Consider the following 42,140-nt stretch of genomic DNA (forward strand, 5'->3'; position numbering starts at 1 on the left):
GGGTTGCCGAGGCCGTTGCTGCGGCAGAACTGGGCGAAGCCGTGCACCGTGCCGGTGCTGGCCACCCGGACCCGCTCCCCGCCCGCTGCCTTACCGACCGCCTCGGCGACGGCCCGGCTGAACGGGGCCACCGTGGAGCTGCCGGTGACCTGGGTGACCTCTCGGGTCTCGGCCTGCGCGGGCGCGGCCACCCCGAGGAAAGCCGCCGCGGTCCCCGCCAGCGCGAGCAGCCTACCCGCCCGCGGCACCAAGGCCCCTGCCCGGTTTGGCTTCGTGGTCCCGGCCGCTGTGGCGCCGGACGTCGGCTTCGACGACATCGCCGTGAACTCCTGCTTCGCGCATATCGAACGTCGGTTCGATATTTGTGGAAACGTCGTATCATCTCGCCAAGAAGCTGTCTGTTTCAGTTCCGTGAACTCTCCCCGTCGGGGGAGGGGCATTTGATGCCAGTTGATGGCGGGCGTACGGCGCATCAGCGAAGCCCTGGCGGGCTGCCAGCCGTCCTGCCCGCGCCTGGCGGAAGCCGGATGGGAGCCTCCGCGCAGCCAACGACGTGCGCGGAACCCAGAGCGGTCAACCCTGTTTCTCGGCCTGCCGCCGCACCTCGTCGCTGGCCGACTAAGGCATGCCGAACCGGCGGCGCGCGGTCCCCCTGGAATCTATTCAAGATTCGGAGCCGATTCCGCTCGCGGAATCAGTCGGTTACGGGGCTCTTCCCCTACGGATCGCGCGGAACTTCACTACGGATCGCGCCGGAATGGCTTCCCTGGACGCAGTGACGCCGACGCGGCGGCGCCGGTGGCCGATTGACCCTGCGCATTTACCGTGGAGCTCCACGCCCTGTGGGGCGGCGCTTGCTGGCCGTGGAGTTCCACGGTATTCGCGTTGCCCCTTGGCACCGTCGAGGTCCGCCGAGAAACAAGGATTGGGCGCTGCATGGGCACGCCACCGATAGCAGAACGCGACAAGGAACTGCTGCGGCTGCTGCGGTCCGAGTTCGGGTTCGACCTCGAAGGCTGGCTGCGGGCGCACGGCGCCAAGCTGTACTCGGACGCTCTCAGGAGCGTCCTGCACGCGTACTCGCGCGGCCCCGTCGCGGCCAGCGGCGGGTCGGAGCCGATAGGCGAGGCCGCCAGGCAAAGATTTCTCCGGTCGCGCCAGCGCCACGAGGACGATTGGCTGCTGCGCCACGTGCTGGACCCGGTTTCCCCTGACTGCCTGCTTCCTCCGGACCGGGCGAAGGCGCTGCGCGCCCGGCTGCTGGCCAAGCTCCGCGACCGGGCGCGGATCGCCCGTGGCCCTGTCCTGACGGTCCGCGTTTCCGAGGAGACGGCCCTCGGGCTGGACGAGATCGGCCGCAGGCTGTTCGGGTGCACGAGCCGCTCGGAGACGGTGAAGGCGATGGCCCGGGTCGCGACCACGCACCTGAGGTCATCAGAAGGAAAACGGGATGGGTCGGGCGCCGGGTAACCGGGGCTGCCCGCCGCCACGCCGTCGGGGAAAGGACAACCACCATGGGCCGCCGCACGACGCCGAGGCGTGAGAGGATGGCCGCCATGCTGCTCCAGCAGGAGGTCGGCGACGATTGCTTCGCGTGGCTGGCCAAAGCTGGCGTGGCGATGCGGCACCCGGGCGTGCTGAGGCGCGTCGGGCAGTACCGGGAGGCTGGGGGGCCGGAACCCATCCTGGCCTTCCCGCCCGAGGCGACCGACGAAGAGCACAACGCGCTCGCAGATTCATTCCCGGTGCGCCGCACGGCGTGGCGCGCAGCACGTGGCGCCGCGCAGGCGGATTGGCTGACCCGGCACGTGCTGAATCCGCACTCGCCCGACTTGCTGGTGACCGAGAAGTTCGCCGTGGCCACGCGGGCGCGGCTGCTGGCGAAGCTGCGTGACGAGGTGCGCCGGGCAGAGGATTTCCGCACCATCCGAATAGACGCCGAGACTGCCGGATGGCTGGACACGCTGGCCAGTTACAACGGGCTGGGCAGCCGGTCGGCGGCCGTCGAGATGATGGTCCGTGTCGTCATGGAGGCGTCCGGCGGCAAGGCGTCCGCGAAGGATTGACGCCCGGTCATGCGGGCCGTCGCGCGGCCGTCGCCTCCGTCCCGCCGCGCGGCGCCGTTCCTGTGATTGGACCGGCGATCGCGTCGGCGCCACCTTCGCCGCCGCACGCCAGCAAGGCTTGGTCGTTGGTCACCAAGGACGGCGTGCGCGGAAGCAGAAGGAATGCGCATGCCCGGCAAGGACACGACGTTCATCGGCCACACCCCTGCCCCGCTGGCACGCCCGGAGGGACAGCCGCCGGTGGTGCAGGGCGCCGACGGGTCCTGGATGCTGGAGCTGTCGCGGGGCCCCGAGGGCGCGTTCGCTTTCGCCTACGAGCGGGTCGGCGGCATCGTCCGCGTGACCGGCCAAGCGGTGCTGCGGCATCCGGCCGGTCATGTGCTCCAGCCGGTCACCGTCGTTCTGCGCGAGGAGGACGCCGGGAAGCTGGGCGCAGGAATCCTTGGCATCATCGGATCATGAGAGCCGATAGGCGGTCGCGTCGAGACGCGGCGGGCCACAGCCAAATCGGCATAACCCTCTGTGACATTCGCCTGTCGCCGCCCGAGCCAAGCGACTATAGGCTGCCGGGAATTCGCGGATGGCATCCATGGCCGACGACAGCATTGAAACCCCGGCAAAGCCTGGAACCTACCGGCCCGGCGTCGTGATCGGCGCAAGGGTCGCCCTCGCGCACATCACGGAGACTGCTCGAGAGCCCTGCTACGCCATCACCTTCCGGCATCCTCCCCTCTCGGACAGGACGCTCGCGTTCACATCGAGGGGACGCGATCAGCTCATCGATGCGCTCGGCTCCGCACCTGTCGGGCACCTGGTGACCCGGGTGGCGGGCTCGGACATGGCCGCTTTCGATGCGGGGATGGCTGCATTCCAGCAGGCGTCCAGCGGCATGGGATCGGCCGCCAATGCCGGGAACATCAATGACTACGCGACCCGGTCGATGGTCGCCGAGGTGAGCGCCTCGCCGACTTCAAACGATCTCGTCCTCGTCTCTGGACGGCTTCATGAAGGCGGCACCTTCGACATCATCTTGCCGCCGCACGTGGTCCCCGTCCTGATCGGGATGCTGCTCGACTGAGACGCAAGCGAGGCGAGGTGCGGCACCCTCAAGCACGATAGTTCCCAGCGTAATCCTCTGCGGAACGTACGGCCTCGCCCTCTCCACGAGGCGAGCCATCTCGGATGTGGGATCGATCATCGGTTGTCCTCCTGACCTGCCACAACGGAGCAGCGTGCCCCATGTTCGGTCATGGGGGCTGGAAATGGAGCCCTCCAAGCTATCGGCCCGTGCCGATCACCTTACCGCCGCCTGCCCTTAGGCCGCGCCGCATCGAGCAGGCTCCTGCAGCGTTCGAGCGTCCGTTCGTCGACGCACTGTTCCCAGGGCGACCGGCCCAATGCGGGGTGCTTGCCGCGTAGCCACATGTGCGCCCAGTCCGGCTGACCGGGGAAGCGGGCCATCACCTCCGCCTCCAGCCTGCTCCGGCAGCCTGCCACAACGGCGGCAGCCTCCGCCTCCTTGTCGAGGCGGCGCCTCTCGGCTTCCCGGGTCGCCATGATGCGGTCCCGCTCGCCCGCCATCGCCTCGCTGATGCGGTTCCTCGCCTGCCAGTCCAGGGCGAACTGCCCCTCGTCGAGGGGCAGCCCGGTTGCGGCGCTGACCGCATCACAGACCCAGGTCGTGCCCGCATGTTGACCCATCAAGGCGACGGCTCGTGTCATCAGGGTGCCCACGAAGTCCCCTGACTCTTGGCGGCGGCGTTCCGCAGCCTGCCGCGCGAACTCCTCGCGCTCGAGGCGTGCGGCCTCCTGCCGGGCACGCGCCTCGTCCCGGCGCCTCAGCCGCACCGCATCCAGCGGCAGGCCCAGCAAGCCGCCCTCGTACGGACTGGCTTGCGGCTGGACCATCCTCTCGAGCTCATCGAGCCTTCGCATGAGGCGCCCGAAGCCCTCGCCGCCCTCCTCGGCCAGCACACGAGGCACCGCACCGAACTCGGGGACAGCCCTCTCCAGCCAGCCTGCCGTGTCCGCCCAGGGCAGCCCAGCCGCCTTCAGCATGGTGCCCAGCTTGTCCTGGAGTTCACCTTGGCGGCGCCTCGCCTCACTCGCCGCCTCCATCCGCTGCCTGGCTTCCCACCCGACGGTCTGGGCGGCCACCCAGCCCTGGCGGACGCGCATCAGCAGGCCGCGCTCCGCCAGCCAGTCGGCGTAGTCGGCGATGACCTCGTGGGGCGGGCGGAAGCCCGGCACGCGCTCCTGGATGTGCGCGACCAGCTCCGGCTCCCAGTTCCGCCGGATCTGGAACGGCGCCTTGAGCATCTGCCGCTTCTGGAGGGTCCTGAGCGCGGCGTCGCCCGTCACCCAGTGGCCAGCGGCGCCAATGGCGACATGGTCCAGGAACGCCGCCTGCCACGTCTCGGCGACTACCGCGAAGCATCCGTCACCGGGGACGGCCCGGCCGACGAACCCGCCGAAGCCAGCGTCCACGGCCCTGATGCGCCAGCTGGAGTGGCCAGGGCTCACCGGCTCAACCCAGGCGCCCGCGATCTCGTCGGCGATCCGGCCATGGAGCCGCTGCAAGCGCCGCTTCTCGACTGCCGCCCGCTCCGCCGCGATGCGCCGCAGGCGCTCCTCCTCAACGGCGACCTTGGCGTTGTGCAGCCAGTGGCGGGGCGCCGCGCGCAGGACATGCTCGGCGTGCTCGGCACGGGAGGCGTGCCGGGGAACACGGGAGAGGTCTATCTCGACCGCGGGCAGGTTCCGCTCCCGCAGGAGGGCCAGCTTCTCGGGGCCGCAGGGATGGCGGACGTGGAACTCGAGGAGCAGCTCCCTGCCCCGGCCGCGGATGACGGCATCGGGCCGCAGGCCACCCATGTCGACCTCGGCCTCCGCCGCCTCGTAGGGGAAGACGGTGGCGAAGGCGACGTCCTGGCGCAGGCCGTCGACCTCGGCCACCGCGTCCGGCAGGAGGATGTCGCGGGCTTCCAGCACGATCTCCTTGGCCAGCCGGTGCAGGGTGGTTTCCCATGCGCCGACGCAAGCGCGGTCCACGTGGTGGGCGAAGTGGTGGACCTTGATGGCACCCTTGCGGGCCACCAGCCGCTCGCCGCAGCCTGGGCAGCGGCACCGGCACGCCAGCCCCGAGGCCACCTCCGACACGTGGGCCAGGCGGCCATCCTCGGCCAAGCCGTAGGGGAGCCGGGTGCCGTCCCTGTCCAAGTCATGCATCGCGGGAGGCTGGCAGCTGGTTGGTCCGTCCATGGCGCCGGTGAGCTTCGGGGAGGCGGCAGCATAGCATCAACTCGCTGGTTCGGAGCCCCGCCGGACGAGCAGGTCGGCCCCCGCGATGGCTTTGGCTGCCCCGCGGAGGCCATCGTTCAGCCCAACAGCCGACAAGCTGTCCTGCGACTTTGCCAGCCTCGGCATCCCACCGTGGAGGTTCAGATGCGTCGGATCGTAGTGGCGGCAGCAGCCGCAATGACAGCGAGTCTGCTCACGCTGGCGGCGCACAACGCGTCCGCGGCCCCTGCCGCCAGCATCCTGGCTGCCCCGCCAGCCGCTGCCCAGACCGTGCAGTACTGGGACCAGCGGCCGTACGACGGCAACTGGGAGCGGCGCCAGCAGTGGCGGGAGTGGCGCCGGGAGCGGGACGAGGCCCTCATCGCCGAGGCCGCGCGGCGCGAAGCCTGGCGCATCGAGCAGGAACGCGAGCAACGCCGGGCGTGGCGGCACCAGCAAGGTTATGGCCCGCGCTACGAACGCGGTTGGTGATTGGAGGCTAGGAAGCGGCACCTCTAGGGAAGCCGCCCCTTCACCCAGTTGAAGGGCCGAAAAGCGCTGCGCGTACCAGAGCCTCGGTGTCCTCATCGCGCACTGAGATGCGCACCGGCACGTCCCTCGTAAATGGCCGCTTCAGGTTCCGTGCATGCACCTCAACCCGGATCGAGCCGCCGTTTCCGGGGAGGCGGTCGAGCCGCGCCACCACGGCCTGCGTCCATACCCTCGGTTGGACGTGATGGCGGAGAAGCTCGCATTCGAGATCCCATCGCGCCTGCAGGCGTACAGGCGCTCCACCTCGCCAGTAGAAATCCTCCGGATCCCGCGGTTTGGGTTGGCGCGGGAACAAGGAATCCACGGGAACTCGCAACTCCTCCATTGGACTGCGGTAGCCCAAGCCGCTGAGCATCTCGCTACCGTGCAAGCCAGGCATTCCCGGCAGGGGCCCAAGACCGGCATCCCGCATGATCTTCTGCATGCGTTCGTGCTCCGCCAAAGCGGATCCGTATGCGCCGCCCGCCTCGGCAATGCGCATGGCCTCGAGAACTGACATCGTCCTGTTCGGCTTCACAGTGTCCGGGGTCGGCTGGGCCACCTCTCGGTAGATTTTACGCCAGCCGGGGGCTTTGGGCGGCGGCCGGAGCGACGTCGGAACAGGCTGCGCAACAGCATTTGCCTTCCCCGCCGCCTTCTTCTTGGGACCATCATCGAGATCCTTGAGAAGCAGTCCGGCTGTTGCCTCCAGGGATACCCGAACACCTTCTGCGGCAGCGACACCGACGTTCTCCAGGCAGAATTTGAATGATGCGTCGAACTCCGGCCGCTGCCGCTGCTTCGGCAGGTTGTCGATGAGGGCGCGTGCCTCTTCAAGCCAGGTGTCGTACGCGGTGTTGTAGGTGGCGAGCTGCTTCTCCGTCGGCCCAACCCAGTCGAACGGTCCCTCGAGTTCCGCGAGGTCGAAGGGCTGGCCTGCGGCAGGTGTGAACGGATCCTTTTCGTCCGCCTCGGTTGGCCTGGGGAACTCGACCACCCGCGGGTGTCGAGCCTGGAGTTCCGCCAGCAGAGCCTCTACCCGTTCCTCGGCCAGGACCGGGTATCGCACCACATCAAGCGGAACGACCCTAGCTGGGGCATCTTGCAGGCGCACCTCGACCGCGATGGCTGGACCATCGCCCTCCATCTCCTCCAGGCGCCTTTCCAGCTCCTTGATCCGCTTGTCGCGCGTGTCCGGCTCGTCGGGCAGTTGCCAGCCCGGTCGCGTGGTACGCACCACCGGCAGACCGTGGCCCGCCGCCTTTTCGAGAGGCCCGCTGTCGGCGGTGAGGACGGTGCAGTCCTCGCCGATCACGTCGCGGAAGTGCAAGACATCGGCGACGAAGGCATCATCCCCAAGGATGAAGGGAGCCTCCAGGTCAGGCGGCACTGCCCAAGCCCCAGGGCGCGGTGGCGCCATCTCAAGGGTCACCCTTGGATCGGCGGCCCGCAGCTCCACCGGCTGCTTCGTCTCCACCACCTCGGCGATGACAGCCGCGTACTTGCGCGCCCTCTTCTGCGGGCGCCCCTGTAGCTCGAACTTCTTCTTGTCAAGTTCCCGAGCGGTGTTGCGGCAGATCACCAGTCTGATGTGGTCGTCCCCAGTGATCTGCGCCCACGGGATAGCTGCCGGATCTTGGTGGTGCAGGAAGAAGTTGGTGTCGGGGAAGACGATCATGGGCGAGCTCCGGCGGCAGCGTCCGGCGACTGGAAGCCGCAACTGCGCTGCCATGGAATCTGCCTCGTTTCTCGGCTGCGATCCAGCCGGTGTTTCACGTTTCAGAAGGCTCGTCACCGGGATCAGCAAGGCGCCACGCCCGCCACGACGCACGTCGTGATGGTGGGGGCTCCCGGGTTTGAATCCTTGTTGTATTGTTGACGGAGCACGCCGCCGGGCGCCGCTGCCCGCCGGTGGGCAGGCCCGCGCGCGGCGGGACCGGATGTAACCATGCGCTTCGTGGCCGACGGCCCTGACATCCCCGACGCCGTCCGGCGCGCCCTGGAGGACGAGGAACTGGTCCTGTTCTGCGGAGCAGGTGTGTCCATGTCCACCGGGCCCGGCGTCGCCGGAATGCCTTCCTTCAGCCAACTGGTGAACAGCGTCACGGGGGCGCTGCGGCAGGTCCTAAATGACCAGGAGCAGGCTGCCCTCACGGGGTACCAGTACGATCGCGCCCTACACCTGCTGGAGCAGCGCCTGGGCCGAAACCGGGTGCGGCAGGCGGTTGTCGACGTGCTGACGGTCACGGCGCCGTTCGAACGCCACAAGGCGGTGCTCGAGTTGGCCCGGCTGCGGGACGGCGGCTTCCGCATGGTGACCACCAACTTCGACCCGCAGTTCGACCATGCTGCCAAGGCCCTGGGCTACGAGGTCACCAACGACGTCGCGCCCATGCTGCCCGTGCCGAAGCAGCACCGTTGGCGCAGCGTCGCCTACCTTCACGGCAAGATCGCACCCGGCGCCACGGGCGAGCACACGTCGGTGCAGTCACTGGTCTACAGCACCGGCGACTTCGGGCTGGCATACCTCACCGAGCGCTGGGCCAGTCGGTTCGTCACCGACCTGTTCACCAAGTACCCGGTGCTGTTCGTGGGATACAGCGTCGACGACCCGGTGATGCGCTACCTGATGGACGCCTTCGCCGCCGAGCGTCAGCTTGCTGGGTCATCAGCCAAACCGTCGCCACGAGCCTGGGCATTCGCGCCCTACCAGGATCCGACGGCCATGGCCCAGGAGGAGGAGGCGTGGCGCGCGAAGGGCGTCGAGCCCATCCCGTACGCGGCGCCCAATCACGACCACTCGCTGCTCTACGACACCCTCGCCGAGTGGGGGCAGCGGAAGAAGTTCGGGCTCACGGCACGCATCCGTGCGGCCGAGCGGGCCTCCGACATCATCCCGGTCCCCCCCTACTCCGTCGATCACGAGGTGGAGGCGGTGCGCTGGGCGCTGGAGGAACCGGCTGCCGTTCTCAGCTTCGCCAAGGCCGAGGTGCCTGCCCCGATCCAATGGCTGCCGGTGCTCGAGGAGTGGCAACTCCTCGGCGTGCGCGCAAGCCTCCCCGCGACGGGTGCGTCGGTGTCCCAGACCGCCCAGGACGTGGCGGCACGCTGGGTCTCGCCAACCCACTTCCAGCTGATGGTCTGGCTGACGCGGCACCTGGACAAGCCGGAGCTGCTCGACTGGGTGCTGAAAGGTGGCAGCCCTCACCCCGCCCTGCAGACGGCGATCTTGGACCGCTTGGATGAACCCGCCGCCGCGCCGGGTGCCGTCGCGAAGCCGAACGAGAAACCTCATCTCGACACCGGGTTGGAGGCGGCCTGGCGCCTGGTCGCGCATCCTATGGCCCGCGCGCCCATGGCGGACCTCGCGGACGTTCATGCGTGCTGGACGCGCCTCAAGGGCGGGGCGGACGACCATGTCACCCGGCAGGACTTCACGCGGATGATGGCCCCTATCCCACGGATCAAGCGCACCCATCCGTTTTTCGAGCCGAGTGTGTCGCCTCCTGGAGGAACCGCCTCCTTCCGTCTGCCAACGGCTGGAGACCACGTCGCCATCGACATCGAGCTGGCCTGCGGCGACATGCTCGAATCCCTGCTCGAGGCAGTCCGGGGCCGGACGGCCTTTCTCGCGGCGGTGGCGGATGACCTGACCAGCCAGCTGAAGCGCGCGCTCGACCTGTTTGCCCTGGTGGGGCAGGCGGGCGAAACCAGCGATCCGCTCCCTGTCATGTACCGCCCGGTCCGACCCGGCCCCGAGGCCCGTGGTTACGAGGACTGGACGCGGTTGATCGACGTGACGCGGGATTCGATGGAGGCGTTGAGGGAAACGAACGCCCAGGCGGCGGATGCCCTTCTGCTCCGCTGGCGGGCGCTCCCTTACGTCCTGTTTCAGAGGATGGCTCTCGATGCCTACGCAGTCTGAAGCGCGCTTGGCGGCAGGTCTCGACTACCTGCTGTCCGGCGACATCCTGTGGTCAAGGCGTCACGAACCGGAAAGCATGCGCCTCCTGGGGCGGCTCTGGCGGGAACTGCCCGAGGAAAGCGCCGCCCGGCTGGCCGGGAGGGCTGTCGCCGGTCCACCAGATGTCGAGGATGCCGACCGGCGGGCGTGGCAGCTCGCCTCGAGGCTGGCCGAGATGCGCGACGCGGGCGACAGACCGCTGCCGCCCGAAGCATCCGCTCTCCTTGCGGCCTACGAGGCGGCGCACGGCCCCGTGGAAGCGCCGTCGTCGGTGAGGCTCGGGTTCGAGTTCGAACGCCTGGGCGTGCCTGATCGCGCGGGCGTGTCGGAGAGGGAGATGCGCGCGCTGAAGCTGGAGGAGCTCGTCTCGCTCCTGCAAGAGCCCGCCGTCCGCCAGCACCGCGCCTTCGACGACACGCGAGAATCCCTGATGGCGCTCTGGGGCGAGGTGGTTCCGTCACGGCCAAAGGCGGCTGCGAGGGTGCTCGAGCAGCTCGCGGCCCGGGGGATTTGGCCGGGTGACACCTGGCAGGCCACGCTGGTTGCCTTCAGCGGGATGAAGCGGGGTTGTGCCAAGGCCGCCCTGTTCCGCCGAATGGCTCCCCTCCTGCTCCAGGCGCCGGACTCGTTCCTCCAGAACCGGGAAGTCGCCTGGGCCATCGGGTACTGGCTTCCGGGAGCCACGCGAGTAACCGCAGCGGATCCGGCCGACCTTTTCTGGCAGCTCTGGGACCGGCTGGCTCCGATCTTCTTCGCGCTACCTGTCTCTCTCGGCCCGGATACCAGCCCCCTGGACGCCGCGATCAACGAGCCGCCGGGGCGCCTGACCGAGGCGCTCCTGCACCGCTTCTTTGCCTACCAACCGAAAGTGGGCCAGGGCATTCCGGCGGAGGCGGAACTACGCCTGCGTCAGGTGACGTCCGGCGGCGGGGACGGCTTTCTGCTTGGACGCGTGATCCTGGCGCGCCACCTGACCGCCCTGTTCATGACACAGCAGGACTGGGCGCAGCAGCACTTGGTCCCGAAGTTCAGCTGGACGGTACCCCGCGAGGCCGCGGCCCTGTGGAAGGGCTTCATCGCCGGGGGTTCCATTCACCCCAAGGTCTTGTCGGCGCTCAAGGACGATCTCCTGGATACGCTGCGCCATCACGACAGCGAGGTGCACCGCTCGAAGGAGCAGCTCTGGTCGCTTTTGGTGATGGCGTGCATCGAGGTTCCCGGTCTCATCGAGGCAAAGGAAGCCCAATCCCTGCTCCGGTCGGCAGATCCGGAGGCACGCCGCCACGCCGCGTTCCAGTTGTACCGCATGATGCCGGATGACGCGGCGAAGGCGGCGGCTTTCTGGGAAGCCCGACTTGGCCCCTGGATCGACGAAGCCTGGCCCAAGGATGTCGGCCTGCGCGACGCGGGCAGTTCCGAAAACCTCGCACTGGCGGCAGCCGCTAGCGGGGAGGCTTTCCCGCTGGCCGTGGACCTGATCGCGGGCACGGTGGTCCGGTGCAACCAGCACTTCCGCCTTGTCCACAACTTGGCCGAGAACGACCTCCCCGAGCGGTTCCCAAATGACGTTCTGAAGCTACTCGACGCGATTACAGATGGCTTGGGGAACTCCTGGGATGGGCTGGGGCTACGCCGCCTGCTGAGACGCGTCTTGGACGCCAATCCGGATCTGAGCACGGATCCCCGGTACACTCAGCTGGACGCGAACCTGCGCCGACAGGGTGGTTGAGGCGGCACCCTGCGGCGACGCCATGAGAAGGCCATGTGGCAGCCCATGTGCAACCTTGCTGCCCACAGGCGCGGGGCGCCACCGGATCGGAGTTTTGCCGCACCGCGGTTTTCGCTGGATGAGCCGCTGTTCACGATCCGCGGAGCGACATGCCGCATCCGAATGACGATGGGCGCCCAGGTACATGCCTTTTGGGGCCGTTTTGAGAGTCTGCGCCCCGGCCGGTGGTCGGCGCACGGTCTCTGGAATGGCGTACTCGGCGCCCACTGCTAGGCATCTGATCCTACGAGATTTCGGGCATGGCCGTCGGTCGCCAGCGACACCGAACGCGTCGTGTCGGCCCGCGACGCCATGAATGTTGCAAGGAAAACCACAAGGATTCAGGGCGATAGATCGGCTTGCGGGAGGGATTGTCACCCGGTCTCAAGGCAGCTGGTGATGCCTCCTTTGCTGGCAAATCACACCGACGCATGCCTATTGCGCCGGGCGAGATGTTCCGCTTCTGTTCTGGGCATGACGACCGCCCTTCCCTTCCCTGAGGCGACTGAACCGGGTCCCCCTGGCCCGGCGGGGTACGTCGGCGGGCGCGAAAACGGGCACTGGGTCGTCATCCCCGCGCCCGCATAGGGCGCCCGGCGGCCCCTCCCGCGGGCCGCCATCAACACACCGACAACCACCCATCAGAGACAGGAGGCACCATGCTCATCATCGGTGAACGAGGAACCGTGCGCGGCGACGTCGAGGCGGAAGCCAGCAGGCTGGAGGCACTGGCGGCGGACCTGCGGCGGCTCGCGGCGGCCGGGATGCCGTCGGCGGCGGAGCTGTCGGAGGCGCCGCTGCTGGAGGGATGGGCCGTGACCTCGCGCCCGGTCATGTGCCTTGTCGGCGCCGTCACCGGCCATCCGCTGCTGGACGGCCCCTACTGCCGGACCTCAGACCTTTGGGCCTTCGCGCCGACCGTGGGCTGGGCGCGAACGTTGAACCGCCTCTATCGCCTCGGCGCCCCGCGCGCGCCCATGCCGGTCGTGCCGCCGCCCGCCGACCGGACCTGCTCCCTGGGCCTGCGGTGACACCATGCCAAACCCCATCCCCAGCATCTCCGCATCCGCCCCCTCACCTGCCCTGCCGCCCGGCAGCATGGGTGGCGCCGCCGCCCTGACCGGCGACGCGCTGGACCTCGCTATCGAAGGGCTGGCCGAAGCCGTCGAGGAGGAGATCGGCCACGAGCCGTTCCACCTCGGTCCCGTTCCGCCGCAGGCGCGGAAGCCAACGCCCCCGCCCGTCCACCAGCCATCGCGCGTGCGCCTGGAAGACCCTGCCGAGGCCGCAGCCCACGCCATGCTCCGGCGCCTGCTCGAGGCCGATCCGACCCTGCACGGCAGGGCGCGGGAGCCGGGCGCGGTCCTCGTGGTCGAGGTGCCGGACGCCGAGTGGGTCGTCCCCGTCGCCGAGACCTGGCGCATGCTGATCCAGGGCACGGACGAGGTACCGTTCGACGGCGACGACGCCCAGGACCGGCCATACCGGCGGATCAGCAAGATTGAGCCGAGCTGGGCCGAGTTCCGCCGCGACGGCTCCGACCGCTGGCACCGCCCCGAGGACGGCAACGGCGCCGTCCGCACCATGGTCGCCAGCGGGCGCCCGGTCTACGGCTTCAGCCCGGCGCCCGCCCGCTGCCTGCCATCCGATCTGCTGCGGGCCGCCACGGCGACGGTGACCGTCGGCCCGCTGGATCCGGCCGCGCTGGCCGAGGCGGCGACCATGTTGACGGGCGCCGCGCCGGTCACCGCGTCCGTACCGCCGGAGGTGGCGCGGCTGGTCACCGTCGGTGACCTGTGGCTGGCCCGGCTGCCCCACCAGGATGCCGACGACTACCTCCGGCGGCTGGCGGAGCTGGCGTCGCAGCGGCTCTCCGTCCGCCCGCTGACGCTCGACGGCCTGCACGGGATGGACGAGGCCGCGCGGTGGGGCAAGGACGTCGCGCGGGATCTCACCGACTACGCCCGCGGCGCGTTGCCGTGGCGCGACGTGGACCGCGGCGCCGTGCTGGTCGGTCCCACCGGCACCGGCAAGACGACCTTCGCCAGGGCGCTGGCGGCGCAATGCGGGGTGCCGCTGGTGACCGGCTCGCTGGGCCAGTGGCAGGGCGCCAAGGACGGCCACCTCGGCACGACCCTCGGCGCCATGCGCGGGACCTTCGAGGCGGCGCGCAAGGCGGCGCCTTGCATCCTGCTCGTGGACGAGATCGACAGCTTCGGCAACCGCACCACCTTCCGCCACCACGACCGCGACTACTCGGTCCAGGTGGTCAACGCCTTCCTCGAGGAACTGGACGGCGCCGCCGGGCGCGAGGGCGTGGTCGTGCTGGGCTGCTGCAACGACGCCAGCCGCATCGACCCGGCCATCCTGCGGCCGGGCCGCCTGGAGCGCCTGATTGGGGTGCCGCTGCCGGACCAGGCGGCACTGGCCGCCATCCTGCGCCACCACCTCGGCGGCGACCTGCCCGGCGCCGACCTGTCGCGTCTCGCGCTGCTGGGCCTCGGGTCCACCGGCGCCGAGGCCGAGCGCTGGGTGCGCGGCATGCGACGGCGGGCGCGGCACGACCGGCGCGAGCCGACCCTGGCCGACCTGGAGGCGGAGCTGCGCGGCAAGGGGTCGCGCCCGGCTCCGGAGGTGCTGCGCCGCGTGGCCATCCACGAGGCCGGGCACGCGGTGGTGGCGGCGCTTGGGCGGCCCGGTGCCCTGATCTCGGCCACCGTGCTGGCGCAGGGCGACCGCGCGGGCCGGGTGCTATGGACGGAGCCTGCGGATGGCCAGGCCACGGTCACCCGTGCGGCCCTGTCAACATTGCTGCGCGAGGCGCTGGCGGGCCGGGCGGCCGAGGAGGAGCTGCTCGGCGAGGCATCGGGCGGGAGCGGCGGCGGCGCCGAGAGCGACCTCGCCACGGCGACGCGCCTCGCGACGGCGGCGGTGACCGCGCTCGGCCTCGACAAGGGCGGTGGCGCCCTGGTCTGGCGCGGCTTGCCGGAGGCGGCCGGTGTCCCCGCGCTGCTGGCGGCGCGGCCCGACGTCGCGCGCCGGGTCGGCGAGATGCTGGACGCGGCCTACGCCGAGACGCGGTCGGTGGTCCGGCACCACGGCCTGGCCATCTGCCGTCTGGCGGACATGCTGGTCGCCAAGGAGACGGTGCCGGGCGCCGAGATCGAGGCCCTGGTCGCGGCGTCCGGGGCGGCCGCGAAGGATTGCCGACCGCCAGGCGCCGGTCGCCGCCCCCGGAGGGTGCGGCCATGACCGGCCCCGACCCGGACGCCTCGCCAGAGCCGTCCATGAAAATGGCAAGGGGGCGCGAAACCAATCCAGGCGCCAGCCGTCTCTGCAGCCATGATCTCCACGAAGCGAATAGCCACGGACTGAGGATTTGCGGCACGGCGCCCACGTCGCTGTGCCCGCCTGCAGCTTTCCTGGCCTCACCGCTGAGGACATCATGCACCACCACAAATCCTTTGCGCCGACGACGGCGCGGCGCACGCCGCCGCGTGGCGCGCGCGGCTTCCTTCCAGGCTTCCGGGCCAAGTTCCGGCTCCCCACCCTGATACGTCGTTCTCGCGCCGTCTGACGCCGCCCACCGGCGGCATCCCGAACGCTCAAACGATTGGAAGCCACGATGCGCAGATTCGCATTGGGGGCAGTGCCGACGCGCGGCAACTGGAACCCCAAATTCCCGTCCAAGCCCCCCAAGGGGAAGGCCAAAGGCAAGATTGTCAGCAAGGAAGCCGGGGGCGAGGAACCCAAGGAAGAAGAGCAGGACCAACCGAAGGCTCGGACACAGGTCCCGACTTACTACCCGCCAGCCAAGGGCAAGCGGCGTTACGAGCACCTGCGGAGTTATCACCATCGCGACGCCGCGTTCCTCTTGGACGCCCGGCACGAGGTGCTGGGCTGGACCTCCACAGCCGAGGCCATCGAAGTCCACTGGGAATGCAAGGACTTCAAATTCGTCCCCGACTTCATCGTGCATGAGGAGACGCGCTCCTACGCGCTGACAATCCTGCACCCGCTGGCCAAGCCGGACGCGCGCCGCAAGAAGCGCCTCGCCGCCATGCGCGCGGCCTGCGAGCGCCAGGGTCTTGGCTTCGTTCACCTGAACCGCGACGAGGTCACCGAGGACGTCGCGCTGCCCGGTGCCAAGGACCTGTTCTATTACCGCTACTGGCAGTGGCCGGACTCCCTGCCCTTCTCGGTGTCGACCGTGGCCGAGCGTCACGCCCCTGCCACCCTTGGGGAGTTGCACCGGCTGCTGGATGGCCTCGCCACCTGGCATCAACTGCTGTCCATGGTCGCGAACGGGTTCGTGGTTGCCGACATCTCGGCCGGGCTCGGACCGGACACCCCCGTGTTGGCCTGGCGGACTAAGGGGTGGCGCACATGAGCAACCGATACCTGCCCCGACTGGGCCAGATCGTCCGTTGGGACGGCCACCCGTGGATGGTGGAGCGCCTCGACAACGACGGCCTCGACCTGCGCAACCGGATGACCGGCGAGGTCCTGACCTGGGGCCTCGCCTCCTGGATCCTGCACTGGCAGAACGGCAGCCTGCGCCAGCCAACCGTCCCGGAGCCGCTGGACCGGCGGCGCCTCGTCCGCGGCACCTACATCCGCCGCCAGGGCAGCGTCTGGCGCGTGAAGCTGTTCAAGAGCGGCCTGATCCACCTGGAGAATGTCAAGACCGACGAGACCGCCGTCGTCAACAACATCGCCTGGCAGGAGGAGTGCTGGCGCGGCGAGAGCTGGGTCGTCGATTCACCTGACGCGGACCTGCCGGAGCGCATCCGGGAAGTGCTCCGCGTCCCGCTCGACGGCTTGCCGAGCTCGATGAAAGCCAAGGTGCAGTGGAGCGCCGTTTTCGTGGAGGCGTACCGTGACCCGGAGCGCTTCTACCGCGAGAGGATGCCGGACCTCCCCGTCGCCGAGCGCATCGACCTCAGCGGCCGCGTCTCCAAGGCGACCCTCCTCGCCTTCCTGAAACAGGTCGCGAAGGCGACCGGGCAGAAAGCCCCGGGCGTCAGCACGTTCTACGGCTGGCTCAACACGTTGAAGCAGGCAGGCGGGGACATCCGCGCCCTCGCGCCCCGCTTCGACAGGCAGGGACCGCGGGGGCGCAAGATGCCCGCTATGGTCGAGCAGTGGCTGATCGAGACCATCACACTAGTCTGGCTCACGCGGCAGGAAAACCGCAAGTCGAAGGTCTGGAGCGCGCTCAACGACCGGGTGACGAACTGGAACACGGCGAACCCGGACAACCAGCTCTGGTGTCCGAGCGAAAGCCAGGTGGCCCGCTATATCCGCGAGGAAGTTGACCAGCACGTCGCCGTCCGCCGTCGCAAGGGCAAGAAGGAGTTCGACAAGGTCCGCACCATCGGCAACGGTGTGGTCACGACGTTCCCGCTGGAGCGTGTCGAGGTCGATCACTTCCGCCTGCGGCGGATCAGGGTGCTGGACGACCGGAGCGGCCTGGACATGGGCGGCGCCTGGGTCTCCATCGCCTACGACCACTTCACCCGCATGCCGCTCGCGCTGATCGTCCATTTCGCGGGCGAGACCCTCGGCATCGGGTTCAGCGTCCTGCGGATGACGATGACGCCCAAGGGCTTCCTCAAGAAGCTCGTACCGAACCTCGACTACGAGTTCCCGACCGGCGTTCCGATGTCGTTCTTCTTCGACCAGGCCGCGGCGACGAATAATGACCACGTGCGCAACGCGTCCCTGGTCCTGGACATGATCATGGACTACGCCGAGGGCGAGAACCCGCAGCTCAAGGCGTGCATCGAGCGCTTCATCCGGAACTTCCGCGAACAGGCGGAGCGGCCGCTTGCGGGACCCAACCCGCCCAGCCACCGCGAGGATAACGACCCCGAGAAGCCGGATGCCATCATCCGGTACTCCGACCTCGTGCGTCGCCTCTGGACCTGGGTCGCCATGGTCTACGCCAAGTCGTGGCACACTGGGATCGACGACGTGCCCCTTCGCCGCTGGCAGGAGCACACGGACAGGCACCCGCCCCGGGCACTCCGCAGCGAGCACGACCTGACTGTGCTGCTCACCCACCGGCACATGTGCCTGCCGCTGCGCGGAAGGGTCACCACCCAAGGTCTCACGTGGCACGGCGAGGCCATCCGGCAGATCGTCGCCAACCCGAACTACCGCAAAGGCACGAAAATCCAGGTCCTCTTCGACGAGCACGATGTGTCGCAAGCCTGGGTCGTCAACCCATTCACGGGTGCGATCGCAAAGGTCGAACCCTTCAATCGTCGCCTGATGGTCGGTCTCACCCTTCACCAGCACGACATCACTCTCAAATTCAATAGGCGCCTGGAGCGGACCTACGACACCGACGAATTGCGGGCCCTCAAGGCCGCCCTGCTCGAGGACGCCACGCGGCTGCTGGCCAGCGGCAAATCGCTGTCCAAGCTCAAGCGGAATGCCCTGGTCCGCTTCCTGATGATGAACAGCAACCAGCCGTCCGGCGACGACACCGGCGACGTGCAGCCGCAACCGGACGCCAGCGAGCCGCAGGCGGCGCCCGAGAAGTCGGAGAACACAAGCGACGAGGGCCGCGCGGCACGTCCGCGGCGGCAGGCGAAGCGCATGCGCGGCGACGAAGGGCAATGAGCACCATGGACCAGAACGAAATCGACCGTCTCGTCAGGCTCTCGGGCAGGTTCCGCGAGCTCTACCTGCCGACTGACAAGTCGGACGAAATCCAGCGAGATATTCGTCGCCTCCACCACCGCGACCATGGGTCGTCTGGCGAGGCTGGCATCCTTCTCCTTGTCGGGGGGTCAGGCAGCGGCAAGTCAAAGCTCGTCCTGGACTACACCAGCCAGTTCCCCGACCAACCCCGAGCCATCGCTGGCCCGGATGGCGCATTCGCTGACCGCAAAGACGTGTTGTACTTCAAAGCGCCGAACGGAAGCGAGAAGGACGTCGCCGAGGTCTGGTTCGCCGCGCTGACCGGCCAGAGCATCGATCACGTCGTAGGTCGGGGCCGGAAGCGCCTCGTCATCCAGGAGGACATTGTCGCAGTAGGACGCGAAGTGGGGAACAGGCTCGTCGTCGCTGACGAGTTCAGCCAGTGCCTCGAAGGCAAGGACACCGCTGCCATCAAGCGCATCGCGAGTCTCTGCCGGTACATCGTGAACGCCAAGGGCGGACCGTCCCTCATCATCGCCGGTACGGCATCCGTCCTACTGCTCAGGGAGGCCGACGCGGAATTCCGAAGGCGGGCGAGCATCCGGCACGAACTCCTGCCGCTGGACTGGGACATCGCCGAAAGCCGCGAATTCCTGCAGGACGTGTTGATGGAATGGGATGAGTTCCTCCGGGACAACGTCTTCGGCGTGCTGTCCGGCCTCGCAGGAGCCAAGATGGCCTATCCGCTGTGCCGTGCCGCATCGGGATATCTCGGCGACATGGCGACCCTCATCGAGACCGCCGCTGCGGAGGCCGTCTACGACGTCGCGGCCGGGAAGGCGGACAGGCTGACCTACGCCCACCTGGTGAAAGCATACGGCAAGTCGGCAGTGTGGACGGCGGAGCGCCCCGCCTTCCCCGAGGCAGTCGGGCCTACCATCGACACGGGACCCGAAAAGACCCGCCTGCGCGGCCGTACCCGCCGCAGCGACCGCCACCATAACTTCCGGCCCTGAGCACATGGGCATACAGCCACTCTCGCTCGGCATGGGCATCGTGCCGGGCGAGAGCATCCCTGGTTTCATGATGCGCTTCGCGGGCCGCGCCCGCTTCCCCGGCGCCGACCGCCTCGCCATCCATGTCGGCCTGCGCCAGCCTGGCTCCGCCACCTCTGGGGATGACATACGCGGCCTCGCGACCCTGTCCGGCGCCGATCCCGCCGCTCTCGAAGCCGCCACCTACCGCCCCACAGGTCGCCTCGCCCACCACCGTTTCCTTGGCGGTGAGCTCCACCGCGAGTTCATCGACATCTCACGGCGGCGCGCCTGCCCAGCCTGTCTCGTCGCGGCGCCCATCCAGCGTGCCGCCTGGGACTGCGCCCTGGTGACCGCCTGCTCCCACCACGCCCTGCGCTTCGTGGACAGGTGCCACAGACCTCGCTGTCGGGGGCTGGGGTGGAATGTGGCCGACGTCACCCGCTGCGCCTGCGGAACCGACCTTCGGGCGCTCGCCGGAATGCCGGTCCCCTCCGACGAGGCAGAGGCGAGCGCCCGCGTGCTGGCGCTGGCCACGGGCGAGACGATCCCGTGGTTGCCCCCTGCCCTGTCGGCCGTCGGACCGGCCGACCTCGTGCGCCTGGTCATGGTCACCGGCATGTTCCTGACCGCTTGGCACAAGGAAAGACGCATCGAGACCCTCGTCGCGTCCGGGCCGGACGCCGTGGCCCGCGTCGTCGGCGCTGGCCTTGCCGCGGTCGAGGCATGGCCTGTTCCCCTTCACGGATTCCTTGCGGCGACGCGGGCCGTGGAGGCCGCCCGTGCCGGACGCTTCGGCGCCACCAAAACCATGGGCGCCTACTACGGCTGGCTGTCGATGCTGGAGGCCGGGCCGTTCCGCGACGCCCTGGCCGAGGCGACCCGCCAATTCCTTGCCGCCGACCCAGTGCTGGGCCGCCGGATGCACCGCTCGCTGCTGCTGGGCGTCCAGGGTGACGGCGTCGCCTTGAAGGAGGTCGCGCGCATGGTGGGCAGATCCTTGCCCACGACCAAGCGGCTCGCGGAGGCTGGCCTGCTGCCGACGCCTGACGGCACGGGGCGCGGCCTACCAGCGGTGATCGGCCGCGCGAAGGTGGAAGGATTGGCGGCCGAACTGCGCGACGCGCTGACGCTGGACGAAGCCTCAGCCGCCCTAGGGGTGTCCAGGGCACGGGTGCGGCGGCTGGCGGAGGCAGGCGTTCTCGAGGCGGTGCACCGGGCAGCGGCCGATGGCTGGGGCCGCTGGGCGTTCCGGCGCGCCAGCATCGAAGGGCTGCCGGGGCGCATGGCGGCGGGCGCCCCGATCGACACCGGCCTCGAGCGAGGGCTCGTGGGCTTCGAGGTGGCGGCCGAGACGATGCGGCGGCGCGGCGTCGGGCTGGCGGACTTCGTAGGCATGGTGCTCTCGGGCAACCTGCCGGTGGCGGCCCTGGACCATGCCGCGGTCGGCCTCAAGCGCCTGCGGTTCGACCGGGCGGCCGTGCGTCGGGCGGCGGCCCCTCTCGAGCGGGGTCCGTTCAGCGCCTACGCCACCGCTGCGTTGCTCGGCCTCAAGCGCGAGGTGGTGGCCCACCTGATCCGGCGTGGCCTGCTCCGGACCGAGGGCGGCGCCGTCACGGCCACCGAGCTCGACCGCTTCCGGACGGCGTACGTGTCCGGCGCGGAGCTGGCGCGCGAGCGCGGCACGTCGCCGCGGAAGCTGGCGGCAGACCTGCGGGCTGTGGGGGTGCTGCCGGTGACGGGGCCGGGGGTGGACGGCGGGCGGCAAGCGTTTTTCAGGAAAGGACTCGTGGAGGATGGGTCCGGAACCGGATTAAAGCAGCCTGTTGTCGCACCGGACACCGAGGATTAAGAAAGCGCGCTCGACTTGGGGAAGAACATGGCCTCTCGGCAGCTACCGTGGTGGCTCGACTATGACAATGTACCTCCCGAGGATGCCTCGGCACAGGTAATCTGGATCTCGGGTCGATGGCGATACATCCCGTTTGCCTTTGGCCGCCCTCTGGCACGTAAGTGCGGCACCCTTGACGAGGCGCACGAAGCGGTATTCCAGTTCGAGACCGACATCCACGCGAAGGTGGATGAGATTGCGGACCTCCGTGCGGGCGGCCAGGACTCCTAAGCGGATGAAAAGCAGGCCACGCTTGAAATCTATCAGTCCGAGAACCTCGCGGTCGAAGTTGCTATCGATCCAACGGACGTGCCTTACGATGTGGAAATCTACTCGCTGGGAGCCGGTGCACCCAACGAACCGTGCATCATTGTCGATGTTAGCAAGCCTGAAGAAGGCCGCATTCTCTTTCGAGATGCGGCCGCCAACTATTCATCGGCCTTTGAACAAATTGCACGCGGTTCCCCCCGCATGCATTCCAGGTGAGGGCTGTACCGTGACTGCAATCCTCTCCAACGCATTTCCTGTTCATACCTCACGATTTCCGGGGCGGTGCGGTCGAGCAGGCTGAAACGACCATGGACGACCTCGTGCGTCAGGAGCTTTTGTAGTTTCATCGAGGCCAGCCGGACGCGGTCCATGATACTGTTATCCGGACTAGCCTCGAGCACAGTGGCCCAATCCCTCAGGTACCGAACGGCAAGGTCAGAGTCGCCGACCTCAAGCGCGCGTTCAATCAAGCCCAGTTTGCCCGCATCTCCCAAGGACTGCCGAACCCGACGGACGGCCAAGTCGAGGGGCCCGCGGTGGGTTTCCGCGCGCACGGTGACTATCTCGATGTCATGCATTGCGTCTCTCCCTCAACACGATCATCCGCCAGAAGCGTGGGAAAAGGAGCCCAGGAGGGACGAACGCATTTCCTCAGGCGAGACTTCAGACATTAACTCGCTCAGCGCTTCCGACTGGCGCTCGTCATCTGGGCGGAGCGCGATGCCCCCCGTCTCTGGGCGCTGTTTCCCAATACTGTCCCAAAATTTGCGCCACGACCTTGCGGTCCTGCCGTCGACCTCGGCAATCCAAGCGGTGCATCCGGGGGCACCAAGCGGAACTTCGTAGCCATCGCTCACCCGCTTGGGATGCTCGAGACGCAGCGAGGCATCCAGCAAGAGCATGTTGCGGGCGGCCGCCATGACATCATCCATGTCCGCAGGGAGTTGAACCGCCTCGCAGCACTCTTCGAGCGGCAACGCTTCGGTCGAGGAAACCTCGATCAGCAGCACCCTCGGCATGTCCATACCCTTTCGCCTGCGGGGCTTCAGGTTACGGCGTGTCGTGGCAATGGAGAGGTCGCGTGGACGGCGGGCGGCAGGCGTTCTTCAGGAGGAGGGCTGTGTACGATGCCTGAGTGGGTGCGTCTCAGGACACCTGTTCCAAGGTCCAGTCCGCCTTGGTCCCGCCTAGCGCCTCAGGCGTTCGGTCATTCATTTACTGCAAACCTTGCAATTAATGCAGATAACCTCCAGATTGGAGCCGAAATTGGAGGTAGCCATGGCGACCCAGGTTGAGATGCAGGCCAGTGCGGAGGAACTTGACCGCGTCAGGCGGGAGGTGAGGGCGCTGCGGTCGACCGTGGCGCGAGCGCGGGGGAACGCGAAGGTGGAGGTGAATTCCGGCACCCTGCGCGTCCTGCTCAAGGTCTTAGAGGGCATGACCTTCAAGGGTCCGGCGGGAGCCGGTGCAGTGGCGTCCAGGCTCCCGAAGGCGGAGCAGCAGGCACCCCTCCCCGATGAAATCAGCCCGCAGGAGGCTGCCGCTATCCTGCAGATGTCCCGCCCCTCCGTCATGAGGCTGATTGAGAAGGGATTGCTGCATCCGCGCAAGGTTCACAGCCGGAACAAGCTATCCCGCACCGAGGTGCTGGCTTACCAACGGGCCCACACTAAAACTCAGAGGGAAGCACTCGACAGCATCGCTCAACTGACGGATGAGTACGACTTCTGAACGAGGGTAGTCCGAAGCTAGATGGAAGTCGCCGTCTTAGATGCCTGCATCCTGTTCCAAGGCAAGCTGACCGATCTCCTGCTCTGCCTCGCCGAGGCAAAAGCTTTCGAGCCGGTTTGGTCCGACGAAATTCATCTCGAATGGAAGAGGAACTTGGCCCTGAGCATGAGCATCCCGGTGGACAAGATTGATTATCGGCACGCGGAGATGGAGAGGGCCTTTCCGGCCGCCAATGTACCAGGCGACGCTTCTCTGACGGCCACCATCCAGGCGATGTGCAAAACCGCCGCGCAGCGCAAGGATGCCCACGTCGTCGCCAGCGCGGTCAACGCAGAAGCGGGCAGCATCGTGACCCACAACATCAAAGACTTTCATGGAACCGTGCTCGCGCACTACCGCCTGGCGAAGCACAGGCCGGATCCATTCTGCGCCGGTCTACTCGCCAGTCAGCAGGCGGAGGCCCTCGCGGGCCTCCGGGCACACCGTGCCAGCCTCAAGAGGACACCCATGAATGCCACGGAGTATGTCAATTATCTTGCGGGGCCCAAGTTCGGGATGGCGAAACTCTCCACGGCACTCCGGGATCACCTCGGTTCCATCTGAGACAAGGCGCCTGGTGCACTACTGACTGGCTATGACGCCCAGCAACATCCCTGACGTCTCCATCAAATAGGTCTCCGTCGCCGCCAGGAGCTCCAGGTGCTCGCCCCCGGCCTCTGCACGCGACAGGCCCGGCTGCACGATGAAGACGGCGAACTCCCGCTCGGCGCTGCGGATCATGCTCTCTAGCTTTCGCAGGGCGACCAAGTTGCCCCGCTCGAACCGGCTCGGGGCCGCCCACGCCAGGCGCTTGCCCTCGCGTGACAGAAGGTGGCGGAACAGTGCCTCGGCGTCGTCCCGCCAGCGGACGCACTTCTGCGCCTGGCCGCAGACCACGTAGAGGTCGTCCAGCCTCGCGCCCGGCTTCGCCCCTTCGGAGTACTTGCAGTGGTAGAGGTGCACGACGATGCAGTCGGGCGTGGCCCTGATGGCGACCACGTCGGCGGCCTCGCCCGCGTCGTCGTCATCGAAGACGATGTCGAACGCCTCGTTCCCCGTCTGCGCGAGCAGGTGCCGGATCACCTTGTGCTGCACCGCGTCGGGGCGCTTCTGCGCCTTCTGCGACTCCTTGCGGATGGCGGTGCCCGTCCAATCCCAGGCGGCGATGCGCTCGCGGGGGTACGGGATGCGCCCCGTCATGCCTTGCGGGAAGAACAGCTCATTATCGAGCAGCACGGCGCCGTTCGCGAAATGGACCCAGGGGGGATTGTCTGCCAGCCAGTCGCCGAGCGGCGTACGCCTGCCGCCGATGTTGATGTAGGCCGGTGGGCCGCCTGCGGGGAAGTAGCGGACGCCGTTTGCCCCGAACCGGAATTCGAAATCGGCGGATCTGGAGTCGTCGCCCCCTGCCGGAGGCGTGCTTGAGGCGACACAACCCGGCCCGATATGCGCCGCAACGATTGCAGCGTAGCTCCCGAAGCCCTTCAGCCCCGTCCCCGGCTTCCCACCCTCGGACATGGGAGCGGTAGGGCCGATTAGTAGCCATTTAGGTCCATGGCGCGGGTGAAAGGGCTCCCCTTACTGCCTCTCTCCCTTATCATGGGAGGCGAATGGATGCAGCTGGAGGCACGAAGATGGCACCGCGACAGAGATGGGCGTCCGACGCAGCTCGCCTTCTCAATGCCTACGAGGGCGCTGTGCAGAGCGGTAGCTTCTGGCTCATCGCCGAAGGTCTGGCAGATCCGAGCCGCGCGGAGATTCTGAAAAGAATCCGGGCGCCAAAGGCGAAGGAGCGGCTTGAGAACATCATCGCCGCGTTGGAAGCGGCAAAGGCTTCTGGGCAGCTCCTGCCGAAGGATCAGCCAACACCGCATCCGTTCTGGACCATGGACAATCTTCGCGGCGCCCTGAGTTGGTACGAGACGCCCGAAGGCCTCAGGCAGTTGGCGCACAGTGCGCTCGCCCGTGACACTCAGAGGCGACTGATGGCCTTCACGGAGCGGCTGCGATCAGATGGTGGCGATCATCGACCGAAGGGACGGTGCTCCGGCTCGGATGATGTCTCGGATAATTGCCGCTCGATGGCCGCATCGACTTCCTTGTCCGTGGCGTAGTATCCAATCCGCTGCGGAGCGCCCCCAGGAATGTACAGGAACAATACAAAGGCCGAGGGAACAGGAGGCTCAAGGCGATAAACGAGGAATGGCCACCGCGAGCTGTTGAGCAAGGTCTGCTTCTGAACGCTGCTCAGTTTTGCGTTACGGGTGTCATCGCCAGTGCCCTGCGATTTCATCGCCTGCAGATCTTTAAGAATAGCTTCCCTGACCTGGCGCCGAAGTTTCGAACGCTCCATTGCATTGAGGTGACCGGAGGCAGCACCGGATCCAGATCCGGATCCGCTTTCGGCCTCTCCGCCAGAACCACCGTTGCCAGACTTGCCCGTCGCCGAACCGTCCTCATCCGCCGCTTGCTTTGTGCCACGCGCTCGCGGATCTTCGTTACTCGCCAACTCAGTTCCCCTTCGATGGAGAGGCGAAGCATTATCAAGGGAAGGCATACCTGTCGACGTGACCAGGCTGCGACTGCTTAGGCTGACTTCCGCTTGCGGCCCTCGTGATCGTCAATGAAACCAGGGCAGAACCAGACGGCGGCGTCCCAGCTCAAACCCTGCAGGATCCGCCCACGACACCCTCGCGGCTTCCGCCGCCGCTCCCGGTGCCTGCCACTCGGAGGCACCCTTGCTAACCTTGGTCCAAACTGCGCCGAGCTCCGCGGACTGCGCCGCCGGGTCGGCAGGCAGGCGCCCGGGCCTGCAGACCAGAGCTTGCTCGAATCCTTCGTCACCCCTGGGCTTCCGGTCCAGCAGCAGGGTGGACCCGCCCCCCTCGATGTCGAGGGTGAAGCCGTCTGGCGCACCCCGGGCGTTCAGGCGGCGGGCAGCAACCGTGGCGGTCCGGGCCAGGTGCAGCAGCTGGCGGATGGGGTTCCCGGCGACCTGCTCGTCCAGGGCGTACTGGTGGGGCAACGTCAGCCTGTCGCCAATCTTCAGCTCAGCCATCGATGACCCCGCGCGCGACCGCGCCCGGGATGGGCCGCCAGCAGCCGAAATGACGCCAAAACCTATCCTTGTTTCCTAATCGGAATTGCGTCGCCTAAGGCTTGCGTCGGGCTACGTTGGGCGACGTCGAGCGTGTGGCGGTAGGATTAGGGGACTGTTCGCCCTCGCCTGCCGATCGACTGTAGGCGTGCTGTCCTTGTAGTGTGCGGCGCCATGCCGCTACCGCCACAGCCGCGCCTCCCGCCAGGCTACCTGTCGCCAGAGGGTGCGCCACGTCCACACAGCCTTGGCCTGACACCGTCCGCGGACGAAAGCCTCCAAAGCTACATCTTCCGTCTCGCCAATCGGCGGCGGACAGAGACGCCGAAAGCCCTGGGTGAGCGATTGGGCTTCAAGGGACTCGCGTCACGTGCGTCTCTCAACTCTGTCGAGAGGCTTGCCTTGGAGGCGTCGGTTCCCTTTGAATCCTTGCTGCCGCTCTGGCGCGGCGACCCGCACTCCCCCTTTGTCCTGTTCTGGAACCACGAGCTTCCCGGCAGCGCTTTGGACTTCGGGTTGCAAGAGGGGCGCAAGGTGTGCCCCGAGTGTCTGGCTGAACGCGGACGGCACCTAGCCGTCTGGGACCTGTCCTTTATCTCAGCATGCCCGGTCCACCGCAAAGCCCTCGTGGACAAGTGTCATGCGTGCGAGAACCCGATCAAGTGGAAAGGCAACGGTTTAGCATGGTGTGGCTGCCGAAAGGGCGGCGACCTGACGAAAGCCCCGGCGGCGCCGGTCACGCCTGAGCAGGCGAACGCCACGGCCTGCGTCCAGGGATTGTTGGGCGATCCTCAGTTCACCGAGGAGGGGACCGGCGTCCTGGCCCTGCCGCCGTTCCGTAACATGGCGCACGCCCAAGTTATCGAGTTCCTGGTCCGCCTTGGGCTCGACGCGGCCGCGACGCGCCCGCGGCGGTATTTCTTCGGCTTCGAGAACATGGGCGACGTCGAGGTGCCGCCGCATGAGGCGCTGGCCCGCTCTTTGGCAGCGGTCCGGAACTGGCCCGCGGGATTTCACGCCGAACTCGACAACATGCGGAGGCTCCATCTCACGGACGTCACCACGGCGACGCAAAAGGTGACCAAGGGCATCGTGCGCTGGGCGACGCCGCTGCCCAACGGTGGCGGGTGGGCGATCAAGCAGGCAGTGAAGGACTACAGGCGCGCGGCGCGAGAGTTGGACGCGCGGAGCCCTTGAGCCTTAGCTTGGATAAGGCACTCAGACACCGAGACTCAGGTTGCTCGCGGCACGCCATCGCGGCCTCCGGCGAGGCGGGGTAACTCCCGTATCTAGCCGCATAGTGGATGCTTCGGCTTCAGCTGCTCGCGTTCCTACCTCGTCCGGCACCACAACTTGCCGCGCGCGGCAGGCTTCGAAGAACTCACCATCGCCAAGCCATTAACACCCTGACATTGTTGGCAGATTTTCTGGTCTCGGGATTGGCGCACTCGGTGGCTCCGAGTCTGAAGAAAGCCGTGCGCCTGTCCGTGGAACGTGCAGAGGCGCACGCCGCAGATCAAAGGGTTACGGCGTGCGCAGTCCATCTAAGTGCGCGCCGTTATACTGAGCAGCGGCGCCCTCATCCGGCCGCGCCGGAGAGCCTGGCCAGATCCTCCCTGGCCAGATCCTCCATGGCCTGCTTCTCCGCCCGCTCCTTGCGCTCGCTGTAGCGGTCGGTGAGGTGGGCCGAGATGTCGCGGGTGAGCAGGGTGAACTTCACCAGTTCCTCCATGACGTCCACGACGCGGTCGTAGAGCGGCCCCGGCAGCATCCGGCCCGCCGCGTCGAACTGCTCATAGGCCTTGGGCACGGAAGACTGGTTGGGGATGGTGATCATCCGCATCCACCGCCCGAGCAGGCGCAGGGTGTTGACTGCGTTGAAGCTCTGGCTGCCGCCGGAGACCTGCATCACCGCCAGCGTCCTGCCCTGGGTCGGCCGGACGCCCCGGCTTTCCAGCGGCAGCCAGTCGATCTGGTTCTTCAGGACTCCCGTGACGGCACCATGCCGCTCCGGGCTGCACCAGACCTGGCCCTCGGACCAGAGGGAGAGTTCCCGCAGCTCCACCACCTTGGGATGGTCGGCGGGCACGCTGTCCACCACGGGCAGGTCGCGGGGATCGAAGACCCGCGTCTCGGCGCCGAAGCGGCGGAGGAGGCGCTCCGCCTCCAGCGTCAGGAAGCGGCTGTAGGACCGCTCGCGCAGCGAGCCGTAGAGCAGCAGGATGCGCGGCGGATGCCGGCTGGCGCCGGGAATGCCGAGCTTCCCACGGTCCGGCATCTCAACCTGGTCTTCGGAAAGGTTGGGCAATGAGAGGTCGAGGTCAGCGGGCATCAGGATCTTTCCGTCGTCAGGAAGTGCTGAATGGCATGGACGGTGCCGCGGGCGGACCGGGTGATGCCCGCCAGGGTCGCGGAGGCGGCGCCGGTCCAGTCGCCGTAGCCGAGCAGCCAGAGGCGTGGCTCACGCGTGGAGCGGCCGTTCTCGACGGCCACGCGCCCATCGGCCTCCAGCACGCCGAGCGGCGCCAGGTGGCCGAGATCCGGGCGGAAGCCCGTGCACCAGATGACGGCGTCCACGGGGCTTTGCGTCCCGTCCTGCCAGACCACCCCCTCCGGCACGAAACGGGCGAATGGCCGGACGGCGTGGAGCCTGTTCCGGTCCCGGGCCTCGCGGACCGGCGGCACCATGACGATGTCGCCCAGCCCGCCCCCGGGCGCGGCCGGCTCCCGGCCCTGCATCTGGGCATGCACCCGCTCGGTGGCCCGCGCGAACAGCACGCGGCCATCCACCTCATCCGGCAGGAAGCGGGGCGGCTCCAGCGTGACCCATGTCGTCTCGGCGACCCGGGAAAGCTCGGCCAGGATCTGCGCGCCCGAATTGCCGCCGCCCACCACCAGCACGCGCTGGCCCGCGAAGCCCTGCGGCGAGCGGTAGGCGGAGGAATGGATCTGCCTGCCCTCGAACAGCGCACCGCCGGGCCAGGGCGGGATGAAGGGCCGGCTGGCGCCGCCGGTCGCGCTGATGACGGCCCGGGCACGCCAGGTGCCACGGTCGGTCCGCACCGACAGGCCGCCCTCCATGCGCAGGACGCTTTCGGCGCGCACGGGCCGCCGGACGGGCAGGCCGTATCGCTGCTCGTAGCGGGCCAGGTAGTCCACGACATGGTCGCGGCCCGGATAGCCCCCCTCCGAGGGCGGCATGGGCCAGCCGGGCAGCGAACTCATCGCCGCGGGCGAGAACAGCCGCAGCGAATCCCATGCCCCGGGCCAGGCGCCGCCCGGCCGGTCATGGGCGTCCAGGATGGCGAAGGTAATGCCGCTCCGGCGCAGGAAGTATCCGGCGGCGAGCCCGGACTGCCCGCCGCCGATGACCACCACATCGTGCAGGGCGCCCTCGCTCATGGCGCGCCCACCACGGGCAGCCAGAGCGCCAGGGCGGCCAGCACCGCCAGGAGGACAGGCGGCGTGATGACGAGGCCGACCCTCATGTACTGCCCCCAGGTGATGGTGGTGCCCTTGCGCGCCAGCACGTGCAGCCACAGCAACGTCGCCAGGCTGCCGATGGGGGTGAATTTGGGGCCGAGGTCGCAGCCGATGACGTTGGCGTAGATCATCGCCTCGCGGATGGCGGGCGGGATGCCCTGCGCCTGCTCGATGGCCAGGGCGCCGACCAGCACGCCCGGCATGTTGTTCATCACCGAGGAGAGCAGCGCGGCGCCGAAGCCGGTGCCGATGGCCGCGGCCCAGAGGCCATGCCCGGCCAGCCATTCCAGCACCCCGGCCAGATGGCCGGTCAGCCCGGCGTTCCGCAGCCCGTAGACCACGAGGTACATGCCGAGCGAGAAGACGACGATCTGCCACGGCGCCTCGCCCACCACCCTGCGGATGGGGATGACGCCGCCCTGCCCGCCCCGGTGCCAGCGCCCGGCCAGCACCAGCAGGATGAGGGCCGCGGCGCCGGTCACCACGGCCACCGGCACGCCGAGCGGCGCCAGGACGAAATAGGCCAGCAGCAACAAAGCCAGCAGCGGGAAGGCGGCGCGGAAGACGAGGGCATCGCGGATGGCGGTGCGCGGCGCCTCCAGCTGCGCCAGCGGATAGCGCGCGGGGATCTGCCGCCCGTAATAGGCCCAGAGCACGGCGAGCGTCGCCGCCAGCGCCACCAGGTTCACCGGCACCATGACGGCGGCGTAGCGGTCGAAGCCGATGCCGAAGTAGTTGGCGGAGACGATGTTGACGAGGTTGGAGATCACCAGCGGCAGGCTGGTGGTGTCGGCCACGAAGCCGCAGGCGACGATGAAGGCCAGCGTGGCGCCCGCGGAGAAATTCAGCCGCAGCAGGATGGCCATGACGATGGGCGTCAGCAGCAGCGCCGCGCCGTCATTGGCGAAGAAGGCGGCGATGAGCGCGCCGAGGAGCACGATGAGCGGAAACAGCCGCCGCCCGCGGCCGGCGCCCCAGCGCGCCACGTGCAGCGCGGCCCACTGGAAGAAGCCCGCCTCGTCGAGCAGCAGCGAGATGATGATGAGCGCCACGAAGGTGAAGGTGGCGTCCCACACGATGCCCCAGACCACGGGCACATCGGCCCAGCCGATGACACCGGTCAGCAGCGCCAGCACGGCGCCGCCCATGGCGCTCCAGCCGATGCCGAGGCCGCGTGGCTGCCAGATGACCAGCACGAGGGTGAGGACAAAGATGGCGAGGGCCAGCATGGGGCATGTTCTCTCGGGCATTGCGCGGCGCCGGCCCATCCGCTGCCTTGGATGGCAGCGGCGCCGCGCGCCGCGTTTAGGGACGGAAAGGCGCGGGCGCCCGGCTCAGATCAGGCGGTGGCCCTGTGCGTCGACGACCTGTTCGCCATCCTCCTTGGCGAAGGCGCCCCGCTGCGGGTTCGGCAGGATGTCGAGCACCGCCTCGGACGGCCGGCAGAGCTTCACGCCCAGCGGCGTCACCACGATCGGCCGGTTGATGAGGATCGGGTGCGCCATCATGGCGTCGAGCAGATCGTCGTCGGTCAGCGAGGAATCGCCGAGGCCGAGTTCCGCATAGGGCGTGCCCTTCTGGCGCAGCACGTCGCGCACCGGGACGCCCATGCGCCGGATGAGGCCGGCCAGCGCCTCCCGCGTCGGCGGCGTCTTCAGATACTCGATGACCTCCGGCTCCTCGCCGCTGTTGCGGATGAGGGCCAGGGTGTTGCGGGACGTCCCGCAGGCCGGGTTGTGGTAGATGGTGACGGTCACGACGCCTTCCCTCTGGCTGTGTGCATCCCCAGCGCCGCCCCGCCTCCCGGCCTGCGCCAGAGGGCTGGACAAGGCCGCTGGCGGGGCGCCTCACGGGTCTTGCCGGGCATCCTCGTGCCCTCAGGCTGCGGAGGTCTTGCGAAGGCGGGTGGCCTGGGCCGCCGGCCCGCAGGCAGGGGCGCAGGCGGCTTCGCCACCGCAGCAATTCTCGGTCAGGTAGGCCACCAGCGCGTTCATGGATGCCGGTGCCATGGCGTAGAGGAGCTGGCGGCCGGCGCGGCGCTGCGTGACCAGCCCCGCCTGCAGGAGCTGCTGCAGGTGGAAGGTCAGTGTCGAGGACGGCGTGCCCAGCCGCTCGGCGATGACGCCGGCGGGCAATCCCTCGGGCCCCGCCTCCACAAGCAGGCGGTAGGCCGCGAGCCTATGCTCATGGGCCAGGGCACCCAGGGCCGCAACAGCCTGCTTCGGTTCCATGCCACCCCTCACCTTTCGATGAAATTCGAAATATCTCTGCCTGCGGCCGGAGTCAACGACATTTCGAGAATTATGGGAATCTAGCCCAACCCTGGACGGGGGGAACGCCTTTGTTTCTGCCGCGGATACTTCATCAACCTGGCGCTGCCCGTGCGCGTTAGAGCGGCGTATCCAGACTCGGAAGAAGGAACGCCATCATGACACGCAAGATCCTGCTCGCTGGCGCCGCCACGGCCTTCATGCTGGGCGGTGTCGTGTTGCCCGCCCAGGCGCAGAGCACCGGCCAGGCCCCGGCCGCCGCGCAGACGCGCATCGAGTCCGGCCAGACCCGCGCCAAGGCGATGCTCGACCGCGATGTCTACAGCTCGGACGATGTGGAGATCGGCGAGGTTGAGGACCTGATCCTCAACGCCCAGAACCAGGTCGTGCTCGCGGTCATCGAGGTCGAATCCCGCCTGGGCTTCACCGACAAGTATGTGGCCGTGCCGGTCTCCCAGCTGACGCCCGCCGCCAACAACCGCGACCGGATGACGCTCTCCATGACCCGCGACCAGGTCAAGGCGATGCAGGGCTTCCGCTACGAGGACTGATCTCCGGCCCGCGGATGCATGAAGGAAATGCCCGCCTCTCCGGCGGGCATTTTCTCTCGTGCCCTTGCCGTGGCGCACGGAACCGGAGAGGCGGCGGCCTTCAGCGCAGGGCGCCAGCCTCGGCCGTGGCATGGCCGCGCGGCGCCCACACCCAGGCCGGGCTGCTCAGGGCGGCGGGCACCGTCATCTCCGGCGCGCCGAAGCGGCTTTCCTCCGTCATCACGTCCCGCCCCAGGGCGCGCCCCAGCATGGCCATCAGCCGGCCCCCACTGGCGCCGGCGCCGGCCATTTCCAGCAGTTCCAGCCTTCCCTGCGGCAGCAGCGTGGCGCCCAGCGCCGCCAGCACCCAGCCGCGCTCCTCCGCCGTCTCCGGCTCCAGCACCACCGTACCCAGGGTGACGCGGCCGGCCCCGCCCGGCCCGACCAAGCGGATGCTCTCCAGCGGCGCCAGCTCGGCGGCGACCTCGGCCGCCTGCACCAGCCCGTCCCTCGCCATATCCAGCACCAGCACGGCCACGTCCTCGCCCGCGGCCGCCAGCAGCGCACCCCAGGCCGTCTGGCGCGGATCGAGCACCAGGAGGTGGCGCGGGGTGGCGGCATCGTGCGGCATGTCTCGGATCCTCAAACTCGGGCCACTCCAGAATGGCCCCGATCCGCCAAAGAATTCCTTGACGCAGAGCAGGTTTCTCCCGGCTTTCGCCTCTGCAGGCACCCTGGCAGATGCCGGCAAGGAGCGGCAGGGGCGGGCTTGCCCCCGCCCCCCGCAATGGGCATTCCGGCCGCACCATGCCCTTCTCCCGCCATGACTGACCTGGCCGAAGCCTTTCTGCTGGCGCTGCGGTTGATCGGCGGCGCCGACCCGGAGCTGACGCGCATCGTCGGCCTTTCCCTGCGCGTCTCGGGCAGCGCGGCGCTGTTCGCCTTCCTGCTCGGCCTGCCGCTGGCGGCGCTGCTCACCATCGGCCGCTTCCGCAGCCGTGGCATGATGCTGGTGCTGGCCAATGCGGCGCTCGGCCTGCCGCCGGTGGTGGTGGGCCTGGTCTGCTACCTGCTGCTCTCGCGCAGCGGGCTGCTCGGGCCGCTCGGCTGGCTGTTCCGCCCCCAGGCCATGGTGATGGCGCAGACCGTCCTGGCGTTGCCCATCGTCACGGCGCTGGCCCACCGCGCGCTGGCGCCGCAGTGGGAGGAGGTGCGCGACCCGCTGCGCATCGACGGCGCCGGCCCCTTCCGCTGCGGGCTGGAGCTGGTACGGATGGCGCGGCCGGCCCTGGCCACCGTGTTCCTCGCCGCCTTCGGCCGCGCCATCGCCGAGGTCGGCGCCATCCTGGTGGTGGGCGGCAACATCCGGGGCGAGACGCGCACCATGACCACCGCCATCGCGCTCGAAACCCAGAAGGGCGACCTGCCGCTGGCGCTCGCCCTTGGCTTCATCCTGCTGCTGGTCTGCCTCGGGGTCAGCGCCGCCACGCTGCTGCTCGACCGGCGGCGCTGAGCCCTTCCCCGCGGCCCGGCGGCGGCGCTACCCTCGGCGGCAATGGGGGAAGGCCGCCAGGCCCTGAGGAGAGACCACATCATGCATCGCCGCCTGTTCCTGGGCGCCGCCGCCGGCGCGCTCGCCCTGCCATCCGTGCTGCGGGCGCAGACCCTGCCCAAGATCACCATCGGCATGTCCGGCTGGACCGGCTTCGCGCCGCTGACCCTGGCCGAGCAGGCCGGGCTGTTCAAGGCCAACGGCATCGAGGTCGAGACGCGCTTCGTGCCGCAGCGCGAGCGCAACCTGGCGCTGGCCGCCGGCGCGCTGAACTGCGTCGTCACCACGGTCGACACCATGATCCTGTGGGGCAGCACCATGCCGCTGGTGCAGGTGCTGGTGCTCGACCGCTCGAAGGGCGGCGACGGCATCGCCGTGCGCCCCTCGGTCGGCGGCTGGGCGGGCCTCAAGGGCCGCACCATCGCCGTGGATGGGCCGGGCACCACGCCCTATTTCGTGCTGGCCTACATGCTGCGCGAGAACGGCATGACCATCAAGGACGTGCAGACCGCGACGCTGGCGCCGCAGCCCGCCGCCCAGGCCTTCGTCGCCGGCCAGTTCGACGGCTGCTCCACCTACGAGCCCTACCTCTCCCAGGTGCGGGCGATGGGGGAGGACAAGGGCCGCATCCTGGCCACCACCATCCAGCACCCCTGCGTGGTGGACACGCTGGCCTTCACCCCGGACTTCGTGGCGAAGAACCCCGAGGCGGTGAAGCGGGTGGTCAAGAGTTGGCACGACGCGCTGGCGATGATCGCGCGCGAGCCGGACAGGTCCTACGAGATCATGGGCAAGCGGGTGAACCAGAGCGCCGAGGCCTTCAAGGCCAGCGCGCAGTTCATCGAGTGGCAGGATGCGGCGAAGAACCGCGCCTATGTGGCCGATGGCCTGCCGCAGTTCATGACCAAGGCGCTGGAGGTGCAGAAGGAGGCCGGGGTGGTGCGCCAGTCCCCCGATCTCGGCAAGCTGCTGGACACCCGCTTCCTGGCCTGAGGGCCGGAAGGGCAGCAGGCCAGGGAAACACCAGTCAGGGAAACACCGGCCAGGGAGCATTGGCCGGGAAACACTGGCCGGGGGAGCACCCTCCCCCGGCCGCCTTTCTCAGAAGGCCATGCTCAGGCCGAAGCGGAAGCCCTCATAGCCGCGCTCGCCATCAATGTAGGTGGCGCTGAGGCGCACCGGCATGACGCGGCCCACCGTGGCCGTCACGCCGTATTCCTGCCAGTTGGAGACCGCCAGGTCGCTGCCCGTCATGCGGGTGTCGACGATGGAGGCGCCGATCGTGACGGGGCGGCCGGACACCTCGCCCACCGGCTTGGTCAGCGAGACGCCGTTGCGGAAGTACGGGTTGCTGAGGTCGTACTTGACGTCGTACTCGCCGACCTTCAGCGGCCGCGTCATGTAGTAGCCGAAGCCGTTGGCGACGCCGAGGGTCAGCTGGCCGGGCAGGCCGATGCGCAGGTCGCTGGTGATCGAGCCGCCCCACACCATGCCGACGGCGCCGATCTCCTCGGAGCCGGCCGCGCCCCAGCGGGCGGCGGGCGTCACCGCCCAGCGCAGCTCCGGCGTCGTCACCACCGGCAGCCGCACGCCGAGCGAGCCGGAGCCGATGTAGGACACGGCGCCGCCCGTCTCGGTGATGCTGAGCGGCAGGTTGAAGAACACCTCCGGCCCGTCCTGGCGGAAGGCGTAGGAGGCGGTCAGCGGCAGCTGGTAGACATTGGTGTCGAAGTCGCGCGTGCTCTGGCTGTTGAAGTTGACGCCAGCGCCGAAATGCCAGCCGGCGGCGCGCGGCGTCATGTCGCCGAGGTCGCCGGGCAGGCGGGTGGCGACGGCGTAGTCGGCCATCACGGACTGGCCGAGCAGCGAGCCCGGATTGCCCGCCACCGGATCGGCGGTGGTGGTGGAGACCACGGCCTTGGCGATTCGCTGCAGCTCCTCGGTCGCGCCCGGGGCGTCGCCCTTGGCGAAGCTTTCCAGCTCGCGGCGCGAGGCGGCGAGGGTGCCGGCATCGAAGGTGCGCTCCACGCCCGCGCCGGGAACGACGAGTCGGAGGGCGCTGCTACCGGGGGTGGAGACCACCTGGGCCGGCACGCCGCGCAGGTTCACCGTGGCGCTGACCGGCACACCGGGGCGGTAGTTCGGCGCGATGGCCTGGATGCCACCCGGGTCCAGCACGCTCAGCAGGTCGTCCAGGGTGCTGTAGCTGCGGCTGTAGCTCTGGCCGCCGACATTCAGGTCGAGGTTGAAATTGTCCGCGGCATGGCCGGCGCGGGGCGCGAGCAGGGCGCACAGGGCGGTGGTTGCGAGCAGCAGGGCGGAGAGATGGCTGGAGCGCATGAAGAGGGGACTGCCAATGATTGCGAGGCCGACACCACTACCCCAGATTGCGCCTGTCATCTTCCCGCAATTTAAATGGGCAGCACGAAATCGTGAGCATAGTGTTCTGCATGCCACAGCTTGAACTGGGCCAATGATGCCATTGCGGCCGGCCCGTCAATTGCATACCAGTTCTTCACCGCTGTGTTGACGCTGGATGAACGAGGCTCCGTGGAACCCCTGAAACCTGTTTCCGCCTCCGTCCGGGTCCTGCTCGGCATCGGCTTCTTCGCGCTGTTCATCGGCCTCTGGGCGCTGGTGACGCTGGGGGGCTATGTGCAGCCGCTCTTCCTGGCCTCGCCCGGGCGCGCGCTGGCCGCCGGCTGGTCCCTCTTCACCGAATACAACTTCCTCGGCGACATCGGCATGACGGTGTGGCGCGTGCTGGGCGGCTTCCTGGTGGCGGCCGCCTTCGCCGTGCCGCTCGGGCTGATGATGGGCGCCTACAAGCCGGTGGAGGCCTTCTTCGAGCCCTTCATCTCCTTCGCCCGCTACCTGCCCGCCTCCGCCTTCATCCCGCTGCTGATTCTCTGGGCCGGCGTGGGCGAGGCGCAGAAGCTCTCCGTCATCATCCTCGGCAGCGTCTTCCAGATCGTCATCATGGTCGCCGTCATCGCCGGCGCCACGCGGATCGACCTGGTGGAGGCGGCCTACACGCTGGGGGCGCGGCAGGGCGGCATCCTGCGGCGTGTCATCATCCCCGCCGCGGCGCCGCAGGTGATGGAGGCGCTGCGACTCGTGCTGGGCTGGGCCTGGACCTACGTCATCGTCGCCGAGCTGATCGGCGCGCAGAGCGGCATCGGCCACATGATCATGGACAGCCAGCGCCTGCTCGACACGGGGCAGATGATCTTCGGCATCGTCGTCATCGGCGTGATCGGGCTGGTGACGGACCTGCTGTTCAAGGCGCTCAACCGCCGCCTGTTCCGCTGGGCCTCGCTGTGAGCGGCGGCGCGCAGGCGATGCGGGGCCTTCCCATGGGTCTGTCCATCCGCGGCCTCACCCGCACCTTCCCCGGCCAGGGCCGCGCGGCGCCGACGCTGGCGCTGCAGCCCACCGACCTCGACGTGGCGCCGGGCGAGTTCGTCTCCATCCTCGGCCCCTCGGGCTGCGGCAAGTCCACCCTGCTGCGCATCGTGGCGGGGCTCGACCGGCCCACGGGCGGCCACGTGACGCTGAACGGGCGGCAGGTGACGCGCCCCGGGCCGGACCGCGGCATGGTGTTCCAGTCCTACACCCTGTTCCCCTGGCTGACGGTGCGGCAGAACATCGCGTTCGGCCTGCGCGAGCGCCGCCTGCCGGAGGCGCAGATCCGCGAGACCACGGAGAAATTCATCGCCCGCACCGGGCTACGCGGATTCGAGGAGCACTGGCCGCGCCAGCTCTCGGGCGGCATGCAGCAGCGCACGGCCCTCGCCCGCGCCCTGGCCAACGACCCCGAGATCCTGCTGCTCGACGAGCCCTTCGGCGCGCTCGACCACCAGACGCGCGAGTTGATGCAGGAGTTGCTGCTGGAGGTGTGGGGCGCCGACACGCCGGAGACCCGCAAGACCGTGCTGTTCGTTACCCACGACATCGATGAGGCGGTGTTCCTGGCCAACCGGGTGCTGGTGATGTCGGCCCGTCCGGGCCGGGTGAAGGCGGAGGTGCCGGTGCCCCTGCCCTACCCGCGCGACTGGACGGTGAAGACCACGCCGGATTTCGCCGCGCTGAAGGCCCGGCTGATGGCCGAGATCCGCGAGGAGGTGCGCAAGGCGGCGCTGGCCTGACCCCAAGGGAGTAGCCGCCGCTTCGCCGCGTCAGCCTTTCTTCTTCCGCCGCGCCGCCTCGCCCGTCACCGCCCCCTCGGCGGCCAGCGCCGCCAGCCGCGCCGGGAGGTTCTCCAGGATGGCGCCGCGATAGCCGGGCATGCGCTTCCAGGCCTTGCGCTCGGGCTTGGTCATGCCGCAGCCGAGGCACCATCCGGTGTCCTCGTCGAATTCGCAGACCTTGATGCAGGGGCGTTCCATGCTCCCGCAGATGGGAATGCCCGGCGGCGGCGCATCCCGCTCGGGCCGAATGCCAGACCGGCCCCTGGGCCATGCCCGGCCCGCCCGCCGCGGCCGGCCACATGCCGAGCGCTGGATGCCGGACGCCTGACGCTGGACGCCTGACGCTGGACGGTGGCGCGCCGCCTTGCCATCTGTGCGGCCATGCAGATTTCAGACACCATCCCCCGCGTCGCGCTGGTGACCGGCGGCGCCCGGCGGCTGGGGCGGGCCATTGCCCTGGCCCTGGCGGAGGCCGGGTTCGACATCGCCCTGCATTACCGGGGCAGCGCCGATGCGGCCGAGGCGACGGCGGCGGAGATCCGCGCCCTCGGCCGCCGCGCCCTCCCCTTGCAGGCCGCGCTGGAGCGCGAGGCGGAGGTGGCGGGGCTGCTGCCCGCCGCGCAGGCGGCGCTCGGCCCGGTGGGGGTGCTGGTGAACAACGCCGCCACCTTCGAGCGCGACGAATGGCACGACGCCACGCGCGAGAGCTGGGACCGGCATATCGAGCCCAACCTGCGCGCCCCCTTCGTGCTGGCCCAGGCCTTCGCCGCCGCCCTGCCGGAGCGGGCCGAGGGGCTGGTGCTGAACATGCTGGACCAGCGCGTCTGGTCCCTCACCCCGCATTTCGTCAGCTACAGCGTCTCCAAGGCCGGGCTGTGGGCGCTGACGCAGAGCCTCGCCTTGGCGCTGGCGCCGCGCATCCGGGTCAACGGCATCGGCCCTGGCCCCGCCATCCCGAGCCCGCGGCAGACGCCCGAGCATTTCGCCGCGCAATGCGCGGGCACCCCGCTCGGCCGCGGCACCAGCCCGGAGGAGGTGGCGCGTGCCGTGCTCGCCATCCTGTCCCTGCCGGCGATGACGGGGCAGATGATCGCCCTCGATGGCGGCCAGCACCTGCAATGGTCGCCCCAGAGGCCGCCCCAGAACGATGAGAGGGCCGCGCCATGAGCATCGCCCCCGATGCCACCCCCGATGCCACCCCGGACGCGGCCCCGGGCCTGCGGCGCGTCTTCATCCGCCGCCTCGGCGTTGCGGCGCGCCTTGGCGTCTATCCGGAGGAGGAGGCGGCGCCGCAGCGCGTGCTGATCGACATCGAGCTGCTGGTGACCGACGACGCCGCCCCCCATGGCGTGGGAGAGGACCGGCTGGAGCGGGTGGTGGATTACGAGGCGGTGGCAAACACCGCCCGCGGCCTGGCGCTGGCCGGCCACACCCGTCTGGCCGAGACGCTGGCCGAGCGCATCGCCTGCGCCGTGCTGGCGGGCGACGGCCGCATCCGGCTCGCCAGGGTCACGGTGGAGAAGCCGGACATCATCGCCGATGCGGAAGGCGTGGGCGTCACGGTGGAGCGGCGGCGCGGCTGAAGCCGTGCCCAGATGCTGGGCACTTCCTGCCTCGGTCCTCGTCCGAGAGGGCCGGACGGGGCGTGTCCGGCCCTCTCGCGGGTCTCGCGGGCCGCGCGAACACCGCGCCGCGGTATTCGCGGCTGTGCGGCATGACCGCCATGCGCGGCCGGCATGGTTTTCACATTGCCGTTCCGTACCGAGCTCTGCCCGCTTCTCAGGCACTTCGTGAAAATGCGTGTTACGACAAAGTTTCGCTCCAGGGAGAGCGGCGTAATCCACAGGCTTTTCCACCGCTGCGGTGGACAAGTTTCCGTGTCGCCATGCCGACAAAACAGAACACAAAGAGAATATATCACGCTTCCGTGATAATGGCCGTCTCTGCGGACGGGATTTCATCCACCGCCCAGCGCACCCCGCTGCTTGCGGCGCCGCGTCAATGGCATTCTGCCTCTTGACGGGCCGGAAGCTGCTGATTTTCATATAAATCATTTAAAAACAACAGTTTGACTTTTTGCCCAAACTCTAGGCATCGTCGTGTGAAGCGCAGATGACAGCCATTTCCCTGCATTCACCCCCTGTTCATCCACAGGGTTTTCCACAGCTTCTGTGGGCAAGTCCTCCGGCTCCTGCCCTTGAGCCGGCCCGCCCGACATGGTTGATCCGCCCCATGCAGAACACCGGCCCGGAAGAGCCAGCCGCCGACGCGCCAGACCCTCACAGGCCCGACCTTGGCGAGCCTGCTCCCGCAGAAGCGGCCACCGGGGGCGACGGCTCCGAGGCGCCCGTGCTGGAAGGCGTCGCGGTGATCGAGGCGGCGCTGGCCACCATGCCCTTCTCGCCCGGCGTCTACCGCATGCTCGATGCCAAGGGCGACGCGCTCTATGTCGGCAAGGCGCGCAGCCTGAAGAAGCGCGTGGTGGCCTACACCCAGCTTGCCCGCCTGCCGGAGCGGCTGCGCCGCATGGTGCACGGCACGCGGCGGATGGAGATCATCACCACCGGCAGCGAGGCCGAGGCCCTGCTGCTGGAGGCGAATCTCATCAAGCGGCTGCGGCCGCGCTTCAACATCGTCCTGCGGGACGACAAGTCCTACCCCTGGCTGGTGCTGACCGAGGACCACCCCTACCCGCAGATCGGCAAGCACCGGGGCGAGAAGCGCAAGGGCGCCAGCTACTGGGGCCCCTTCGCCAGCGCCTGGGCGGTGAACCAGACCATCACGGCGCTGGAGAAGGTGTTCCTGCTCCGCTCCTGCCGCGACACGGTGTTCGAGAGCCGCGACCGGCCCTGCCTGCTGCACCAGATCAAGCGCTGCTCGGCGCCCTGCGTCGGCCGCGTCAGCCCGGAGGAGTATGCCGGGCTGGTGCGCGACGCCAAACGCTTCCTCTCCGGCGAGACGCCCTCCATCCAGAAGCGGCTGGCGGCCGAGATGGAGCAGGCGGCCGAGGCGCTGGAGTTCGAGCGCGCCGCCGCCATCCGCGACCGTATCCGCGGCCTCACCCATGTGCAGGGGCAGAACGCCATCAACCTGGAGGGGGTAGGCGACGCCGACGTGGTGGCGCTGCACCAGATCGCCGGGCAGAGCTGCGTGCAGGTGTTCTTCTTCCGGGGCGGGCGGAACAACGGCAACCGCTCCTTCTTCCCCTCCCACCTGAAGGACGATGCCGAGCCGGAGGAGGTGCTCTCCGCCTTCCTCACCCAGCTCTATGACGACCTGCCGCCGCCGCCGCTGGTGCTGCTCTCCCATCCCCTGCCGGATGCCGGGCTGATCGCCGAGGCGCTGGCGCTGAAGGCGGGCCGCAAGGTGGAGCTGCACGCGCCGCAGCGCGGCGAGAAGCGGATGGCGGTGGACCACGCCAGCACCAATGCGCGCGAGGCGCTGGAGCGCCGCCTGGCCGAGGGCACGGCCCAGGCCGCGCTGCTGGAGGGCGTGGCCACGCTGTTCGACCTGCCGGAGACGCCGCGCCGCATCGAGATCTACGACAACAGCCACATCCAGGGCAGCCATGCCTATGGCGTGATGGTGGTGGCCGGGCCCGAAGGCTTCCTGAAGAACGCCTACCGCAAATACGCCATCCAGGGCGGCACCGGCCTGGCCGGCGCCGCGGCGCTGCGCCACGGCGCACCCCCGCCCCCGTCCCTGTCCCCGCTGCCGGCGCCGGACGCGGCGCCGGCCGATCCGCCGGGCGCACCCTTCCCGCCCGCCGCCGCGCCGGTCGAGGCGCCGGTCGA

At 68.9% G+C, this 42,140-nt stretch carries 40 protein-coding genes (1 of these 40 cut by a window edge); 24 read left to right on the forward strand and 16 right to left on the reverse strand.

All coding sequences use genetic code 11. The features are described from left to right. A protein-coding gene (locus ACZJYS_RS01810) for a substrate-binding domain-containing protein (RefSeq protein ID WP_493175411.1) crosses the window boundary here: on the reverse strand, positions 1-473 show its start. It extends 808 nt beyond the left edge of the window; only the first 473 of its 1,281 coding nucleotides appear in the window; its start codon is at positions 471-473; the stop codon falls past the left edge of the window. A gap of 463 nt (positions 474-936) precedes the next feature. Here ACZJYS_RS01810 and ACZJYS_RS01815 point away from each other — a divergent pair, with 463 nt between their 5' ends. From ACZJYS_RS01815 to ACZJYS_RS01830, 4 genes are all read left to right on the forward strand, one after another. Further along, positions 937-1,470 carry a hypothetical protein gene (locus ACZJYS_RS01815; protein WP_099095876.1) on the forward strand — a complete coding sequence of 178 codons (534 nt, stop codon included), beginning with the start codon at positions 937-939 and terminating at the stop codon, positions 1,468-1,470. An 86-nt stretch (positions 1,471-1,556) separates the two neighbouring features. Then, positions 1,557-2,066, forward strand: a complete 510-nt coding sequence (locus tag ACZJYS_RS01820) for a hypothetical protein (RefSeq protein WP_141563146.1) — start codon at positions 1,557-1,559, stop codon at positions 2,064-2,066. A gap of 168 nt (positions 2,067-2,234) precedes the next feature. Next, complete coding sequence (locus ACZJYS_RS01825) at positions 2,235-2,528, forward strand: hypothetical protein (protein WP_141563145.1); 294 nt, start codon at positions 2,235-2,237, stop codon at positions 2,526-2,528. Positions 2,529-2,655: 127 nt separating this feature from the next. Next, on the forward strand, positions 2,656-3,144 hold the full coding sequence (locus ACZJYS_RS01830) for a hypothetical protein (RefSeq protein WP_099095873.1): 489 nt from the start codon (positions 2,656-2,658) through the stop codon (positions 3,142-3,144). Between the two features lie 221 nt (positions 3,145-3,365). Here ACZJYS_RS01830 and ACZJYS_RS01835 read toward each other — a convergent pair whose 3' ends face one another. Next, positions 3,366-5,294: a competence protein CoiA family protein gene (locus tag ACZJYS_RS01835; protein WP_099095872.1), complete on the reverse strand. Its 1,929-nt coding sequence runs from the start codon at positions 5,292-5,294 to the stop codon at positions 3,366-3,368. Between the two features lie 249 nt (positions 5,295-5,543). Between ACZJYS_RS01835 and ACZJYS_RS01840 the strand changes: the two genes are divergently transcribed. Further along, positions 5,544-5,837, forward strand: coding sequence for a hypothetical protein (locus tag ACZJYS_RS01840; RefSeq protein WP_099095871.1), 294 nt, complete (start codon positions 5,544-5,546; stop codon positions 5,835-5,837). A 40-nt stretch (positions 5,838-5,877) separates the two neighbouring features. Here ACZJYS_RS01840 and ACZJYS_RS01845 read toward each other — a convergent pair whose 3' ends face one another. Next, the gene (locus ACZJYS_RS01845) at positions 5,878-7,554 is read right to left on the reverse strand and encodes a hypothetical protein (protein WP_099095870.1); all 1,677 of its coding nucleotides are present in this window, start codon (positions 7,552-7,554) and stop codon (positions 5,878-5,880) included. Positions 7,555-7,824: 270 nt separating this feature from the next. Between ACZJYS_RS01845 and ACZJYS_RS01850 the strand changes: the two genes are divergently transcribed. The 8 genes from ACZJYS_RS01850 (at position 7,825) to ACZJYS_RS01885 (ending at position 21,145) form a co-directional block, all read left to right on the forward strand. Then, a complete protein-coding gene (locus ACZJYS_RS01850; RefSeq protein WP_109517858.1) occupies positions 7,825-9,801 on the forward strand; it encodes an SIR2 family protein in 1,977 nt (658 codons plus the stop codon). Next, complete coding sequence (locus ACZJYS_RS01855) at positions 9,785-11,569, forward strand: hypothetical protein (RefSeq protein ID WP_109517857.1); 1,785 nt, start codon at positions 9,785-9,787, stop codon at positions 11,567-11,569. The genes ACZJYS_RS01850 and ACZJYS_RS01855 overlap by 17 nt, the downstream gene beginning before the upstream one ends. 698 nt (positions 11,570-12,267) lie before the next feature. Further along, positions 12,268-12,639, forward strand: a complete 372-nt coding sequence (locus ACZJYS_RS01860; RefSeq protein WP_099097337.1) for a DUF6634 family protein — start codon at positions 12,268-12,270, stop codon at positions 12,637-12,639. A gap of 4 nt (positions 12,640-12,643) precedes the next feature. After that, a complete protein-coding gene (locus ACZJYS_RS01865) occupies positions 12,644-14,860 on the forward strand; it encodes an AAA family ATPase (protein ID WP_146201917.1) in 2,217 nt (738 codons plus the stop codon). A gap of 373 nt (positions 14,861-15,233) precedes the next feature. Beyond that, entirely contained in the window at positions 15,234-15,998 is a 765-nt protein-coding gene (locus ACZJYS_RS01870; RefSeq protein ID WP_109517855.1) for a hypothetical protein, read from the forward strand. After that, entirely contained in the window at positions 15,995-18,238 is a 2,244-nt protein-coding gene (locus tag ACZJYS_RS01875) for a TnsB C-terminal domain-containing protein (protein ID WP_146201916.1), read from the forward strand. The genes ACZJYS_RS01870 and ACZJYS_RS01875 overlap by 4 nt, the downstream gene beginning before the upstream one ends. 5 nt (positions 18,239-18,243) lie before the next feature. After that, positions 18,244-19,275 carry a TniB family NTP-binding protein gene (locus tag ACZJYS_RS01880; RefSeq protein ID WP_181378191.1) on the forward strand — a complete coding sequence of 344 codons (1,032 nt, stop codon included), beginning with the start codon at positions 18,244-18,246 and terminating at the stop codon, positions 19,273-19,275. A gap of 31 nt (positions 19,276-19,306) precedes the next feature. Then, complete coding sequence (locus ACZJYS_RS01885; protein WP_181378190.1) at positions 19,307-21,145, forward strand: TniQ family protein; 1,839 nt, start codon at positions 19,307-19,309, stop codon at positions 21,143-21,145. Positions 21,146-21,612: 467 nt separating this feature from the next. On the opposite strand, the gene ACZJYS_RS01890 is transcribed toward ACZJYS_RS01885, so the two are convergent. Both ACZJYS_RS01890 and ACZJYS_RS01895 read right to left on the reverse strand, forming a co-directional pair. Next, entirely contained in the window at positions 21,613-22,032 is a 420-nt protein-coding gene (locus tag ACZJYS_RS01890) for a hypothetical protein (RefSeq protein WP_109517850.1), read from the reverse strand. A gap of 21 nt (positions 22,033-22,053) precedes the next feature. Further along, complete coding sequence (locus ACZJYS_RS01895) at positions 22,054-22,464, reverse strand: hypothetical protein (RefSeq protein ID WP_146201915.1); 411 nt, start codon at positions 22,462-22,464, stop codon at positions 22,054-22,056. A gap of 268 nt (positions 22,465-22,732) precedes the next feature. On the opposite strand from ACZJYS_RS01895, the gene ACZJYS_RS01900 reads away from it, so the two are divergent. Beyond that, positions 22,733-23,185, forward strand: coding sequence for a helix-turn-helix domain-containing protein (locus tag ACZJYS_RS01900; RefSeq protein WP_181378189.1), 453 nt, complete (start codon positions 22,733-22,735; stop codon positions 23,183-23,185). Positions 23,186-23,206: 21 nt separating this feature from the next. After that, the gene (locus ACZJYS_RS01905; RefSeq protein WP_109517847.1) at positions 23,207-23,788 is read left to right on the forward strand and encodes a PIN domain-containing protein; all 582 of its coding nucleotides are present in this window, start codon (positions 23,207-23,209) and stop codon (positions 23,786-23,788) included. A gap of 18 nt (positions 23,789-23,806) precedes the next feature. Here the strand turns inward: ACZJYS_RS01905 and ACZJYS_RS01910 are convergent, their stop codons facing one another. From ACZJYS_RS01910 to ACZJYS_RS01920, 3 genes are all read right to left on the reverse strand, one after another. Then, positions 23,807-24,742 carry a hypothetical protein gene (locus ACZJYS_RS01910; protein WP_109517846.1) on the reverse strand — a complete coding sequence of 312 codons (936 nt, stop codon included), beginning with the start codon at positions 24,740-24,742 and terminating at the stop codon, positions 23,807-23,809. A 505-nt stretch (positions 24,743-25,247) separates the two neighbouring features. Then, on the reverse strand, positions 25,248-25,733 hold the full coding sequence (locus tag ACZJYS_RS01915) for a hypothetical protein (protein WP_141563267.1): 486 nt from the start codon (positions 25,731-25,733) through the stop codon (positions 25,248-25,250). Between the two features lie 111 nt (positions 25,734-25,844). Continuing rightward, positions 25,845-26,282, reverse strand: coding sequence for a hypothetical protein (locus ACZJYS_RS01920; protein ID WP_099097328.1), 438 nt, complete (start codon positions 26,280-26,282; stop codon positions 25,845-25,847). A gap of 213 nt (positions 26,283-26,495) precedes the next feature. Between ACZJYS_RS01920 and ACZJYS_RS01925 the strand changes: the two genes are divergently transcribed. After that, entirely contained in the window at positions 26,496-27,518 is a 1,023-nt protein-coding gene (locus ACZJYS_RS01925; RefSeq protein ID WP_198368136.1) for a TniQ family protein, read from the forward strand. Positions 27,519-27,900: 382 nt separating this feature from the next. On the opposite strand, the gene arsH is transcribed toward ACZJYS_RS01925, so the two are convergent. From arsH to ACZJYS_RS01950, 5 genes are all read right to left on the reverse strand, one after another. After that, complete coding sequence (gene arsH, locus ACZJYS_RS01930) at positions 27,901-28,653, reverse strand: arsenical resistance protein ArsH (protein ID WP_493175417.1); 753 nt, start codon at positions 28,651-28,653, stop codon at positions 27,901-27,903. Continuing rightward, entirely contained in the window at positions 28,653-29,723 is a 1,071-nt protein-coding gene (locus ACZJYS_RS01935; RefSeq protein WP_493175419.1) for an ArsO family NAD(P)H-dependent flavin-containing monooxygenase, read from the reverse strand. Before ACZJYS_RS01935 ends, arsH begins: the two co-directional genes overlap by 1 nt. After that, the gene (locus ACZJYS_RS01940; protein WP_109517842.1) at positions 29,720-31,033 is read right to left on the reverse strand and encodes an arsenic transporter; all 1,314 of its coding nucleotides are present in this window, start codon (positions 31,031-31,033) and stop codon (positions 29,720-29,722) included. The genes ACZJYS_RS01935 and ACZJYS_RS01940 overlap by 4 nt, the downstream gene beginning before the upstream one ends. A 105-nt stretch (positions 31,034-31,138) precedes the next feature. Beyond that, a complete protein-coding gene (gene arsC / locus ACZJYS_RS01945) occupies positions 31,139-31,561 on the reverse strand; it encodes an arsenate reductase (glutaredoxin) (RefSeq protein WP_493175421.1) in 423 nt (140 codons plus the stop codon). Between the two features lie 120 nt (positions 31,562-31,681). Next, positions 31,682-32,035: an ArsR/SmtB family transcription factor gene (locus ACZJYS_RS01950; RefSeq protein WP_109517840.1), complete on the reverse strand. Its 354-nt coding sequence runs from the start codon at positions 32,033-32,035 to the stop codon at positions 31,682-31,684. A gap of 197 nt (positions 32,036-32,232) precedes the next feature. Here ACZJYS_RS01950 and ACZJYS_RS01955 point away from each other — a divergent pair, with 197 nt between their 5' ends. Continuing rightward, positions 32,233-32,625 carry a PRC-barrel domain-containing protein gene (locus ACZJYS_RS01955; RefSeq protein WP_109517839.1) on the forward strand — a complete coding sequence of 131 codons (393 nt, stop codon included), beginning with the start codon at positions 32,233-32,235 and terminating at the stop codon, positions 32,623-32,625. 100 nt (positions 32,626-32,725) lie between these two features. Here ACZJYS_RS01955 and ACZJYS_RS01960 read toward each other — a convergent pair whose 3' ends face one another. Continuing rightward, positions 32,726-33,235, reverse strand: coding sequence for a DUF4347 domain-containing protein (locus tag ACZJYS_RS01960; RefSeq protein WP_493175424.1), 510 nt, complete (start codon positions 33,233-33,235; stop codon positions 32,726-32,728). 192 nt (positions 33,236-33,427) lie between these two features. Here ACZJYS_RS01960 and ACZJYS_RS01965 point away from each other — a divergent pair, with 192 nt between their 5' ends. Together ACZJYS_RS01965 and ACZJYS_RS01970 are read left to right on the forward strand one after the other, a co-directional pair. Further along, entirely contained in the window at positions 33,428-34,117 is a 690-nt protein-coding gene (locus ACZJYS_RS01965) for an ABC transporter permease (RefSeq protein ID WP_109517837.1), read from the forward strand. Positions 34,118-34,198: 81 nt separating this feature from the next. Continuing rightward, positions 34,199-35,149: an ABC transporter substrate-binding protein gene (locus tag ACZJYS_RS01970; protein ID WP_493175426.1), complete on the forward strand. Its 951-nt coding sequence runs from the start codon at positions 34,199-34,201 to the stop codon at positions 35,147-35,149. 108 nt (positions 35,150-35,257) lie between these two features. Here ACZJYS_RS01970 and ACZJYS_RS01975 read toward each other — a convergent pair whose 3' ends face one another. Then, complete coding sequence (locus tag ACZJYS_RS01975; RefSeq protein WP_493175428.1) at positions 35,258-36,496, reverse strand: hypothetical protein; 1,239 nt, start codon at positions 36,494-36,496, stop codon at positions 35,258-35,260. Between the two features lie 210 nt (positions 36,497-36,706). On the opposite strand from ACZJYS_RS01975, the gene ACZJYS_RS01980 reads away from it, so the two are divergent. Further along, complete coding sequence (locus ACZJYS_RS01980; protein WP_493175430.1) at positions 36,707-37,480, forward strand: ABC transporter permease; 774 nt, start codon at positions 36,707-36,709, stop codon at positions 37,478-37,480. 32 nt (positions 37,481-37,512) lie between these two features. Then, on the forward strand, positions 37,513-38,304 hold the full coding sequence (locus tag ACZJYS_RS01985; protein WP_493175432.1) for an ABC transporter ATP-binding protein: 792 nt from the start codon (positions 37,513-37,515) through the stop codon (positions 38,302-38,304). Positions 38,305-38,334: 30 nt separating this feature from the next. On the opposite strand, the gene ACZJYS_RS01990 is transcribed toward ACZJYS_RS01985, so the two are convergent. Then, positions 38,335-38,544, reverse strand: coding sequence for a DUF1289 domain-containing protein (locus tag ACZJYS_RS01990; protein WP_493175433.1), 210 nt, complete (start codon positions 38,542-38,544; stop codon positions 38,335-38,337). A 183-nt stretch (positions 38,545-38,727) separates the two neighbouring features. On the opposite strand from ACZJYS_RS01990, the gene ACZJYS_RS01995 reads away from it, so the two are divergent. The 3 genes from ACZJYS_RS01995 to uvrC all read left to right on the forward strand — a co-directional run. Continuing rightward, entirely contained in the window at positions 38,728-39,513 is a 786-nt protein-coding gene (locus ACZJYS_RS01995; RefSeq protein WP_493175435.1) for an SDR family oxidoreductase, read from the forward strand. After that, positions 39,510-39,929 (forward strand): dihydroneopterin aldolase, encoded by a 420-nt coding sequence (locus ACZJYS_RS02000; protein ID WP_493175437.1) that lies wholly within the window; start codon positions 39,510-39,512, stop codon positions 39,927-39,929. The genes ACZJYS_RS01995 and ACZJYS_RS02000 overlap by 4 nt, the downstream gene beginning before the upstream one ends. A 649-nt stretch (positions 39,930-40,578) precedes the next feature. After that, positions 40,579-42,140, forward strand: a 1,562-nt coding sequence (gene uvrC, locus ACZJYS_RS02005) for an excinuclease ABC subunit UvrC (protein WP_493175439.1), incomplete at its 3' end; no start/stop codon positions are given.

The organism is Roseomonas sp. TS2 (assembly GCF_058833935.1).

Excerpts from the sequence above, each read along its gene's own strand:
- ACZJYS_RS01815 (WP_099095876.1), top strand. The coding sequence starts at position 937 with ATGGGCACGCCACCGATAGCAGAACGCGACAAGGAACTGCTGCGGCTG.
- ACZJYS_RS01820 (WP_141563146.1), top strand. The coding sequence starts at position 1,557 with ATGCTGCTCCAGCAGGAGGTCGGCGACGATTGCTTCGCGTGGCTGGCC.
- ACZJYS_RS01825 (WP_141563145.1), top strand. The coding sequence starts at position 2,235 with ATGCCCGGCAAGGACACGACGTTCATCGGCCACACCCCTGCCCCGCTG.
- ACZJYS_RS01830 (WP_099095873.1), top strand. The coding sequence starts at position 2,656 with ATGGCCGACGACAGCATTGAAACCCCGGCAAAGCCTGGAACCTACCGG.
- ACZJYS_RS01835 (WP_099095872.1), bottom strand. The coding sequence starts at position 5,294 with ATGCATGACTTGGACAGGGACGGCACCCGGCTCCCCTACGGCTTGGCC.
- ACZJYS_RS01840 (WP_099095871.1), top strand. The coding sequence starts at position 5,544 with ATGACAGCGAGTCTGCTCACGCTGGCGGCGCACAACGCGTCCGCGGCC.
- ACZJYS_RS01845 (WP_099095870.1), bottom strand. The coding sequence starts at position 7,554 with ATGATCGTCTTCCCCGACACCAACTTCTTCCTGCACCACCAAGATCCG.
- ACZJYS_RS01850 (WP_109517858.1), top strand. The coding sequence starts at position 7,825 with ATGCGCTTCGTGGCCGACGGCCCTGACATCCCCGACGCCGTCCGGCGC.
- ACZJYS_RS01855 (WP_109517857.1), top strand. The coding sequence starts at position 9,785 with ATGCCTACGCAGTCTGAAGCGCGCTTGGCGGCAGGTCTCGACTACCTG.
- ACZJYS_RS01860 (WP_099097337.1), top strand. The coding sequence starts at position 12,268 with ATGCTCATCATCGGTGAACGAGGAACCGTGCGCGGCGACGTCGAGGCG.
- ACZJYS_RS01865 (WP_146201917.1), top strand. The coding sequence starts at position 12,644 with ATGCCAAACCCCATCCCCAGCATCTCCGCATCCGCCCCCTCACCTGCC.
- ACZJYS_RS01870 (WP_109517855.1), top strand. The coding sequence starts at position 15,234 with ATGCGCAGATTCGCATTGGGGGCAGTGCCGACGCGCGGCAACTGGAAC.
- ACZJYS_RS01875 (WP_146201916.1), top strand. The coding sequence starts at position 15,995 with ATGAGCAACCGATACCTGCCCCGACTGGGCCAGATCGTCCGTTGGGAC.
- ACZJYS_RS01880 (WP_181378191.1), top strand. The coding sequence starts at position 18,244 with ATGGACCAGAACGAAATCGACCGTCTCGTCAGGCTCTCGGGCAGGTTC.
- ACZJYS_RS01885 (WP_181378190.1), top strand. The coding sequence starts at position 19,307 with ATGGGCATCGTGCCGGGCGAGAGCATCCCTGGTTTCATGATGCGCTTC.
- ACZJYS_RS01890 (WP_109517850.1), bottom strand. The coding sequence starts at position 22,032 with ATGCATGACATCGAGATAGTCACCGTGCGCGCGGAAACCCACCGCGGG.
- ACZJYS_RS01900 (WP_181378189.1), top strand. The coding sequence starts at position 22,733 with ATGGCGACCCAGGTTGAGATGCAGGCCAGTGCGGAGGAACTTGACCGC.
- ACZJYS_RS01905 (WP_109517847.1), top strand. The coding sequence starts at position 23,207 with ATGGAAGTCGCCGTCTTAGATGCCTGCATCCTGTTCCAAGGCAAGCTG.
- ACZJYS_RS01910 (WP_109517846.1), bottom strand. The coding sequence starts at position 24,742 with ATGTCCGAGGGTGGGAAGCCGGGGACGGGGCTGAAGGGCTTCGGGAGC.
- ACZJYS_RS01920 (WP_099097328.1), bottom strand. The coding sequence starts at position 26,282 with ATGGCTGAGCTGAAGATTGGCGACAGGCTGACGTTGCCCCACCAGTAC.
- ACZJYS_RS01925 (WP_198368136.1), top strand. The coding sequence starts at position 26,496 with ATGCCGCTACCGCCACAGCCGCGCCTCCCGCCAGGCTACCTGTCGCCA.
- arsH (WP_493175417.1), bottom strand. The coding sequence starts at position 28,653 with ATGCCCGCTGACCTCGACCTCTCATTGCCCAACCTTTCCGAAGACCAG.
- ACZJYS_RS01935 (WP_493175419.1), bottom strand. The coding sequence starts at position 29,723 with ATGAGCGAGGGCGCCCTGCACGATGTGGTGGTCATCGGCGGCGGGCAG.
- ACZJYS_RS01940 (WP_109517842.1), bottom strand. The coding sequence starts at position 31,033 with ATGCTGGCCCTCGCCATCTTTGTCCTCACCCTCGTGCTGGTCATCTGG.
- ACZJYS_RS01950 (WP_109517840.1), bottom strand. The coding sequence starts at position 32,035 with ATGGAACCGAAGCAGGCTGTTGCGGCCCTGGGTGCCCTGGCCCATGAG.
- ACZJYS_RS01955 (WP_109517839.1), top strand. The coding sequence starts at position 32,233 with ATGACACGCAAGATCCTGCTCGCTGGCGCCGCCACGGCCTTCATGCTG.
- ACZJYS_RS01960 (WP_493175424.1), bottom strand. The coding sequence starts at position 33,235 with ATGCCGCACGATGCCGCCACCCCGCGCCACCTCCTGGTGCTCGATCCG.
- ACZJYS_RS01965 (WP_109517837.1), top strand. The coding sequence starts at position 33,428 with ATGACTGACCTGGCCGAAGCCTTTCTGCTGGCGCTGCGGTTGATCGGC.
- ACZJYS_RS01970 (WP_493175426.1), top strand. The coding sequence starts at position 34,199 with ATGCATCGCCGCCTGTTCCTGGGCGCCGCCGCCGGCGCGCTCGCCCTG.
- ACZJYS_RS01975 (WP_493175428.1), bottom strand. The coding sequence starts at position 36,496 with ATGCGCTCCAGCCATCTCTCCGCCCTGCTGCTCGCAACCACCGCCCTG.
- ACZJYS_RS01985 (WP_493175432.1), top strand. The coding sequence starts at position 37,513 with ATGGGTCTGTCCATCCGCGGCCTCACCCGCACCTTCCCCGGCCAGGGC.
- ACZJYS_RS01990 (WP_493175433.1), bottom strand. The coding sequence starts at position 38,544 with ATGGAACGCCCCTGCATCAAGGTCTGCGAATTCGACGAGGACACCGGA.
- ACZJYS_RS01995 (WP_493175435.1), top strand. The coding sequence starts at position 38,728 with ATGCAGATTTCAGACACCATCCCCCGCGTCGCGCTGGTGACCGGCGGC.
- ACZJYS_RS02000 (WP_493175437.1), top strand. The coding sequence starts at position 39,510 with ATGAGCATCGCCCCCGATGCCACCCCCGATGCCACCCCGGACGCGGCC.